The sequence below is a fragment of the Pseudoflavonifractor phocaeensis genome (assembly GCF_021531375.1).
In the GTDB taxonomy this organism is placed as follows: domain Bacteria; phylum Bacillota; class Clostridia; order Oscillospirales; family Oscillospiraceae; genus Lawsonibacter; species Lawsonibacter phocaeensis_B.
In genome coordinates, this window is sequence record NZ_JADYTU010000003.1 from 1 (window position 1) to 56,575 (window position 56,575).

Below are 56,575 nucleotides of genomic sequence, written 5' to 3' on the forward strand. Positions count from 1 at the left end.
ACTCCTGCGAGTAGGGGGAGGGGGCGGGGATGGCCGCCACCCGGTCCTTCGTAGGAAGGGCGAAGGCCGCCTCAGGGGTCAGGCAGAGCAGCAGACCCAGACAGGCGGCCAGCAGCCGGCGAACAGATGGTGGAAAAAACATGGTGTGGGGACCTCCTGGGGCGTGGCCGCCCCGTGTCATTGGGAAGGGTAAACAGACCGGTTCAATGCCGGCAGAGGGCAACAAAGCGGCACAGCAGGGGCGCACCGTCCACCGTATCCGTCCGGCGGTGCTGGAAAGACATCCGCTCGGGGTGGAACTGGAAGCCCCAGACAGGCAGGGAGCGGTGGACGATGGCCTCGGCAAAGCCGCTCTCCGCCCAGGCTGCGGCCTCCAATCCGGCACCCAGCCGGCCCACCGCCTGGTGGTGGGTGCTATTCACCGGGAAGACGGGGCCGTAGAGCTGGCGCAGGAGGGAGCCATCGGCGGACCGGACGGGGTGGACCAGATCGTGGTCCACGCCGCCATGGAAGGGCTTTTGCTCCGGCGGCAGGTCCTGAATCAAATCGCCGCCCAAAGCCACGTTGATCAGCTGCATGCCGCGGCAGATGCCCAGGATGGGCTTTCCGGCCTGAAAAAAGGCGTGGAACAGCTCCAGCTCCGCCTGGTCCCGCAGCAGGTCGGGGGGCTGGGAGCCCCGGTTCTCCTGGCCGAAGCGGGAGGGCTCGATGTCGCCCCCGCCGCACAGGAGGAGACCGTCACAGCTCAGGTCGGGATCGGGGGCGTATCCGGAGACAGGCAGACCGCCCGCGTCGCGGACGGCCGCCTCGTAATTGTTCATATGTCCGGCTTCTCCGGAGATCTGGATGCGGGGGAGAGGGCTGACAGGCATAGGGACTCCTTTCCTGGTCATACTACCATAAATAACGGACGGAAAATGACGGATATTACACCGCGGCGTCCCGGGCCGCACGGGCCTGGACCAGAGCGGCGATCAGATCCACCGCGCCGTCGATGCCGGTGACGCTGGAGTTCAGGGTCAGGTCGTAGCGGCGCATCTCGCCCCAGGTGTGGCCGGTATAGTAGTTGTAATAGTTGGCCCGGCCCCGGTCCATCTCGGAAATCCGGCGCTCCATATCGTCGGAGGGGATGTGGTATTCCTCCACGCAGCGGGCTACCCGGCTGGGCAGGTCGGCGTGGATAAAGACCTTCAGACACTCGGGCCGCGCCCCCAGCACATAGTCGCTGCACCGGCCCACGATGACGCAGGGGCCCTCGTCGGCCAGCTCCCGAATGACCTCGGCCTGGGCGAAAAAGGCCTGGTGGCTGACGGGAACGCCCTGGTGGGCAAGAGTAGAGGTGCCGATGCCGATGGGGGTGATGGACAGGTGGAAGCGGCTGCGGGCCCGCTCCTCCGCCCGGGCGATGAAGTCGGGGGAAAGGCCGCTCTTTTCCGAGGCCTTTTGGATAATGGTCCGGTCATAGCAGGGGATGCCCAGACGGGCGGCCAGCCGCTTGCCAATCAATCTGCCGCCGCTGCCGAATTCCCGGCTGATGGAAATCACATAGTTGCTCATGGAACTCCCTCCCGCTGGTTTCTGTTGTTGTTGCGGGCGCCCATGGGAGAGGCGCCCGGTCAGTAGAGATTCTTATTTTTATATTATAGCGGATGGATGAGAAAATGACAACGAAAATCTGCGCCGAAGGGCCGGGAGAGGGGCCGAAAAAGATGGGGATATTGTACAAAACAGAAGAAAAGATTTCAGCAATCCGACAAAAATGTTCGGATCCGTCAAAAAAACCTTGTATTTTGGCTGAGAGGCTGATATGATTATGCATGCAGGAAGTGGAAACGTTTCCAGTAACGTTTCCAAAAATATTCCGCGAGATTTTTAAGGAGGAAATATTGGAATGAGCAAGAAGATCTTTGCCCTGGCCCTGGCAGCGGCCATGTCTCTGTCTCTGCTGGCCGGCTGCGGCGGCGGAAACACCAACACCCCCGCCACCAGCGGCAGCGCCGCCGGCGACGGCAGCAAGCCCGCTGCCACCGGCTCCGTCTATTACCTGAACTTTAAGCCCGAGCAGGACGAGGCCTGGCAGAACCTGGCCAAGGCCTACACTGAGGAGACCGGCGTGCCCGTCACCGTGGTCACCGCCGCCTCCGGTACCTATGAGCAGACCCTGATGAGCGAGATCGCCAAGAGCACCCCGCCCACCCTGTTCCAGGTCAACGGCCCCGTGGGTCTGGCGAACTGGAAGGACTACTGCTATGACCTGAGCGGCTCCGCCGTGTATGGTGAGCTGACCTCCGACGGCTATGCCCTGAAGGACGGCGACGCTGTTGCCGGCATCGCCTACGTCATCGAGTCCTACGGCATCATCACCAACAAGACCCTGCTGGCCAAGGCCGGCTATTCCATCGAGGACATCCAGTCCTTCGCCGATCTGAAGAAGGTGGCCGAGGACATCACCGCCCGCAAGGACGAGCTGGGCTTCGCCGCCTTCTCCTCCGCCGGCATGGACGGCTCCTCCGACTGGCGCTTCAAGACCCACCTGGCTAACCTGCCCCTGTACTTCGAGTATCAGGACAAGGGTATCGGCACCACCGACGCCATCGAGGGCACCTACCTGGATAACTACAAGGCCATCTTTGACCTGTATATCAACAACTCCACCTGCGAGCCCGCCGTCCTGTCCAGCAAGACCGGCGACGACTCCCGCAACGAGTTCCTGGCCGGCGAGGCCGTGTTCTTCCAGAACGGTTCCTGGGAGTACGGCAACCTGGTGGGCGAGGGTAAGTTCACTGACGACGATCTGGCCATGATCCCCATCTATATCGGCGCCGGCGACGAGGCCAACCAGGGCCTGTGTACCGGTACTGAGAACTACTGGTGCGTCAACAACTCCGCCAAGGAGGAGGACATCCAGGCCACTCTGGACTTCATGTACTGGTGCGTCACCTCCGAGAAGGGCACCAAGGCCATGGCCGAGGACATGGGCTTCGTTATCCCCTTCAAGGGTGCTCAGGAGTCCCCCAACCTGTTCGTCAAGCAGGACGCCGCCTACACTGCCGAGGGCAAGATGCCTGTGTCCTGGAACTTCCCCACCATGCCCTCTGAGAACTGGAAGAACGAGGTGGGCAACGCTCTGACCGCCTACGCCGCCGGTACCGGCAGCTGGGACGACGTGGTCTCCAAGTTCGTGGACGGCTGGGCCAGCGAGTACGCCGCGCTGAACGGCTGAGTTTAACGCCACACGGATAAAAACGGGGTGGGCCTTACCGCCCGCCCCGTTTTTTTATCCGGTTCCGCCGCAGGCAGCACCGCAACAGTCTCCAAGGGGAGAGAGACGATTCTTTAGGAGTGATATTGTGGAAAAAGCGATCAAGCGATATTGGCCAGTGTTCGTCCTGCCCACGCTGGCGGCGTTTATCATCGGCTTCGTGTGGCCCTTCCTGCAGGGCCTGTACCTGTCCTTCTGCCGGTTTATCACCATTGACAAGGCCACCTTCAACGGCCTGACCAACTATATTTACGCTCTGACGGAGGCGGATTTCCTCCACTCCTTCTGGTTTACCGCCCTGTTCACCGTGGTGTCCACCCTGGCCATCAACATCGCGGCCCTGGCCATCGCTCTGGCCCTGACCCGGGAGATCAAGGGCACCAACCTGTTCCGCTCCGTCTACTTCATGCCCAATCTGATCGGCGGCATCGTGCTGGGCTATATCTGGAACATCCTGCTCAACTGCGTTCTGACCCTGCTGGGCAAGCCCCTGATGTCCCTCCATGCCCCCTACGGTTTCATCGGTCTGGTCATCCTTATGTGCTGGCAGCAGATCGGCTATATGATGATCATCTATATCGCTGGCTTGCAGTCCATCCCGGGGGACTATCTGGAGGCCGCCCGCATCGACGGCGCCACCGAGCGGCAGATCCTGTGGAAGATCAAGCTGCCCAACCTGATGCCCTCCATCACCATCTGCCTGTTCCTCAGCCTGACCAACGGCTTCAAGCTGTTCGACCAGAACCTGGCCCTGACCGGCGGCGATCCCGCCCACAAGACCGAGATGCTGGCGCTGAACATTTACCAGACCTTCTACGGTCGCTCCGGGCCCCAGTGGAAGGGCTACGGCCAGGCCAAGGCCGTGATCTTCTGTATCCTGGTCATCGCCATCTCTCTCTTCCAGCTCCGCGCGACCCGCTCTAAGGAGGTGCAGCAATAATGACAAAGCGACAGACACTGAAGGACCGTGTGCTGACCGTGGTCCTGGGCGTTTTGTGTATCGCCTGGGTGTACCCTGTGTTCATGATCCTGTTCAACTCTCTGAAAAAAGAGACCTCCATCAGCACCGGCACCGCTTTCCAGCTGCCCACCGCCGAGAGCTTCGCCGGTCTGGACAACTATATCAACGCACTGACCTCCAAGGGCTTCCTGTCCGCCTTCTGGTACAGCCTGGTCATCACCGTCAGCTCGGTGGTGCTCATCCTGGTGTGCTGCTCCATGTGCGCCTGGTTCATCACCCGGATCAACGCCTGGTACAGCAAGGCCCTCTACTATCTGTTCGTATTCTCCATGGTCGTCCCCTTCCAGATGCTGATGTTCACCCTGTCCGCCACGGCGGACCGGCTGCATCTCAGCAGCCCCTATACCATCTGCATCATCTATCTGGGCTTTGGCGCGGGACTGGCCGTGTTCATGTTCTGCGGCTTCATGAAGTCCATCCCCATCGAGATCGAGGAAGCCGCCCTCATCGACGGCTGCAATCCGATCCAGACCTTCTTCCGGGTGGTGTTGCCCATTCTGAAGCCCACCTTGATCTCCGTGGGCATTCTGGAGACCATGTGGCTGTGGAATGACTATCTGCTGCCCTATCTGGTGCTGGACCGCACCAAGGGCTATATGACCATTCCCATCCTGATCCAGTACTTCCGGGGCAGTTTCGGCAAGGTGGAGATGGGTCCCATGATGGCCTCCATCATGATGAACATCATCCCCATCATCATCGTCTACCTGCTGTGCCAGAAGCACATCATAAAGGGTGTTGCGGCCGGCGCTGTGAAGGGGTAAAATACTTCAGGCAAGTGCGCAAGGCACTTGCCTGAGGAGATTGCGGCCTGTCGCGCGCACTCGCTTCGCTCGCACACTTGCGGGCCGAGAGGAGTTTTTTCGACGGCGGAGCCGCCGAAAAAACAGATTTGATTTGATTCGCGCCTGCGGGCGCGAATCGCGGAGACCCGGAAAGGAGGGGACACGATGACCATCAAGGATATCGCCCGGCTGTCGGGCTGCGGCGTGGCCACGGTGTCCCGGGTGCTGAACCAGCACCCCGACGTCAGCGAAGAGACCCGGCGGAAGGTGATGGCGGTGGTGGAGGAACAGGGCTTCCGACCCAACAACAACGCCAAGCATCTGAAGCAGCAGGCAGGCACCAGCATCGCCATTCTGGTAAAAGGCACCCAAAACATGCTCTTTGCCGATCTGGTGGAGCGGATCCAGTCGCTTCTGCGGGACCGGGGCCGGGACGCCGCCGTCTACTATCTGGACGAGGACGCCAACGAGGTGGCCTACGCCCTGCAGCTGTGCCGGGAGCGCAAGCCCCTGGGGTTCCTGTTCCTGGGTGGCGACCTGGACTTCTTCCGGGAGCGGTTTCAGGAAATCAGCACCCCCTCCGTCCTGCTGACCAACACGGCCCGGGACTTGGGCTTTGACAACCTGTCCAGCATGACCACCGACGACGAGGCCGGGGCCGACCAGGCCATCGACTACCTGGTGGGCCAGGGGCACCGGAACATCGGTATTCTGGGCGGCAACTGGTCCTGTTCTCAGATCAGCTACCGCCGCATCCTGGGCTGCAAGGCGGCCTTTGACCGCTGGGGCGTGCCCTTTGACGGGGAGCGCCAGTGCGAGCCCTGCCGCTACTCCATGGCCGACGCCTACGCCGCCACCAACCGTCTGATGGAGCGCTGCCCCGATCTGACCGCCATCTTTGCCATGAGCGACGTCATGGCCATCGGCTCTATCCGGGCCCTGCGGGATCTGGGCAAGCGGGTGCCGGAGGATATTTCCGTGGTAGGCTACGACGGGATCTCCATAGCCCGCTACGCGGTGCCCCGGCTGACCACCGTCCGCCAGGACACCCAGCGGCTGGCGGAGCAGGGGGTCGAGGTGCTGCTGCGCGGCATAGAGAGCCGGCGAGGCCCCACCCACGGGGTGGTCCCTTTCCAGTTGGTGGTGGGCGAGAGCGTGTGCCCCCCTGCCGGAGCGGCTGGATAAGCTGCTCGAAACGAACCATACACAGAAAGGTGGATTCCAACGTGAGAAGATCCGGGATCCTGATGCCCATTTCCTCCCTGCCCGCCCCTTACGGCATTGGCACCATGGGGGCCGCGGCGCGGGAATTTGTTGACTTTTTGGCCCAGGCGGGCCAGTCCTGCTGGCAGATCCTGCCGGTGTGCCCCACCAGCTATGGGGACTCCCCCTATCAGTCCTTCTCCTCCTACGCGGGCAACCCTTATTTCATCGACCTGGACGATCTGGCCGAAGAGGGGCTGCTGGAAAAGGCGGAGTATGAGAGCATAAACTGGGGCGACGACCCCGCCGCGGTGGACTACGGATTGCTGTATGTCCGGCGCTACCCGGTGCTGCGGCTGGCCTGTGGCCGGCTGCTGGAGAAGCAGGATTCCGGCTTTGCGGACTTCTGTGCCAGTCAGGCCCAGTGGCTGGAGGATTACGCCCTGTTCATGGCCCTGAAGGGCAAGTACGGCGGCGTTTCCTGGTTCCAGTGGCCGGAGGAGGAGCGGCTGCGCCGTCCCCAGGCGCTGGAGGAGAGCCGGCGGGAGCTGGCGGACGAGGTGGCCTTCTGGAAGGCGGTGCAGTACCTGTTTTTCCGCCAGTGGAGCAGACTGAAAAAATACGCCAATGAGCAGGGCATCTCCATCATTGGGGACCTGCCCATCTATGTGTCGGCGGACAGCGCCGACGTGTGGTCCAACCCCGACCAGTTCCAGCTGGACGAGAACGGCCGGCCCACCGAGGTGGCCGGCTGCCCCCCCGACGGCTTCTCCGCCGACGGCCAGCTGTGGGGCAACCCCCTGTTTGACTGGGAGAAGATGAAGGAGGACGGCTACCAGTGGTGGATCCGCCGGATCGCCGCCCAGTTCCAGGTCTACGACATTCTGCGGATCGACCACTTCCGGGGCTTTGACGAGTATTACGCCATCCCCTATGGGGACGAGACTGCCCGCAACGGCCGCTGGCGTCCCGGCCCCGGCGTCGGGTTCTTCCGGGCGGTGAACCAGGCCCTGGGGGAGAAGGAGATCATCGCCGAGGATCTGGGCTTCCTCACCGACACGGTGCGCCAGCTGCTGAAGGAGACCGGCTACCCCGGCATGAAGGTGCTGGAGTTTGCCTTTGACAGCCGGGACACGGGCAGCGATTACCTGCCTCACTGCTATCCCAGACACTGCGTGGTATACGCCGGTACCCACGACAACGACACCATTCAGGGCTGGATGACCAGCGCCCCCGCCAAGGACGTGGAATACGCCAAGGAGTATCTCCGCCTCACCGAGGAAGAGGGCTGGCACTGGGGCATGATGCGCTCGGCCTGGGCCTCCTGCGCCGATCTGGCGGTGATGCAGCTCCAGGACGTGCTGGGCCTGGGAAGCGAGGCCCGGATGAACACCCCCTCCACCCTGGGCGGAAACTGGAAGTGGCGGGCCCTGCCGGGCAGCTACGGTCCGGAACTGGCCCAGCGGCTGCGCCACGAGATGGGCGTGTACCAGCGCCTACCGGGGAAAAAGGAACCTGTACCCGCCGGAGCCTGAGAGAGATTTGCGTCAAAACCAGGGTCTTCTTTAGAAGATCCTGGTTTTTTATTCTGTTTGCCTCGGGATTCTGGTTAAAAAAGGAAAGAATTGTGCACAATTTTATGAAAAATCATTTGACGTTGGGCCAGCCAACTGATATACTGACGCCGTAATCGGAAGTGGAAACGTTTCCAGAATGTGGCGCTCAGAGAGGAGACTTGACGATGGAACTGAAAGAACGGCTTTTTCAAATGACCCAGGAGCGGTTCGGCCGCTCCCCCGACCAGTGCAGCGACCATCAGCTGTATGAAGCCCTGCTGCTGATGACCCGGCGCATGATCCAGGACCGGCCGGCGCCCCAGACGGGACGGAAGCTGTATTATTTCTCGGCGGAATTCCTCATGGGCAAGCTGCTGTCCAATAACCTGCTGGCCCTGGGCCTGTACGACCAGGTGAGAAGCCTGCTGTTTGAGATGGGCCGGGACCTGGGGGTCATCGAGTCCGAGGAGCCCGAACCCTCTCTGGGAAACGGAGGTCTGGGCCGTCTGGCCGCCTGTTTCCTGGACTCCATCGCGGCTCTGGGTCTGCCCGGAGACGGCGTGGGTCTGAACTATCACTACGGCCTGTTCCACCAGAAGTTTGCCGGCAACAAGCAGACCGAGGAGCCCGATCCCTGGCTGGAGGAGGAGAGCTGGCTTATCCCCACCGGCCGGACCTTTACCGTCCCCTTCGGCGGTTTTGAGCTGAAGGCCGTTCAGTACGACGTGGCCATCCCGGGAGCGGGCAACGGGTACGCCAACCGGCTCCATCTCTTCGACGTGGAGCAGCCCGCCGACCAGCCCTGGGTGGGCATCGGCTTTGACAAGACGGACATCGCCCACAACCTGACCTCCTTCCTCTACCCCGATGATAGCGACGAGAAGGGCCAGCTGCTGCGGGTCTATCAGCAGTACTTCATGGTGTCCGCCGGAGCCCAGCTGATCCTCCAGGAGCTGGAGGAACGGGGCTACGGTCTGGAGGAGCTGGCCGACCATGTGGTGGTCCAGATCAACGACACCCACCCCTCTATGGTCATTCCCGAGCTGATCCGCCTGCTTACCCAGCGGGGCATGTCGGTGAATATGGCCATCGACCAGGTGAGCCGGACCTGCGCCTACACCAACCACACCATTCTGGCCGAGGCCCTGGAGAAGTGGCCCCTGGCCTTCATCCGGAAGGTGGCGCCCCAGCTGGTCCCCATCATCCTGGAGCTGGACCAGCGGGTGAAGGAAGCCCATCCCGACCCCCGCGTGGCCATCATCGACGGCCAGGAGCGGGTCCACATGGCCCACATGGACATCCACTACGGTTTCTCCGTCAACGGCGTGGCCGCCCTCCATACGGAGATCCTGAAGAACTCGGAGCTGAAGCCCTTCTGCGACCTCTATCCCCAGAAGTTCAACAACAAGACCAACGGCGTCACCTTCCGCCGGTGGCTGGAGGCCTGCGACCCGGAGCTGGCCGCGCTCATTGACGACTGCATCGGCTCTGACTGGCGGCGGGACACCCGGAAGCTGGAGGGGCTGCTGGACTATCAGAACGACAAGGTGGTGCTGGACCGGCTGCTGGCGGTGAAGCAGGGGAACAAGGACCGCCTGTGCCGGCTGCTGTGGGCCGCCCAGGGCGTGGAGCTGGACCCCGACTCGGTGTTTGACATCCAGATCAAGCGGCTCCACGAGTACAAGCGCCAACAGATGAACGCCCTGTATATCATCTACAAGTACCTGGAGATCAAGAGCGGCAAGCTGCCTGAGCGGCCCGTCACCGTCATCTTCGGCGCCAAGGCCGCCCCCGCCTATGTGATGGCAAAGCACATCATCCACCTGATCCTGACCCTCCAGCAGCTCATCGAGCAGGACCCCCAGGTCCGGCCCTGGCTGCGGGTGGCCATGGTGGAGAACTACAACGTCACCTGGGCTGAGAGCCTGATCCCTGCCTGTGACATCTCCGAGCAGATCTCCCTGGCGTCCAAGGAGGCCAGCGGCACCGGCAACATGAAGTTCATGGCCAACGGCGCCGTCACGCTGGGTACTCTGGACGGGGCCAACGTGGAGATCGCCCAGCTGGTGGGCCCGGAGAACATCTACACCTTCGGCGCCAAGAGCGACGAGGTGATCCGCATGTACGCCGAGGGCAGCTACCGCCCCCTGGACTACTATCACCGTCCCGGTGTGGAGCGGCTGGTGGACTTCCTGGTGTCTCCCGAGCTGCTGGCCATCGGCGACCCGGCCAGCCTGTCCGTGCTGTGGAAGGACATGAAGAGCAAGGACTGGTTCATGGCCCTGCTGGACGTGGAGGACTATATCGCCGCCAAGGAGCGGGCCGTCCACGACTACGGCGACCGCCATGCCTGGGCCCGGAAGATGCTGGTCAACATCGCCAAGTCCGGCTACTTCTCCTCCGACCGGACCATTCAGCAGTATGACGAGGATATCTGGCACCTGAAATAAGAAAGAAAAAAGCGCCCCGCCCCCGGCTGTGCCGGAGGGCGGGGCGTTCGCGTCTAAGGAAAACTGCGGACAGTGGGTTTGTATTTGGATCAGGCTTCGGAACGCTGGCTGATGATCCGGTCCAGGGCCTCGGCCATCTCGTAGACCAGACCGTCGCAGTGGGCCTTTCGGGGCTCCCCACGGTCGTGGGAGGCCTTGAGCAAGGTGGCGCAGTCGGTGGCGCCGTGGTCCTCCCGGTACTGGCGGATGAGGGCGGCGGCCTCCTGTTCCCCATAGCCCATGGCTCCCAGCACCATCATGGCCCCGCTGAGGGCGCCGCAGACAGCTCCATGGCGCATCCCGGCGCCGAAGTGGGCGCCCAGGGCGTTGGCCTGCTCCTCAGACAGCCCCATTTCCCGGGCGAAGGGGACCAGAATGGACTGGCAGCAGTTGTGGTGTACGCCGGGGCCCTCGTTGCGGATGGCCCGGACCTGTTCCAAGTGACTCATGTTTCTCTCTCCTTTGTCAAAAGCTCTCGTTATTTCACTTTGTCAATGACCATCTGGTCATAGCGCAGATAATCATAGCCCGCCTTCTGGTACATGTGGACGGCGCCCCGGTTGACCTCGTTGACCTCCAGACGGAAGCGGCGGGCGGAGGGGTACTGGTTTTCAATCCAGGCCATGACCTGGGGCCCCAGCCCCTGGCCCCGGAACTGGGGCTTCAGGAAGATCTCCTCCAGAAAGACGCAGCGGCCGCCCACCTCGGCGGAGTAGCACTGGGTGATATAGAGGTACCCGGCGGGCTGGCCGTCCACGCTGATGAGCACGCCCCGGAGCAGGTCCTCGCCGTGGTCGGCGGCGTCCCGGAAGGTGCGCTCCAGGATCTCGGCGTCCACCTCGTGGAGGACGGCGTCGGTGTGGTAAAAGTCCCGGACCATGGGCAGGATCAGGTCGTGGTCCTGAACGGTGATGTCGCGGAAGGTAAGCATGATGATTCTCCTTGTCAGTTAAAAATGTCGGGGGTGTCGGCGAAAAGCTGCCTGACCCGGTCCCAAACGGGGCGGTTCTCCGGACGGGCCAGGGAGGGGTCCTCCTCCAGCAGGCGGCGGGCGGCCTCCTGGGCCTGGCTGAGCAGACGCATGTCCCCGGCCAGGTCCGCCAGCTTCATCTGGGGCAGGCCGTGCTGCCGGTTGCCAAAAAAGTCGCCGGGACCCCGGAGCTTCAGGTCCTCCTCGGAGATCTTGAAGCCGTCGGTGGTGGAGGCCAGGGTCCGCAGCCGCTGCATGGCGTCGGGATTGCGGGTGGAGGTGACCAGGACGCAGTAGGACTGGTGCCGGCCCCGGCCCACCCGGCCCCGGAGCTGGTGGAGCTGGCTCAGACCGAAGCGGTCGGCGTTCTCAATGACCATGAGGGAGGCGTTGGGCACGTCCACCCCCACCTCAATGACGGTGGTGGCCACCAGTACCTGAATCTCTCCGGCGGAAAAGGCGGCCATGACGGCGTCTTTCTCCTTGGGCCGCATCTTGCCGTGGAGCACGCCCACGCGCAGCGCGGGAAAGACCTCCGTTTGCAGCTTGGCGGCATAGGTCGTTACCGCTTTCAGGTTCAGGGAGGGGGACTCCTCGCCGGGAAGGGCGGCGTCAGGGTTTTCCTCCACCGCCGGGCAGACGATATAGACCTGACGGCTCTGGGATACCTGCTTTTGGACGAAATTGTACATCCGCTGCCGCTTGTCCTCCCGAATGACGTAGGTCTCTACAGGGGTGCGGCCGGGGGGCAGCTGGTCGATGACGGACACGTCCAGGTCCCCGTAGATGATGAGGGCCAGGGTCCGGGGGATGGGGGTGGCCGACATGACCAGCACATGGGGGGCGGGCATCCCGCCGAACTCCGATTTGCCCGCCAGGGCGGCGCGCTGAGCCACGCCGAAGCGGTGCTGCTCGTCGGCCACGATGAGGGCCAGCCGGTGGAAGGCCACCCCATCGGAAATGAGGGCGTGGGTGCCGATGACGAAGTCGATATCCCCATCGGCCAGGGCCTTTCGCACCTTCTTTTTTTCCGTGGGAGGGATGGCTCCGGTGAGCAGACCCACCCGCACTCCGGCGGGGGAGAGCAGGGCGGACAGGGAGCGGTAGTGCTGCTCCGCCAGCACCTCGGTGGGAGCCATGAGGGCGGCCTGATACCCGCCTTTGACCGCCAGCCAGGCGGCGTAGGCAGCCACGGCGGTCTTGCCCGAGCCCACGTCCCCCTGGACCAGCCGGTTCATGGGACGGCCCGAGGCCATGTCAAAGGCCGCCTCATCCATGGCCCGGCGCTGGGCCTGGGTAGGGGTGAAGGGGAGAAGGGCCTGAAACTCCCGGAAGGGCCGGGTGGGGACGGCGCAGCCCGGACCGCCGGATTCCCGCCGCCGCTTTAGAAAATCGAGGCCCACCGCCAGATAAAACAGCTCCTCGAAGGTGAGCCGCTTCCGGGCCAGGTCCAGGGCCTCCTCGTTTTCCGGAAAGTGGATATTTCGGAGGGAAAACTCCAGTTCCGCCAAGGAGTGCTCCCGGCGGACGGAGGGAGGGAGAGTTTCGGGGACCGTGTGGGCGCAGTCCAGAGCCTGCCGGGTGAGGGAGGCCAACAGATGGTTGGAGATGCCCGCCGTCAGGCGGTAGATGGGCATGATGCAGCCGGTGAAACTCTGCTTGCCCACCCGCTCGAAGATGGGGTTGACCATGGTACGGCGGCGGCCCTGCTCCTCCACGGTGCCGAAGAAGATGTACTCCTCCCCGGCCCGGAGGGCCTTTTCCACATAGCCCTGGTTGAAAAAGGTGAGGTGGAGGGCGCCGGTGTGGTCCACCACCTTCAGCTGGACCAGCTCCAGCCCCTTCCGGATACGGGCTTTCCGTGGGTGCTCCGCCGCCATGGCGGCAACGCAGACCCGGCCCTCCAGGGGGGCGTCCCGGACGGTGTACATCTGCCGCCGGTCCTCGTAGTCCCGGGGATAATAGGTCAGCAGGTCGGCGGCGGTGGACAGGCCCAGCTTGTCCAGCTTTTTGGCCCGTACATCCCCCACGCCGGGGAATTCGGTAAGCGGAGTGTCCGGAGTCACGGTCATGGGGGTCCCTCCTTTCCCGGAGCTTGACCATACTGTTACTGCCGGGTTTTGCGGTTGATTCAGCGGACACCATTATAGCATATCCGGGTAGGGGAGTAAAGGCGAAACGCCTCGCGGCCGCCCGCGGGGCGCCGAAGGCCGGGTTTGGCTCCCTGGGAGCGGGCGCACAGTCAGAAAAAAATTGACAAGCGCCCGGTTCCGTGTTATAAGCAGGTATAGAAGGCAGTTACAGGGAAGCCCCCGGCGGGGCGGGTAGGAGCGCGCGGATTTTTCAAAGAGAGGATCCCGCGTTTTTATGGCCCCATGATGTATATACCCTGTATACAGGTTGTGATGGAAGACCAAGGAGGTGCGGCATGATTTTATCCGAGTATCAGCAAGAGATGTTGGACGGCAAGTACGGAAAGGGCAAGGCCATGGCCATGCAGATCCTGGAGGCCGTGGGCGACAGCTTTGAGGCGCAGCGGATGGTGCCTATTTCCAGGGCCCATATATCGCTCAGCGCCCAGGACGCGGATGTGTGGTTCGCGGAGAAGATGGGCGGCGCGGGCGCCGTCTGCGCGGTCCCGCCCACCGTGAATCCGGGATACTGCGTGGACTACTTCCGGAGCAAGGGCGTGCTGGACGAGAAGGCGGTGGCCCATATGGAGCGCACAGAGCGGGCATACCGGCGGCTGGGCGCGGTCATGACCTACAGCTGCACCCCCTACCTGTTCGGCAACATTCCCCACTACGGCGAGGTGGTCGCTTTCTCCGAGACCAGCGTCACGGTCTATGCCAACTCGGTGATCGGAGCCCGGACCAACCGGGAGAGCGCGGCCAGCGCCATGTGCGCCGCCATTACCGGCTTTACGCCGGAATATGGGATGCTGCTGGACGAGAACCGCCGCGCCGACATTCTGGTGGAGGTACAGGCCGAGATGCGCGGCGATTTTGACTATGCGCTGCTGGGCCTGCTGGGCAAGAAGATCGGAAAGGGCGTCCCGGTCTTTCAGGGGCTTCCCCGGCACATCTCCACGGAAGGGCTGATCCAGCTGGGTTCGGAGCTGAATGTGTCCGGCGCTTACGAGATGTTCCACATTGTTGGCGTCACCCCCGAGGCCCCCGATTTGAAGACTGCCGTCGGCGGGCGGGAGCTCAAGCGCCATGTGGTCATCACCCGGGAGGATCTGGACCAGGCGCTGGAAGAGTTTTCTCCCCCGCTGCGCAGCGAGGTGGAATTTGTCATCCTGGGCTGCCCCCATTACAATTACGATCAGCTGCGGCAGGTGGCCCGTCTGCTGGAGAGCGGCCCCGCGGTGGTGCCCGTGTGGATCCACACCTCCTCCGCGGTGAAGGATCTGGCCGGGCGCACCGGCATGGAGGAGGCGCTGCTGGAGAAGGGCGTAGAGCTGATCCCGGATACCTGTGTGGACGAGGCCTGCTGCTGGAAGCGGCTGGCGGGACAGGCCGGCGTGACGGACTCCCCCAAGGCGTCCTATTACATGCGTACATTCGGCGTGCAGATGGCGGTGCGGGATACGGAAAGCTGCATCCGCTGGGCACAGCGCGGGAGGGTGGAATAATATGAGTCAGGTATTTCGCTGTAAAAGGGTGTCCTCCGGGATCGTGGAGGGCGAGGCGCTGATCTCCCAGGACGCGATCTTGTTCTACTATACCGATCCCGCTACCGGCGTGGTGACGGAGGACGGCCACTGTCTGAAGGGCGTCAGCGTGAAGGACAAGATCCTCATTTTTCCGGGGGGAAAAGGCAGCTCATCGGTCCAGGCGGACGGGATGTACCGGCTGGACCGGGACGGTTCCGCTCCCCGGGCGCTGATCGTGGAGGAGCTGGACACCGTGCTGGTCTCCAGCGCCGTGGTCATGGAGATGCCCATGGTGTACCATGTGGAGGCGGGCTTCTATGACCGGGTGAAAAACGGAGACTGGGTCCGGGTGGACACGGAAAAGCTGACGGTGGAGCTGGTGGAGAAGGATTGAGCGCGCCCCGCCGCGTTGTTTAGAAATGGCGGCAATGGCCGCGGAGCGGTCTTGCACTTGAAGTTCAAAGGAGAAACGGAGAAACAACCATGTCTGAATACATTTTAAATCTCCTCCCGGTCAATGAGGAGGAGAAGAAGGAATTTGAGACCATCGCTCCCGACGCGGTCCATGTGTACGCCGGACGGCGCACTGTCACCCCGGAGCAGCTGGAGCGGGCAACTGTGCTCATGGGCTGGCCCCGGGCCAAAGACCTGAAAAGCGCCTCCAATCTGAAATGGTTCCAGACCATGTGGGCGGGCACCGACGAGTATGAGGGACCCGGTGTCCTGCCCGATGGAGTGGTCATGACCTCCTCCAGCGGCAGCAACAGTCTGAGCGTGGCCGAGCACATGCTGGCCAGCCTGCTGGCCCTGTGCCGCCGCCTGCCCACCTACCGGGACAGTCAGAGAGCCCACCGCTGGGAGGACGAGGGGAATATGAAGACCATTTTCGGCAGCACGGTGCTGGTGGTGGGCGCGGGGAACATCGGGTCCGCCTTTGCCGGGATGTGTCAGAGCCTGGGTGCGGCGACCATCGGACTGAAGCGGACGGTGAAGGGTCCGGTGGCCGGTTTTGACCAGGTATACACCCTGGACAAGCTGGATGAGCTGCTGCCTCAGGCCGATGTGGTGGCCCTCAGTCTGCCCCACAGCCCCCAGACCGCCGGACTGATGAGCGAGGCCCGCATCGCCCGGATGAAGGACGATGCCATTCTCATCAATTCCGGCCGGGGTTCGGTGCTGGACCAGGATGCCCTGGTCCGGGCCATGGAGGGCGGCAAGCTGTGGGGGGCGGCCCTGGACGTCACCGAACCGGAGCCGCTGCCCGAGGACAGTCCCCTGTGGGATATCCCCAATCTGCTCCTCACCCCCCATGTGGCCGGCGGGATGCGGCTGGAGATCACCCGCAGGACCTGCATTGAGATGGCCCAGGAGAATCTGCGCCGGTATCTGGCAGGAGAGCCTCTGAACAACCGGGTGCGGTGAGCGACAGCGGCTGAGGATGGTGCGGCCAACGCCCCATGTCGATAGACAAGCAATGTGAAAACGCCCTGGCACCGGAGGTGCCAGGGCGTTTGATTGTTTGGATGAATCACATTGACCTCGCCGGCTGTTTACTTTCCATACAGCTCCGCCAGCTGCTTCAGCCGCGGCAGGGCGCGGATGACCTTTTCCTCCGGCACGCAGTAGGCGATGCGGAAGTGTCCGGGGCAGCCAAAGGCGCTGCCCGGCACAAAGAGCAGGTCCAGCTGCTTGGCCTTCTCGCAGAAGGCGTAGTCGTCCGGCTCCAGGGAGCGGGGGAACATATAGAAGCTGCCGCCCGGCTCCACGCAGGTGTATCCGTCCCGGATCAGTTCCTGGTACAGGTGGTCTTTATTGGCCTCATAGACCTTCAGATTGCTGGTCTCGTCGATGCACTGGGCGACGGTCAGCTGGATCAATGTGGCCGCTCCGTTCTGGCCGATGGTGCGGGAGATCTGGGGGCACACCTCCACGATCTTCTCCGCCTGTTCCGCCGCCGGGTTGACGGCCAGATAGCCGATGCGCTCGCCCGGCAGGGACAGGGACTTGGAGAAGGAGTAACAGGTGATGGTGTTGGGATAGAGGCTGGCGGTATAGGGGCAGTCCGTGCCCTCAAACAGGATCTCCCGGTAGGGCTCGTCGGAGATCAGATAGATGGGGTGGCCGTACTCTCGCTGCTTGGCCTCCAGGATCTCCGCCAGACGCTTCACCGTGGGGGTGGACAGCACGATGCCGGAGGGGTTGTTGGGGCTGTTGACCAGCACGGCGGTCACCTTGGGATTCAGAGCTTCCTCAAAGGCGGCGAAATTGATCTGGAAGGTGTCGATGTCCGCCGGCACGACCTTCAGCGTCAGTCCGGCCCCCGCGGTATAGGGCCTGTACTCCGGGAAGTAGGGGGCAAAGGCAATGATCTCATCCCCGGGGCAGGTCACCGCCCGGAAGGCGTGGGCCAAGGCGCCGGCCGCGCCGATGGCCATAAAAATGTGCTTCATCTGATAGTTCATGCCGAAGCGCCGGTTCAAAGACTGGGCCACCGCCTCCCGCACCGACGGGATACCGAAGCTGGGGCCGTAGCCGTGGACCTGAAGGGGCGGCTGCTCCTTCAAAATACGGACGATGGTCTCGTTTACGGAAGGGGGCGCCGGTACGGAGGGATTTCCCAGGCTGAAATCAAAGACCTGGTCCGCGCCGATCTCCTGTGCCCGTTGCCTTCCGTAGCCGGCGACCTCAAAAATAATATCCTTTTCCGAAAGCATTGCCGCATATTTTTCTGACAGCATGTGAATCTCCTCCTGTTCGCAGGCTTTTTTTTAGTCTACCACGGACCGCCCGAGAAATCCATACTTTATCTTGCTATTTTGCTGATTTTTCGGTGCGCGAAAGGAAACGCCGGTCAGGCACCGGACAAGGCGGAGGCACGAAAAGGGCTGGATAGGCCCTGTTTTCTCCGAAAACCCGTGTTTGGGCGCGAAAAGGCCCCGGCAGTCTGCTGCCGGGGCCGTGGGAATGGGGTTTTAGAACTCGGCGTTGCCGACCGTACGGGGATGCAGCTCCACGTCACGGATGTTGCTGATGCCGGTGAGGTACATGACCATGCGCTCGAAGCCCAGACCGTAGCCGGCGTGGCGGCAGGAGCCGTACCGACGCAGGTCGCAGTACCACCAGTAGTCCTCGGGGTTCATGCCCAGCTCCTTGATGCGGGCCTCCAGAATGTCGATGCGCTCCTCACGCTGGGAGCCGCCGATGATCTCGCCGATGCCGGGGACCAGACAGTCGGCGGCGGCCACGGTCTTGCCGTCGTCATTGAGGCGCATGTAGAAGGCCTTGATCTCCTTGGGGTAATCGGTGACAAAGACAGGGCGCTTGAACACCTGCTCGGTGAGGTAGCGCTCGTGCTCAGTCTGCAGGTCGGTGCCCCAGTCCACCTTGTAGTCAAACTTGTCGTTGACCTTCTTCAGGATCTCCACCGCTTCGGTGTAGCTGACCCGGCCGAAGTCGGAGTTGGCCACATGCTCCAGCCGCTCCTTCAGGCCCTTGTCCACGAAGGAGTTGAAGAAGTTGATCTCGTCGGGGCACTTCTCCAGCACATAGTTGATGATATACTTGATCATGGCCTCGGCGGTGTCCATGTAGTCGTTCAGGTCGGCGAAGGCCATCTCGGGCTCGATCATCCAGAACTCGGCGGCGTGGCGGGCGGTGTTGGAGTTCTCGGCCCGGAAGGTGGGACCGAAGGTGTACACGTTGCCGAAGGCCATGGCAAAGTTCTCGCAGTTGAGCTGGCCGGACACGGTGAGGCTGGTCTTCTTGCCGAAGAAGTCCTGGGAGTAGTCAACCTGGCCGTCCTCGGTCTTGGGGACGTTGTTCAGGTCCAGGGTAGTCACCTGGAACATCTCGCCGGCGCCCTCGCAGTCGGAGCCGGTGATGATGGGGGTGTGGACATAGACGAAGCCCCGGTCCTGGAAGAAGCAGTGGATGGCGTGGGCGGCGGTGCTGCGGACCCGGAAGGCGGCGGAGAACAGGTTGGTCCGGGGACGCAGGTGCTGGATGGTCCGCAGGAACTCCACGCTGTGGCGCTTTTTCTGCAGGGGGTAGTCGGGGGCGGAGGGGCCCTCCACGGCGATGGAGGCGGCCTTCACCTCCAGAGGCTGCTTGGCCTCGGGGGTCAGGACCACTTGGCCCTTGACGATGAGGGCGGCGCCCACGTTCTGGGAAGCGATCTCCTTGTAGTTATCCAGGACGTTGGCGTCCATGACCACCTGGAGGTTCTTGAAGCAGGAGCCGTCGTTAAGCTCGATAAAGCCGAAAGTCTTCATGTCCCGGATGGTCCGGGCCCAGCCGCAGACGGTGACGGTCTGGCCGCCCAGAGCCTCCCGGTCGGCGAAGACGGCGGCGATGGTGGTGCGTTCCATAGGTGAATCCTCTCCATATTTTAAAGTATTTGAAATGAGACAAATGCGCCCGGAAAACCCGGGCGCATTCTATTATAATTCTTTTTTTCTGAGTTTACAAGGGCGGAGGCGGATTTCCCGGCGTTTTTCGGGGAAATTTCTTCCCCCTTGTCCGGCAAAGAACGTGGTCACGCTCAGCCCAGAGTCTCCAACTCGGCCATCCACAGGGAGGCCACGGCGTCGGAGGGCATTCTCCAGTCGTACCCAGAGGACGCCAGCGTCCTCTGGGGGCCCGTTTCATTCAAATGCTCGGCGAAATTGAATTTCGCCTGCGCAATTCTCCGCTGTGCTCCGAATTTACGCGCCACTGAGCGCGGCGCGCTTGGGCGCGCGAGGCGACTGGGGGAAAGATTATTCCAGACCTGTCAGTTCCTCCATCCACAGGGCAGCCACGGCGTCGGAGGGCATCCGCCAGTCGCCTCTGGGGGACAGGGTGACGGAGCCCACCTTGGGTCCGTCGGGCAGGCAGGAGCGCTTGAACTGCTGGGCGAAGAAGCGGCGGTAGAAGTTGTTCAGCCACTTGAGGATGGTCTCCCGGCCGTAGGCGTCCTCCAGGGCGTACAGGGCCAGCCGGTACACCTTTCTGGGGGAGAAACCCCAGCGGACGGCGTAGTACAGGAAGAAATCGTGGAGCTCGTAGGGGCCCACCAGATCCTCGGTCCTCTGGGCGATCTCTCCCTCCTTGGGGGGCAGCAGCTCGGGGGAGACGGGAGTGTCCAGAATGTCCCGCAGCACAGCGGACAGCTGGGGGTCCCGGTCCTGATTTTCGTCGGCCACATAGGCCACCAGGTGGCGCACCAGAGTCTTGGGGATGCCGGCGTTGACGGCGTACATGGACATGTGGTCCCCGTTGTAGGTGGCCCAGCCCAGCGCCAGCTCGGACAGGTCGCCGGTGCCGATGACCAGACCGCCGGACTGGTTGGCGATGTCCATGAGCACCTGGGTGCGCTCCCGGGCCTGGCCGTTCTCAAAGGTGACGGACAGGTCCTCCATGGACTGGCCAATGTCCCGGAAGTGGACCTTCACCGCCTCGCCGATGTCAATGATCTTTAGGGCAGCCCCCACCCGCTCGGCCAGCAGCTCCGCGTTGGACTTGGTGCGGGAGGTGGTGCCGAAGCAGGGCATGGTGATGGCCACGATGTCGCTGGCGGGACGGTCCAGCATGGCCATGGCACGGGCGGTGATGAGCAGCGCCAGCGTGGAGTCCAGTCCGCCGGACAGACCCACCACGGCGGTCTTGGCGTGGGTGTGGGCCAGCCGCTTTTTCAGCCCCAGAGCGGCCAGGGTCAGGATCTCCTGGCACCGGGCGGCCCGGTCCCCCCGGTCGGCGGGGACAAAGGGGTTCTTGGGGATGGGACGGGTCAGGGCGGTGTCGCCCACCTCCAGGGAGAAGCAGCGGGGATAGACGTCAGGCGCGGCGGCCGGGAAGGTGGACATCCGCTGACGCTCGTGGGCCAGCTTTTCCAGATCCAGCTCGGTGACGGTGAGGCCGGTCTCGAACCGGCGCTGGGCCAGAATGGAGCCGTTCTCCGCGATGATGCTGTGGCCGGCGTAGATCAGGTCGGTGGAGGACTCCCCCCAGCCGGCGTCGGCATAGACATAGCCGCAGACCAGCCGCCCGGAGGTGGCGGCCAGCAGGGTCCGGCGGTACTCGTCCTTGCAGACGGTCTCGTCGCTGGCGGAGGGGTTCAGGATCAAAGTCGCGCCCCCCTGGGCCAGGCGGGTGGAGGGGGTGTCCGCCACCCACAGGTCCTCGCAGATCTCCACCCCCACCGTCAGCAGGGGGAAGTCGGCGCAGCGGAAGATGAGGCCGGTGGAGAAATCCACAGCTTCCTGCCCGGCAAAGGGGATGGCGAGGCCCTCCCCCAGCTCACGGCCGGAGGCGAACCAGCGGGCTTCATAAAATTCCGTGTAGTTGGGGATGTTCTGCTTGGGCACCAGTCCCAGCAGCTTCCCCCGGCACAGCACCGCGGCGCAGTTGAACAGCTTGTGGTTGTACCGGACCGGCAGGCCCAGGGCGATGAGCATATCCACATCCGCCGTCTCGGCCAGCACCCGCTTCAAAGCCGCCTCGGCGCCCCGGAGCAGGGGCTCCTGCAAAAACAGGTCGCCGCAGGTGTAGCCGGTGAGGCACAGCTCGGGCAGGCACAGCACTTTGACGCCCTGCTCCGCCCCCTGCCGGATCAGCTCGATGCAGCGGTCCGCGTTGTAGGCGCAGTCCGCCACCCGGACCTCCGGCGTACCGGCGGCAATTTTGATGAATCCGTCCCGCATAAAAGAGGACCTCCTTTGTCGGTCGCGTGTTGTAACCTATCATATCGTAACCGCCCCGAAATTGCAAGGAAAAGGACGCCCGGAGGGGCGGTCACGTCTCCCCCAGGCGGGCGGCGTCCAGCCTGCGGCGGTAATCCTCCACGGCGGACTGGGGGGCGGTGAGGGTCAGCCCTCCGTCCAGGCCGAAGAGCCAGCCGAAGAACTGGGGACTCACCACCACGGGCAGGGTGACGGTAAAGTGCTCTTTCCCGTCGGGCACCAGGATCACGTCCTGGCCGAAGCGGTCCCACACCACGCCGGCCATGTCCCGCCGGCCCCGGAGGGTCACGGTCATCTCCCGGCCCCGGTACATGCCAAAGTGCTTCTCCCCGTAAGAGGCCAGCTGAAAGTCGGGGTAACTGTCCCGGCCTTCCCGGTCCAGGGAGGTGACCACGATCTCGGTCATCTTATCCACCCGGTAGTGGCGCATCTCCCGGTGGGCGTGGTCAAAGGCCACCAGATAGTAGTTCTCGCTGCTCCAGATCAGGCCGTAGGGGGAGACGGTGTACCGCCGGCCCTCCCGACGAAAGACCTTCTGCCGGTGGATGTCGTAGTCGAAATACTTGAAGGTGATGGCCTTCTGACCGGACACGGCGGCGTGGAGCTTGTCCACGTTGTAGTAGATACTCTCGTTCATCAGCTTGATCCGGCCGCTGACATAGACCTGGCGCTGGAGCTGCCGGGCCTGGTGGACGCTGGCCAGCCCCTCCAGCTTGCGGATCAGGGCGTCGCTCTTCTTCTGGGTGATGAACCGGGAGGACTGGACGGCGTCCATGAGCAGCTTCAGCTCGGGGAGCTGAAAGTCCCGCTCCCCCACGAACCAGCCGGCGGACCGGCCCTTCCGGCACTGGATATCCAGCCCGAACTGGCGCAGGGACTCCAGGTCGTCGTAAATGCTTTTGCGCTCGGCTTTGATGTCGTATTTGGCCAGCTCCTGGATGAGCTGGGCCACGGTGATGGGGTGGTCCTCGTCGGTCTGGCGAAGGAGGATCCGATAGAGATGGAGCAGCTTGGTCTTCTGGTTGGAGCTTTTTGCCATATCGTCACTCCCTTTCCTGGAACTGTCTCCAGTGTAGCGGAGGAACTGTCCTATAAACAGGACTTTTGTTGAGATTCGGACCCAATTGACCGCCAGCGGTCACTGCCAGCTCTCCCACACCTCGGGGTGGTAGCCCACGGTGGCCTGCCGGCCGTTGCGGACGATGGGGGTGCGCAGCAGGGAGGGGTCTTCAAAGAGGTGGTCCAGCTTGGCCTGGTCGGAGGCCAGATAGGACAGCAGGGCCGCGTCGGGATGGGAGGGGTCCACCATGGCGTCCAGACCTACCGCGTTCTTTACGCTGGCCAGCTCCCCCCGGCTCATGCCGAATTTTTTCAGATCCACCGCCTGAAATTTGATCCGGCGCTCCTTAAACCACCGCTCCGCCTTTTTGGTGTCGAAGCACTTGCTTTTTCCAAAGATCTGGATGTTCATTACGTCTCTCCTATCCAGCGGAACCGGGGGCCGGAATAGCCGTCCCGCTCCACTCTCTCGTTCCACATGGCGGCGGGCCGGACCCACAGCCCGCGGTCTCCATACAGCGCCCGGTACACCACCATGGGTTCTCCGGTCTCGGAGTGGACGGCGGTGCCCAGCAGTTCATAGTCTTTCCCTTTGAAATGGCGGTAACGGCCCGGTCTGAGCTCCATGCCTTCGCCTCCTTCTTGTCGTTTGGCTGGAAAAAAGTATACCATGGTCCGGCTTTTGGGACAAGAGGTTCCGGGATGAAAGCCGGGGAAACAGCCATACTAACCGTCACAGACTACAACGGACGGAAGGACGGTTCAAAAGCGATGAAAGCTGTCATTATGGCCGGCGGAGAGGGCACCCGCCTGCGGCCCCTGTCCCTGGGCCGGCCCAAGCCCATGACCCCCTTACTGGGCCGCCCGGTGATGGAGCACATCATCTCCCTGCTGAAAAGGCACGGCGTCACCGACATCTGCGTCACCCTGTGCTACCAGCCCCAGGCGGTGACCGACTACTTCGGCAGCGGGGAGCGGCTGGGGGTCCGGCTGACCTATTTCGTGGAGGAGGAGCCTCTGGGCACCGCGGGCAGCGTGAAGAACTGCATGTCCCATCTGGGCCGGGAAGACTTTTTGGTCATCAGCGGGGACTGTGTCTGCGACCTGGATCTCAGCCGCCTGGCCGCCTTCCACCGGGAGAAGAAGGCGGCGGCTACGCTGGCCCTTTACTCCCACAGCGCTCCCCTGGAGTACGGCCTTGTGGTCACCGATCCCACGGGCAGGGTGGAGCGGTTTGTGGAGAAGCCCGCCTGGGGCCAGGTGGTCACCGACCGGATCAACACGGGGATCTATCTCCTCTCTCCCTCAGCCATGGACCGGGTGCCGGACCGGGGGAGCTTTGACTTCGGAAAGGACCTGTTCCCCGCGCTGCTCCGGGAGGGCGCCCCCCTGTACGGCTGTCCGCTGGAGGGCTACTGGTGCGACATGGGGGACTGCAGGGCCTATTTAAACTGTGTGTGCGACGCGCTGGACGGGACTATCAAGCTGGAGCCGGGACTCCCCCGGCGGGGGCCGGGGATCTGGTCCGCCGGGGCGCTGCCTCCGGGGGTGTTCCTGACGCCCCCCTGCTGGATCGGGCCGGGGGCGGTCATCGGGGCGGGAGCCAAGCTGGGTCCCTGGGCCGTGGTGGGCCGGGGAGCGGAGGTGGGGTCCAAGGCCGTCCTCCGGCGGTCGGTGCTGCTGGAGGGGGCCTCGGCAGGTCCGGGCGCCGCCCTGTCCGGCGCGATCTTGTGCCCGGGCGCCGCCGCCGGTCAGGGCGCGGTGCTGAAGGAAGGGGCGGTACTGGGGGAAAACGCCCTGGCGCAGGAGCGGGCCGTCCTGCTGGAGCGGGTCCGGCTGTGGCCGGGGCAGACCGCCCCAGCCGGGTGCCGCCTGGCCCGGTCCGTCACCAGCGGCAGTCAAAAGGGCACGCTCCGCTTTGGGGACGGAGGCGTGATCCGGGGGGTTCTGGGGGAAGATCTGGGGCCCGCGGCGCTGCGGGCGCGGGGCAGCGGCGTGGGGGCGGAGGGCCGGGTAGGGCTGGGCTGCTCCGCCACCCCGGGGGCCAAAATGCTGGCCCGGGCGGCGGCGGCAGGGGTGGCGGCCGCCGGCGGACAGACCTGGTTCCACGGCCTGGAGTGTCCCGTTCAGGGCGCCTGGGCCGCCCGGAAGGAGGAGCTTCCTGTCTCCTTGTTCGTGGAGCGGGAGGAGGGCGGCCCGGTCTATCTGCACTTTTTTGACCGCCAGGGGCTCCCGCTGGGCCGGGCCAGGGAGCGGAAGCTGGAGCACGCCCTCCTCCAGGGGGAGTTCCCCCGGGTCCGGGGAGACCGGGTGGGAGAGCTGGAGCAGCTCCGTCTGTCCGCTTTGCTCTGGGCCCAGTCGGTGGCCCGGGAGGCCGCCTTGGGCCGGAGCGTTCTGCGCCGCGTTACCGTGGCGGTGGGGAAGGACTCCCCCACGGACCGGGCCATCCGGGGCGCGCTGCTGGCCCTGGGCTGTCAGGTGGAGGACCGGTGGCGGCCCGGCATCCCCGCCTTTTCCGGCAGCCGGGGGGGCTTTCGCCTGTCCGCCCAGGACGAGCGGGGGGCGCTGCTGGACTCGGGCCAGCTGCTGGCCCTGGTGGCCCTCATTGAGATGGAAAACGGAAGCGGGACAGTGGCCGTCCCCTCCGGGGCCAGCGCCGCGGTGGATCTGGTGGCGGCGGGCTACGGCGGAACGGTGCTGCGGCTGGACCGGGACGGGGAGGAGGCCCGGGACCGCTACGCCGCGCTGCCCTGGCTGTGGTCGGCCCCCAGCGCCGCCGCCCGGATCTGCGCCCGGATGGGAACGTCGGGGCAAAAGCTGGAGACCCTGATGTCCAAAACGCCCCGCTTCAACATCTGGAAGCGGGAGGTCCCCCTGTCCTCGGACCGGGGACGGGTGATGCAGGCCCTGGCCCGGGAGCAGCCCCAGGCCGCCCAGGGAGAGGGCATCCGGGTCCGCACCGGCAGCGGCTGGGTGTATCTGGTTCCCCTGGCCCGGCGGCCCGCTCTGCGGGTGATGGCCGAGGGGCCGGATCTGGAGCTGGCCGCCGAGCTGTGCGACTTCTATGCCGACCGGGCGGCGGCCCTGGACCGGGAGGCCTGCCGACAATGTGTCCAAGACAAGGACAAAAAATAGTTCTTTTGTTCTCGGGAAACGCATAGTATACTTTTGCAGGAAAGTGTGTTATACTATGAACATCAAATCTTGATTTATGCGCGAAATGGGGCAGCGGAGAAGAACCTCCGCGCCCCCGCGTTTAAATATTGCCCGGGGACCAGAACCGTAACAACAGGCGGGGACGGCTCCGGAGCCACCAACCGGACAGGACCCAAACAAGGCGAAGAAGAGAGAGCTGCCCAACCGGCGAGGCAGGGCCGGGGCCGGACGCCTTCCTTCGTCTCATTGCTGTGCCAGGAGCATGGCTTTTTTGTCATGGGCCCTGCCGTACATCCCAAGAACAGCCCCGCGAAAGAGCGCGGCGTGACAACGTGAGATTAAGGAGTATTTATGGCAGAAAAATTGAAGATCATTTCCCTTGGCGGTCTCAACGAGATCGGCAAAAACCTGACGGTATACGAGTACGGCGGCGACATCGTGGTGGTGGACTGCGGCATGGGCTTCCCCGATGACGACATGTACGGCATCGACGTGGTCATCCCCGACGTCAGCTACCTCATCAAGAACCAGAACAAGATCCGGGGCATTTTCATCACCCACGGACACGAGGACCATATTGGCGCCCTGCCCTATGTCCTGCGGTCCATCAACGCCCCCATTTATGCCACCCGCATGAGCGCCGGCCTCATCAAGCTGAAGCTGGAGGAGCACCGCCTGCTGGATAAGACCAAGCTCATCACCTGCGAGGCGGGGGATGTGATCAAGGCGGGCAAGTTCTCCGTGGAGTTCATCCATGTGAACCACTCTATCGCCGACGCGGTGGCCTTTGCCATCAAGTGCCCGGTGGGCACCTGTGTCCACACCGGCGACTTCAAGATCGACTCCACCCCCATCCAGGGGGGCATGATGGACCTGGCCCGCCTGGGCGAGCTGGGCAAGGAGGGGGTGCTGGCCCTGCTGGCCGACTCCACCAACGTGGAGCGCCCGGGCTACACCCGCAGCGAGCGCAGCGTGGGCGCCTCCTTCGACGCCTTGTTCCGGGGCTGTGAGGAGCGGATCATCGTCACCACCTTCGCCTCCAACGTGGACCGCATCCAGCAGATCATCGACGTGGCCAACCGCTACGGCCGGAAGGTGGCCGTGACCGGCCGGTCCATGGAGAACGTGATGAAGGTGTCCACCGAGCTGGGCTATATGAACATCCCCGACGGGGTGCTCATGGATCTGAACCACATCAAGTCCCTGCCCAAGAACAAGGTCTGCATCATCACCACCGGCAGCCAGGGCGAGACCATGTCCGCCCTGACCCGGATGGCCTTCAATACCCACCGGCAGGTGGACCTGCTCCCCGGCGACCGGGTCATTATCTCCGCCAGCGCCATCCCGGGCAACGAGAACGCCATCGGCAACGTGGTCAACGAGCTGTACCGCAAGGGCGTGGAGGTCATGAACGAGCGGGATCTGGCCCTCCACGTCTCGGGCCACGCCTGCCAGGAGGAGCTGAAGATCGTCCACGCTCTGGTAAAGCCCAAATTCTTTATTCCCCTCCACGGCGAGCAGCGGATGCTCCAGATCCACGGAAAGCTGGCCCGGGGCATGGGCATGGAGCCCAACCAGATCCTCATCAGCGACATCGGCCGGGTCATGGAGTTCACCCCCAATTCTGCCAAGCTGGCGGGCACCGTCACCGCCGGCCAGGTCTTTGTGGACGGCTACGGCGTGGGCGACGTGGGCAGCGTGGTCCTGCGGGACCGGCGGCACCTGGCTCAGGACGGCATGATCGTGGTGGTCCTGTCCATGTCCGGGGAGGACGGCTCTCTGGTCTCCGGCCCGGATATCATCACCCGGGGTTTCGTCTATGTGAAGGAGTCCGAGGGCCTGCTGGAGGAGCTGCGGCAGGTGGCTCTGGAGGCCATCATGAGCGTGGACACCCGGTACGCCACCGACTGGTCCGCCATCAAGAGCGCCATCAAGGGCGATATGTCCAATTACCTCTACAAAAAGACCAAGCGCTCTCCCATGATCCTGCCGGTCATTATGGAGGTCTGAGGCGCTTGGTCTGGGGTCCCCGCCGAGAGGCGGGGCGCGCCCAGCAGGCGCGGCGGCCCGGGGAATTCAGTTTCCCGGGCCAAGACATAAAATCACAAGCGCTCTCCCATGATCCTGCCGGTGATTATGGAAGTCTGATCAAAATACAAAAACGTCCGTTTCCCGGATGGGAAACGGACATTTTTTGATGCTCTGCTTTATTTCTCCATGGCGGAGATCAGGTCCACCCGGCGCTGGTGGCGGCCACCCTCAAACTGGGTGGAGAGGAAGACGTCCACAATGCGCTCTGCCAGGTTGGGACCCACCATGCCGGCACCCATGGCCAGCATGTTGGCGTCGTTGTGGCGGCGGGTCATTTCAGCGGACAGGGAGTCGGCGCACAGGGCGCAACGGATGCCCTTTACCTTGTTGGCGGTAATGGAGATGCCGATGCCGGTGGTGCAGATGACGATGCCCTTTTCGCACTCGCCGGAAGCTACGGCCTCGGCGGCGGCTTTGCCGAAGATGGGGTAGTCACAGCTCTCGGCACTGTCGGTGCCAAAGTCTTTGCAGGTGATACCCTTGGCGGCCAGATAGGCCTTGATATGTTCCTTCAAATTATATCCGCCGTGGTCAGAAGCGATTGCAAGCATGATAAAAGCCTCCTAATAGTGATGACGATCTGCTCTGGCCGAAACGCTCCGGGCAGAGAGAATATTCTCTTCTATTGTAGATGGTTTCCTGCCGTTTGGCAAGAGGGGAGGCCAAGAAAAACGGTCAGATCGGCTTTGTCATTTGGGCGTAAAACTGGTAAAACCGGCCCAGCTGGCCCAAATAGCTCTCTTTCCAGGGCTTGTTGCGGCCGCAGTAGTGGATGATGCGGCTGTTTTCCTCCACCCAGGACAGGTCAAGCTCTCCGCGGGGGGAGAGCTTGGCAGCGGCAAAAAGCCGCTCGGTCATATTGTAGCGGTAGGGGTTCAGCCGCAGGATCTTGTCGCCGTAGAGGGCCGAGATCACGTCCTGGTCGGGGAGGAACAGGGTGCGGCGGTGGGCCTCCACATAGTCCAGCACCGGCTGGAGCTGCTGCTCCCGGCGCAGCAGGGGCAGATTCATCAGCAGGACCCCGGAGTTGATGTAGGGACCGGGGGCCTCCGATTGCAGGCGGACGGCATTGAGCCGCTCCAGACCCTTGGCCACATGGCTGGCGGCGGCAAACCAGCTGTCCCCCAGGTCCAGGGACCACAGGTCGTCCAGCGGGCCGTTGACTACCAGATCCGGGTCCAGATAGAGGACCCGGTCCAGCTCCGGAGGGAGATACCGGGCGGCAAAAATGCGGTCGTACATCTCCAGGGGATAGCGGTCAGTGGTGGGGGCGTCGGAGAGAAGGGAGTCCCCGGCGGGCAGGCTGACCAGCTCCAGCTCCGGCTCGCCCACCGCCTGCTCCAGGGCCCGGAGGTCCTCCGGCAGCAGGGAGCGGTGCAGGATGAAGACCCGCACCGGAACATGGCGGTGGTGGACGGCCAGGCTCTTCAGCATGACGGACAGGGGGCGGAGGTAATTGCGGTCAACGGTGACTAAAATATCCATAGCTGTGGCTCCTTGTGTGAGTCAGCAAATTTTGCAAAAAACAGAGGCGGCTGGACCGCCTCTGTTTTTTTGATGCGTTATACCATCAGGGAACAGACCAACTGGGTATACTCGGCGGGGTCTCTCCCACAAAAGCGGGTAGACCCGCTTTTGTGGGGGCCCGGATTTGATTTCTTGCGGGGCGAAAGTGAATTCCGCCCCGCGCCGCCGCACTCGCGGCGGTGTCGGCCCCCGCCGGATAAAAGCGTCAAAGGTCAGATAAAGGGATTCGTTACACCATCAGGGAGCAGACCAGCTGAGTATACTCGGCGGGGTCCTCCAGGGGCAGGCCGGCCAGCAGCAGGGCCTGGCCGTAGAGCAGCTTGGAGTACTTGGCCACGGTATCCTTGTCCTCGGTGTCCACCGCCTTCTTCAAAGCGGCGAAGGGAGCGGCGTCGGCGTTGAGTTCCAGCACCCGGTCGGCCTTCATGTGCTGGCCGCCCTCCAGCTTGTTCATATACTTCTCCATCTCCAGAGAGACGGGGCCATCGGTGGTGAGGCAGCAAGCTCCGGATTTCAGGATGGCGGAGACGCGCACTTCTTTGACCAGGTCGCCCAGGGCCTCCTTCACGGCCTCCAGGACGGGCTTGCCGGCCTCAGCCTTCTCCTCGGCGGCCTTCTTCTCCTCCTCAGTTTGGGGGAGGGCGTCCTCGTCGTTGACCGACTTGAACTGCTTGCCGTCGATCTCCATCAGGGCCTTCATGACAAAGTCATCCGCGTCCTCGGTGCAGTACAGAATTTCGTAGCCCTTGTCCAGGATGCGCTCCACCTGGGGCAGTTTGGCGATCTTGTCCGGGCTCTCGCCGCAGGCGTAGTAGTAATAGGGCTGGTCCTCGGGCATCCGGTCCTTGTAGGCGGCCAGAGTGGTGTAGCCGTTCTCCTTGGAGGACCAGAACAGCAGCAGGTCCTGGACCAGGTCCTTCTTGGCGCCGTAGTCGTTGACCACGCCGTACTTCAGCTGGGTGCCGAAGGCGGCCCAGAACTTCTCGTACTTCTCCCGGTCCTCCTTCTGCATCTTCAGCAGCTCGGACTTGATCTTCTTCTCCAGGGCGGTGGCGATGACCTTCAGCTGGCGGTCATGCTGGAGGATCTCACGGCTGATGTTCAGGGAGAAGTCGGGGGAGTCCACCACGCCCTTGACAAAGCGGAAGCAGTCGGGCAGCAGGTCGGCGCACTTGTCCATGATCATCACGCCGGAGGAATAGAGCTGCAGGCCTTTCTGATACTCACGGGTGTAAAAGTCATAGGGAGTCTGGGCAGGGATATAGAGCATGGCCTTGTAGGTCACCGCGCCCTCGGCGCTGGTGTGGATAACGGCCAGGGGGTCCTGCCAATCGCCGAACTTTTCCTTGTAGAAGGCGTTGTACTCCTCGGGCTTCACCTTGGACTTCTGCCGCTGCCACAGGGGGACCATGGAGTTGATGGTCTTCCACTCCTTGACGGTCTCCCACTCGGGCTTATAGTCGTCACCGGCGTCCTCGGGCTTGGGCTTCTGGCGGTAGTCCTCCACCTCCATGATAATGGGGTAGCGGATATAGTCGGAGTACTTTTTGATCAGCTCCTGTAATTTATAGGTCTCCAAATACTGGTCGTAATTCTCTTCGTCGGCGTTGGCCTTGATGTGCATGATAACATCGGTGCCGGGGGCGTCCTTCTCGCATTGGGTGACGGTGTAGCCGTCGGCCCCGTCGGACTGCCACATCCAGGCTTCGTCGCTGCCGAAGGCACGGGAGAGGACGGTGACATGGTCGGCCACCATGAAGGCGGAGTAGAAGCCCACACCGAACTGGCCGATGACGTCGATCTTGTCGGCGGCCTTGTCGTCCGCGCTGAGGTCGGCCTTGAACTGGCCGGACCCGCTCTTGGCGATGGTGCCCAGGTTGGCCTCCAGGTCCTCGCGGCTCATGCCGATGCCGTTGTCGGACACGGTGAGGGTACGCATCTCCTTGTCAGGGGTGATGGTGATCTTCAGGTCCTTGCGCTTCACGTCCACGTTTTCGTCGGTGAGGGACTTGTAGGCCAGTTTGTCCTCGGCGTCGCTGGCGTTGGAGATCAGCTCCCGGAGAAAGATCTCCTTGTGGGTGTAGATGGAGTTGACCATCAGGTCCAGCAGGCGCTTGGACTCGGCCTTAAATTGCTTCTTTGCCATGGTTGTGATTCCTCCGTATATAGAAAATTTTTTAAAAAACAAAATCGTTAGCACTCATTTATACTGAGTGCTAACGATATGATAGCGCGTCCCGGGGGAAAATGCAAGGGAGTTCATAAAATATTTACACTTTTGTGATGAGAGTGCCAGAGAGTTGGGGATTAGGCGTTATGGGGCTGCCTGCCACTCAGTCGCCCAGGTCTAAGTTCCGGTAGAAGATACACGCCCCGGCGTCCAGGTCCCAGCAGCCGAAGAAGGTCCGGTCATCCCGGACCGCCAGCAGGCCGTCCCGCAGCGTGCAGGAAAGCCAGGTGTTGCCGGAGGGATCGGGAAAGGTGTACAGCGGTTCCAAATCCGGGGTATAAAAGGTATAGCCGCTGTTATGACCGCGGACCAGGAGGTAAGGGCCGTACTCGGGCCGGGCGGGGTCGGTGACAAAACTGATCGTGCCGCATTCTGTCAGCAGCTCCCCGCTGGACAGCCGGAACAGCCAGCATTTGGACTGCTCTTCGCTGAAATCGCACAGGTAGGCAAAGGGCTCGCAGACCTCAAAGCTGAAGCTCTCACCCAAGCCGGGCACGGTCAGGGCATAGGATTCATCGCCATTGAAAAGGGTAACCTGATCGCCCTCCCGCCGGTCCTCCCAATAGCCTGTGGGCGGCCACTGCTGGCTGTTCCATTGCCCCAGACTTGTCTCCCAATCCGAACGGGACATCCAGACCACCTCCGTGGTCTCCGGGCTGAACACCCGGACCTGGTTGGCGGTCTGGACATTTCTGGTTTGGGTGCCGGTGCCCAGAAAGATGCCGGCTTCTGTCCACTGGAAGCCGTAGAGCCACATGATCTGCTCCACCACCGAGGGCAGTTCCTCCTCCGTCACCCCCAGAAACCCCCAGCTCCAGTCCTGCCGGGCACCGCTGACGGCGTCGATCCAGGTCACGCCCCCAGGGCCGTAGAGCAGTACTTCGTCCTCATGGGTGGTGTAACCCCAAAACTCAAAATCGGTGATCCAGCTCCCATCTTGGGCGGCCACGGCGTACCGGAGACCGTTGCAGAAATCATTCCACTCCTCCCGGGCCTGGGACAAGAGCAGGACGGGGAGGGCGGTGCTGTGTCCCTGCCAATAAAATTCCGCCTGTTCGGCGCTGAGATACACCGGGTCGGTGACGATCTTTCCCTCACGGGTCATCAGGCCGTACAAAGAGGTGGGCCAGGGGGAGTACCACACCTGCTCCTGGCCGCTGTCGTCCGTCCAGGTGTTAAAGCTGTAGGTCAGGGCCCCTGCGTAGGGAACCAGGGGGCCGTAGTCCTCCGAGGGGACCAGGACTCCGGTGTAGTCCGGATACCACCGTCCCCCGTCCGCGTCGGGCTGGAGGGCGGTCTTGTTCCCATCCAGCCTGGACCAGTCCATCTGGACATTGGGGCCGGTAGGAGCCTCAGGCAGAGAAAGGCTCCCGGCGGTCTGGGAGGAGCCGTTCTCGGTGGGCGCGGGGGAGGCCTGGGCGCACCCGGCCAGCAGAAGGACGGACAGAGTCAGCGCTGTCAGCTGTGTCCGATCCATATTATCCCTCCGTTTCCATGACGGGGACATAACCCTCCAAGGCGGCCAGCTTTTGGCCGTCGGGGCCCAGTACCCAGTCGTAAAGGATGCGGGTGGGGGTATCCTCCGCCTGGTCCTTGGCAATGGCCACGAAGTAGGGGTTCAGGAAGGGGTAGTCCCCCGCGCGGATGGCCTGGGCCGAGGGCTCCACCCCGTCGATGGACAGCACCTTCAGTCCCTTGGCCATCTCCATGTCGTTGGCGTAGTAGTAGACGGTGTAGCCTATGGCGGCGGGGGTGTTGTCATACTCCCGCACCGCCTCCAGCAGGCCCATCATGCTGTCGCTGGTCCACTCCTTGGGCGGCTCCATCAGATCCAGGCCATCCATGACCAGCTTTTCAAACATGGTCTGGCTGCCCGCCTCGGGGTTGCGCTGGAAGGGGATGATGTCCAGATCGTCGCCACCTACTTCTTTCCAGTTGGTGATCTCCCCGGTGTAGATCTTCTGGACCTGCTGGGTTGTCAGGTTGTCCACCGGGTTGTCCCGGTTGACCACAAAGACCAGGGCGTCGGTGGCGAAGGGGGTGAGCAGCCATCGGTTCCCCGCCTCCAGCTCGGCCAGCACCTCCGGGGCGGGCTCCGCCGCCAGCAGCAGGTCGGCGTCCCCCGCCATCAGATTCCGGTAGGACTGGGTGGTGCGGGAAAATTGGATCAGATCGGCCACCTTGTCCTGGTCCTCCCCCAGCAGCACGGCGCACATGGCCCGGGCCAGGGGAGCGGTGGAGGTGGAGCCGTCCAGCCGGGGCAGATTGTCCCGGGTGAAGACGAAGGGCTCGTCCTCCGGGGCAGACTGGGAGGCGGACACATCGGCGGAAGAACCGGCGGAATTGGCAGGCGGGTCGCCGCTGGGAGCCTTGGGGCCGCAGGCGGACAGGGCCAGAGTCAGCGCCAGGGCCAGAGCGGCCCCGAAGAAAAGGCGTTTCATCATGATATCCTCCTTACAAAATGTAGCTTATAATTTATTAGACGCAAAGCGGATGGATTTGTTTCCCATATTCCGGTACGACGTTATTGTATCGGGCCTTTGCGGAAAATTCATTACAAATATCCCGCAAAGAAAAGACGATTTCCTACAAAGCGGGAACAAAGCAGTAACAAAAACGGCCGGTTTCTTAAAATTTTATTAACATGCCAGACGAGATGGGGAGAATATCCGGGAGAAGGAGGGCGGGAGCGCGGACGCCCTGTTCCGGGAGAAGCTCCGCACCCAGCCCCTGAAAGAAGGCAAATTTTGATCGGTAGAAGCAGTGTTCCATGATCTGCACCGCTCCGCCCCCAAAATGGAACAGAGTGTCAAAAAGGAGAGGAGCCGCGGCGGCTCCTCTCCTTTGTCGTCTCAGAAATATTACTGGTTGCAGGTGTCGTACAGGTCGGTGACTTCCTTGCTGGGAGCGGGAGTGATCAGGGAGACCACCACAATGGCCACGCAGGCGCACAGGAAGGCGGGCAGCAGCTCGTAGATGGCGAACATACCGCCCAGCTTGGCGATGACGAACTTCCACACAAAGACCATCACGCCGCCCACCACCAGACCGGCCAGGATGCCCTGGCGGTTGCTGCGCTTCCAGAACAGGGCGAACAGCACGGCGGGGCCGAAGGTGGCGCCGAAGCCGGCCCAAGCGAAGGAGACGATCTTGAACACGCTGCTGCTGGGATCGGCGGCCAGGAAGACGGCCACGATGGCAATGCAGATGACGGTGAGCCGGGCCACCACCATGGTCTGCTTCTGGGTCAGCTTGATGCCGAACACGTCCTGGAGCAGATTTTCAGAGAAGGCGGAGGCGGCGGCCAGCAGCTGGGAGTCGGCGGTGGACATGGTGGCCGCCAGGATACCGGCCAGGATCAGACCGGCCACGATGGCGGGGAACACGCCGTAGCTGGACAGCAGGTTGGAGATCTGGACGATGACGGTCTCAGAGGCGCTGCCCTCCAGGACGGGGATGCGGCCGGCCTTGGACACGCTGTAGCCGATCATGCCGATGCACACGGCCACGGTCATGGAGATGACCACCCACACCGAGGCGATGCGGCGGGACAGCTTCAGTTCGTTTTCGTCCCGGATGGCCATGAACCGGACCAGAATGTGGGGCATGCCGAAGTAGCCCAGGCCCCAGGCCATCATGGAGGCGATGTTCAGGAAGGGGTAGGGCTTGGCGGCGTGAGCGGCGGCGTCATAGGTCTGGGTAAAGCTGAGATAGCCGGGCAGGGCCTTGGCGTTCTCCACCACCACGTCCAGGCCGCCGGCCTGGTAGATGCCGAAGCAGGTGATGACAACGAGGGCGCAGGTCATGATGATGGACTGGATCAGGTCCATGGTGGCCACGGCGCTGAAGCCGCCCACGGAGGTGTAGCTGATGATGACCACGGCGCCGATGATAACGGCCACCATGTAGTTCCAGCCGAACAGGCTGTTGAACAGCTTGCCGATGGCGGCCAGGCCGGAAGCCACATAGGGGATGAAGAAAATCAGGATGATGAGGGAAGCGATGCACATGATGACGGGCCGCTTCTCCTGATAGCGCTTGGAAATGAAGGCGGGGATGGTGATGGCGTCCAGCCGCACGCTGTACCGGCGGATGCGCTTGGCAACCAGCAGGAAGTTCAGGTAAGTACCCAGAGCCAGACCGATGGCGGTCCAGCTGGCGTCAGCCACGCCGGTGAGGTAGGCCACGCCGGGCAGGCCCATCAGCAGCCAGGAGGACATGTCGCTGGCCTCGGCGCTCATGGCGGTGACCAGGGGGCCGATGCCGCGGCCGCCCAGATAGAAGCCCTCGGCGCTCTTCTTGCTGCGGCGTCCGATCATGATGCCGGTGAAGATGACGAAACAGAGATAGAGGATGATAACAACGGTGATACAGATCTGTGCGCTTGTCATAAAAACTCTCCTTCTGACGGCACGGGCCGTCCCTTACACACACGGCCCCGTCCGCCGGAGCGGGACAGAACCAAGACCGCCGGCGGTCCAGGCGCGGCGGTTAGGAACATCATAACACAAAGGGAAGGAGAATAAAACAGAGAATAATGTACAGAATAAATTCTATACATTATTCTCTAAAAATTCGTATTACAACTGTGGCTCAATGGATATAAGCTGTACATTTTGTAAATAACATGTTTGTACATTTTTTACAAACTTGCCCACTCAGGCCCGAAATCCCCCGAAAAACATGGGCATCATGGCCGTGCCGTACTGAAGCAGGGAGTAGTCTCCCTCGGACAGACACCAGTCGTAGATCAGCGCCCGCTCGCACAGGGCGTAGACCCGGACCATCTCATTCACCGTCACGTCGCTTCGCAGCTCCCCCCGCTCCTGGCCCTGGAGGACGATCTGCCGCAGCAGCTTGTAGTAGGTCCGGTTGTGGTCCAGCAGGTGCTTGTCCCCCCGGGTGATGAGTTGGGAGGAGTACAGCCGGGCCAGCAGGTCCAGGGAGATGGAGTTCTCGATCATGGCGAACAGCTCCCGGTTCAGGTACATCAGCTGGTCGAACCGGTCCATGGCCGGGTCCATGGTCTCCATCAGCTCCTCGTACTTCTGGTCGAAGAGGTAGGACACCGAGGACAGCAGGGCGTCCTTCCCCTCAAAATAGTGGTAGAAGGACCCCCGGGAGGTGCCCGACTCGGCAATGATCTCCTCCACCGTGGTGTCATCGTAGCCCTGGCGGTAGAACAGCCGCCAGGCCGCTTCGATGATCTTCCCTTTAGTGTTTCGGGTGTTTTTCTTGGCCATGATGAGGGCTCCTTCCTGGCATAAATGGTATGGCCGGCGGAACAGGCGGAATACCGAACTGCCCGCGCGGAGGAAATAACAAGGCGGGGGATAAGCCTGCGCCCTGACGGTGCCGGGCGCAGAAACCGGAAAAAGATGGGAAATCAATCCCCGCAACCGCTGGTTGCTAAGACTTCCAAGGCCGGTTGGTTGCCTTTCCATCTCATTTCCCTTATAATGTGGCCCAGAAGAAAGGGGGCGGATCCATGAACCTGTCTGAAAAAATACTCAAGCTGCGCACCGCCCGGGGCATGTCCCAGGGGGACCTGGCGGAGAAACTGGAGGTATCCCGCCAGTCGGTGTCCAAATGGGAGACAGGACAATCGGTGCCCGATGTGGATAAGCTGGTCAGGTTGGCCGACCTGTTCGGGGTGACCACAGACTACCTGCTCCGGGAGACGGAGCGGGCCTCCGGGAAGGAAGCCGAACCGACGGAATTATCGGACAGCGCTGGCAGGAGAGCGCCCCGGCCCGTCCAGGTGGCGGGCATCCTGCTGACCTGTTTCGGCCTGCTCCTGACGGCCCTGGCCGCCTGGGCTGCGGGCCGGGGAGAGATTGGGCACCTGGAACTGGTCATGATCCTTCTATCGGTCCTCCCAGGCCTGGTCCTTTCTTTGGCCCCGGAACACAATCTGCTGGCCGGAGCCTGGACCTTGTGGAGCGGATCCGCCGCGGTGTTTCTGCCCGCTAGGCGAACGGCCAATCTGGTCTGGCTGAAAAAATTTTATAGTATCTTTGTGTTGAGCAAGCACGGCTCTGTGTCTGTGGGGCTCTGGCCCTGGCAGGTCAAGGTGATCTTCGCCATCCACGGGGCGATGCTGGCCCTGCTGGTCTATGCCACCTGGCGGACCCTGCGCAAACCGAAACAAGACGGCTGAGGCCGTCTTGTTTTTTGCCTCAGGTCCATTATCCGCAATTTTTTTGCCTCCGTCAACTCTTTTTCCGGCCCTCTTGCGGTTTACATCCCCTCGCCCCTGTGATAAAATATCCCAGTCTTGATTTTCCCGGAAGGAGGTCCGACGCTGTGGCTTACAATTTTTTTCCTATGATCGCCCGGATGAAGTACATCAACCGCTGGGGCCTCATGCGAAACACCCAAGAAGAGAACATCCAGGAGCACTCCCACATGGTGGCCGTCCTGGCCCACGCCCTGGCCGTCATCCAGAACCGCTATTACGGCGGGCAGGTGGACCCTGGCGCCGTGGCGGTGGCCGCGTTGTACCACGACGCCAGCGAGATCCTGACCGGGGACATGCCCACCCCCATCAAGTACGACAACCCGGACATCCAGAGGGCCTACAAGGACATCGAGGCGGTGGCGGAGCGGAAGCTGCTGTCCATGCTGCCCGAGGACCTGCGGGCGGATTACGACGAGGTGATCACCATTCCGGACCCTGAGATCCGGGCCCTGGTGAAGGCGGCGGACAAGCTGTCCGCCTATCTCAAGTGCGTGGAGGAGCTGAAGGCGGGCAACACCGAGTTCAGAAAGGCAAAGGAGCAGACCTACGCCGCCCTGTGCCAAAACCCCATCCCCGCCCTGCGGTACTTCATGGACCACTTCCTGGAGGGGTTTGAGCTGACTTTGGACGAGCTGAATTGACCGCGGGGCGGTGGCCGCCCTACCCAGAGGATGTAATTATAGAAAGGATCGTATGGAATTATGAAGGCAATCGTTACCGTTATCGGCAAGGACAAGGTGGGCATCACTGCCGCCGTCTGCTCCCTGCTGGCCCAGCACAACATCAACATCCTGGACATCACCCAGACCGTTTTGCAGGACTATTTCACCATGGTCATGCTGGTGGACACCGCCGCCTGCGCTGAATCCATCGGGGATATGTCCGACATCCTGGACCGGGCCGGCAAGGAGCAGGGCCTGTCTATCCGCATCCAGCGGGAGGATATTTTCAACGCCATGCACCGGATCTAAGCGTCCGAGCCGTCGTGAGCAGTGCGGATGGACCGGAGCGAGGGCGCGAAACCGAAGGTTCGCATAGCGAACCTGTTTCAAGCCCAAGTCGGAGGGCCGATTCCCCCTATCAGGGGGAAATGTCCCGAAGGGACAAAGAGGGTAGGGACAGCCGCGCGTCGCGAACAGGCAAGGCGTGATAACATCCAAGCGCCGAATTCCCGGGCAGGGAATGATCGGTAGGGCGGGGGCTTGCCCCCGCCGCCCGGTTTTCCGGCGACGACCCCCGGCGGGGGCAAGCCCCCGCCCTACCCTTTGTCCCAAAGCGATAAGGAGGCATCATTATGCTCAATCAACACGAAATCATGCAGACCATCCAGATGATCGACCAGCAGCATCTGGACGTGCGTACCATCACCATGGGCATCTCTCTGTTGTCCTGCGCCCATAGCGATGTGAAGGTGGCCTGCGACAAGGTATATGACAAGATCACCCGCTATGCCGAGCATCTGGTGGCCACCGGCGAGGCCATTGAGAAGGAATTCGGCATCCCCATCGTCAACAAGCGCATCTCCGTCACCCCCATCGCCCTGGTGGCCGCCGCGGCGGAGACCGACAACTATACCCCTTTCGCCGTGGCCTTGGACAAGGCCGCCAAGACCTGCGGCGTCAACTTTATCGGCGGCTTCTCCGCCCTGGTCCAGAAGGGAATGACCAACGCCGACCGCATCCTCATCAATTCCATCCCCGAGGCCCTGTCCACCACCGACATCGTCTGCGCCAGCGTCAACGTGGGCTCCACCAAGGCGGGCATCGACATGGACGCCGTGGCCCTCATGGGCCGGACCATCAAGGACTTGGCCAACCGCACCGCCGACAAGGGGGGCTTCGGCTGCGCCAAGCTGGTGGTGTTCTGCAACGCCGTGGAGGACAACCCCTTCATGGCTGGCGCCTTCCACGGCGTGGGCGAGCCGGAGAAGGTCATCAACGTGGGTGTCTCCGGCCCCGGCGTGGTCCACCACGCCCTCCAGGCCGTCAAGGGTCAGCCCTTCGACGTGGTGGCCGAGACGGTAAAGAAGACCGCCTTCCGCATCACCCGCATGGGCCAGCTGGTGGCCCAGGAGGCCTCCCGCCGTCTGGACACCCCCTTCGGCATCGTGGACCTGTCCCTGGCTCCCACCCCCGCCGTGGGCGACAGCGTGGCCCGCATCCTGGAGGAGATGGGTCTGGAGGTCTGCGGCACCCACGGCACCACCGCCGCCCTGGCCCTGCTCAACGACGCGGTGAAGAAGGGCGGCGTCATGGCCAGCTCCTCCGTGGGCGGCCTGTCCGGAGCCTTCATCCCCGTCAGCGAGGACGAGGGCATGATTGCCGCCGCTGCCTCCGGGGCCCTGACTCTGGACAAGCTGGAGGCCATGACCTGCGTGTGCTCCGTGGGCCTGGACATGATCGCCGTCCCCGGCGATACCAGCGCCGAGACTATCTCCGCCATCATCGCCGATGAGGCCGCCATCGGCATGGTCAACACCAAGACCACCGCCGTCCGCCTCATCCCCGCGCCCGGCTGCAAGGTGGGGGACACCGTGGAGTTCGGCGGCCTGTTGGGCTCCGCCCCCGTCCAGCCCGTCCACCCCTACTCCAGCGCCGACTTCATCGCCCGGGGCGGCCGCATCCCCGCTCCCATGCAGAGCCTGAAGAACTGAGCCCAGCTTCTTCCGAGAAAGAGCCGAACAGAACGTTTGGCGCAAAACCGCATTTTACTTACGGATAAAACGGTAAAACACAGCCCCGGCGGACCTTGTTCCGCCGGGGCTGTTCTAATTTACAAAAGTATCTCAGCCCTTTCCGGCCTGCCGCCGGACCAGATAGAGCAGCTCGGAGCGGTAGGGGTCGTAGTTGATCCCGGGCAGGGAAGCCAGCTGTTCGGCCACACCCTGATAGGTGGCGGTGCCGGCGTACTCAGAATCCCGCAGCAGCATCCCGAACTGGGCCACACAGGCGGCAAAGGCCGTATCCGGCGAAGGGGTATCCCGCACCTGCTCCTGGCCCACCGGGTACTCCAGCAAGCGGCTCTCGGTCCCCTCGGGCTCCTTGTACCGCACCGACACGGTGAGCCACTCGTCGCTGCCCGTGGGGACGGTCTCCTGGTATTTCAGGTCAGACTCCGGGACCTCCATGTCCGAGCCGGGCAGGGCCAGCTCGTACAGCACCGTCACCCGGTGGCCCGCCCCCACCTCGCCGCCGTCCTTGGCGTCGTCGGCAAAGTCCTCCGCGTCCATCAGCCGGTTCTCATACCCGATGAGGCGGTAGGCCTCCACCTGAGCCGGGTTGAACTCCACCTGAAACTTCACGTCCTTGGCCACAGTAAACAGGGTGCCTCCCATCTCCTCCAACAGCACCCGCTTGGCCTCCAGGACGCTGTCGATATAGGCGTAATTGCCGTCCCCGTGGTCGGCCAGGGCCTCCAGCTTGTTGTCCTTCAGGTTACCCTCGCCAAAGCCCAGGACAGACAGGAAGATCCCATCCTTCTTTTGTTCCTCAATGAGCTTGACCAGCTCCCCCTCGCTGGTGACCCCCACGTTCAGGTCCCCGTCAGTGGCCAGAATCACCCGGTTGTTGCCTCCGGGGATAAAATGCTTCCGGGCCAGCTCGTAGGCGGTGAGGATGCCACGGGAGCCGGCGGTGCTGCCCCCGGCGGTCAGGTCCTCAATGGCGGCCTGGATGGTCTCCGCCTCATCTCCGGTTGCCCCGTCCAGCACTACCCGGTCCGAGGAGGCGTAGGTGACGATGGAGATGGTGTCCCCGGGCCGCAGGTGCTCGGTGAGCAGCAGGAAGGCCTGCTTTACCAGAGGGAGTTTGTTCCACTGGTCCATGGAGCCGGATACGTCCAGGAGGAACACCAGGTTGGAGGGGGGCATGGCCTCCCAGTCGGGCTGGGGGGCCTGGAGGCCCACCCGCAGCAGCAGGGTGTCGTTGTTCCAGGGGCAGGGGGCGATCTCGGTGGACACCGAGAAGGGCGCGTCCCCCTCCGGCTCCGGGTAGTCATAGCGGAAGTAGTTGACCATCTCCTCGATCCGCACCGCGTCGGCGGGCACCTCCTGGCCGTTCAGCAGCATCCGCCGCAGGTTTGCGTAGGAGGCGGTGTCCACGTCGGCGGCAAAGGTGGACAGGGGGGACAGCGCCGCGGCGTGGAAGCCGTTTTCGTCCATGTGGCTGTACTCCTCGGTGTTCCAGTCGGGCTCCAGAGTCTCCATGGGGGCGCAGTTGGCAAAACTGTCCATGGCACCGCCGGTGGCGGCAGAAGCGGCGGGCTCCCCTGTGCTGGCGTTTGACGCGCAGGCGCAGGCGGTGAGGGACAACGCCAGGGCGGCGGCGGTCAGCAAGGCGAAAAAGCGGATTCCTTTCATATCGTTTTCCTCCTTTTCTGTCGGTGGGAGTTCCTCCAAAGCTCCCTTTGCCTATATAGACGGGAAAAAAGACACCGGGTCGCGAAAACCGGGAAAATTTTGAGCGGCCGGAAAGGGGCTGGCGTTTGGAGGGCGAATGTGGTATCCTGAAAAAAAGGAGGGACCGTCCATGAAATTGCTGGTGGTCGTGGATATGCAGAACGATTTTGTCTCCGGCGCCCTGGGCACCCGGGAGGCTGCCGATATTGTGCCCCATGTGGTGGGCAAGGTGGTGGAGGCGGTCAACGCCGGAACGGACATTATCTTTACCCAGGACACCCACGGAGCGGACTATCTGAACACCCAGGAGGGGAAGAACCTGCCCGTCCCCCACTGTATCAAGGGCAGCGAAGGCTGGGAGATCATCCCTCAGCTTCAGGAGTACGCCCGGGGCCGGGTCTGTCTGGAGAAGTCCGGCTTCGGCAGCACCGCGCTGGCCCACATGGCCGCCCGGGGCAAGTATGAGGAGATCGAGCTGGCGGGTCTGTGCACCGACATCTGCGTCATTTCCAACGCCATGCTACTCAAGGCCGCTCTGCCTGAAGTGCCCATCTCGGTGGACGCCTCCTGCTGCGCCGGCGTGACCCCCGCCAGCCATCAGAATGCCCTGGAGGCCATGAAAATGTGCCAGATCTCGATCCATTGAAACAGCCGAACAAAGGAGACTTACCCATGTATATCGATCCGCAGCGCTATACCACCCGGCCCACCGACGACCGGCTTCCCCAGGAGTTTGCTATCTACGACAAGCTGGAGGAGCTGGATATCCCCTATGTCCGGGTGGACCACGACCACGCCGACACCATTGAATTCTGCCAGGAGGTGGAGGCGGTGCTGGGCGGCAAGATCTGCAAGAACCTGTTTCTGTGCAACCGCCAGGGCACCCAGTTCTATCTGCTGATGATGCCGGGGGAGAAACCCTTCAAGACCAAGTTCCTCTCCGCCCAGCTGGGGTGCGCCCGGCTGTCCTTTGCCGACGCGGGCCACATGGAGCAGTATCTCCGGACCATCCCCGGCTCCGTGTCCGCGCTGGAGCTGCTTTTTGACGCGGAACACCGGGTCCAGCTCGTCATCGACCAGGACCTGATGCAGGACGAGTTTATCAGTGGCCACCCCGGTATCTCCACCTCCACCCTCCGCCTGAAGCGGGAGGATATGCTCAAGTTTGTGTCGGCTGTCGGCCATGAGCCGGTGTATGTGCAGCTGCCTGACCCCAGAACCCTGGAGGAGTAAAAACACCCCCGGCTTTCCATCGGAAAGCCGGGGGTGTTCTTGATCTGTCTGGAGATTCAGGCCTTGCGGAGGATGCCCATGGGGGTGCACTCCTCGCCCTGGCCCAGGGGGTTGTCCCCCAGCGCCTTGGCCAGCCAGTCCATGGAGGGCTCCTTCTCGGAGAAGCCGAGAATGTTGGCGCCCAGGTCGTTGATGTCCACGATGGCCACGGGGTAGCCCAGGGCCTGGGCCAGCTTTTTGGAGGTGCCCATGGGGTCGGCGGGGGTCAGCACCACATAGTGGTCATAGGGGGGGATGGTGCCCTCGGTGGGGCCGTCGATGCCCCGGGCCTTGGGGCCGGCCACCATGTAGAACCAGCCCTTCTTGCCAAGCAGCTTGCCGATGACGCTGCAGAAGGCGGCGAACAGGATACGGAGAGTGCCGCACTCCTGAAGGGCCATCTCCATGGTCTCGGGGATGCCCAGGCCGATGCCGGCGGGGGTCTTGGTGACGTAGCGGCTCAGAGTGACGGCCAGCTTCCGGGGCTTGATGTCCTCCATGGGGATGGCGCGGCTCTGGGTGCAGGCCACCGCCTTTTCGGAGATGAACAGGATGTCACCGGGCTGCATTTTGTCCCGGGGGTACTTCTTCACCACGTCGGCCATGTCGTCGTCCTTGGTGATCAGGTGGGTCTTGACAGGGATCCGCAGGTAGTCCACGCCGTCCACGGTACGGACCAGGTTTTTTCCCGGGTTGGCGCTGTAAGTCATTTCTTCGCTCATTGGTAAAAGGCTCCTCTCAAAACGGGACGGCGGGCCGCCCCTGTTGTGGTTGTCGAATCGCGGTCCCCATTATAACACCGCTGCGCCCCTTTTTCCACGGGTGGAGCAAATTTAATCCTTAAAAAATGGGCGGGATCAGACCAGGACGCCCCGGAGGGAGCCGCCCTCCACGCCCTCCACACGGACGGAGCGCAGGCGGTTGTGGAGGTTTTCCCCGTTGGGGGCCATGACCTCGGTGTACCGGGTGGTGTAGCCGCGCCACAGGCCCTCCCGCTCCTCCTCAAAGAGGACGGGGACCGTCTCGCCCACAAACTGCTCCAAATAGGCCCGCTCCATCTCAGCGGCCAGGTTGGCGGCCCGGTGGGCCCGCTCCTCCTTCACTGCCTTGAGGATCTGGTCGGGCATTTTGGCCGCCGGAGTGTCAGGGCGCTTGGAGTAGGGGAAGATGTGCATGGCGGAGAAGGCGCACTTCCGGATAAAGGCCAGCGTTTCCTCGAATTCCGCCTCCGTCTCCCCAGGAAAGCCCACGATCAGGTCGGTGGTGATCCCAGGGCGGTCGAAGGTCTCGCGGAGTAATTTTACGCTCTCATAATACCGGGCGGAATCATATTTTCGGTTCATCCGCTTCAAAACGGCGTCGCAGCCGCTCTGCATGGACAGGTGGAAGTGGGGACACAGGTTGTCCAGTTTCGCCGCCCGGCGGCAGAAGTCCCCGGTAATGGTCCGGGGCTCCAGGGAACCCAGGCGGATGCGGCAGCCGGGAGCGGCGGCGCACACCGCCTCCACCAGGTCGATGAGGGAGGAGCCGTCCCGGAACTCGTGCCCCCAGGAGGAGATCTCGATGCCGGTGAGGACCAGCTCCTGATAGCCCTCCGCCGCCAGATGGGCGGCCTGGTCCTTGGCCTGCTCCAGGGGGAGGGAGCGGATAGGACCCCGGGCGTAGGGGATGATGCAGTAGGTGCAGAAGTTGACGCAGCCGTCCTCCACCTTCAGCATGGCCCGGGTCCGGCCCTCCAGTCCGCCGGCGGGCAGCACTTCAAAGATCCGGCGCTTCATGGCGTCATCCAGAGCAGTGACGCTCTGGCGCTCCGCCCAGGTCTGTTCCAGCAGGTCCACGAAGCCTGTCCGGTCCCCGGTGCCGGCCACCAGATCCACGGACAGCCCTTCCATATCCTTGGGGTGGGTCTGGGGGTAGCAGCCGCACACGGCAATGAGGGCGTCGGGGGCCGTTTTGCGGGTCCGGCGGATGATCTGGCGGGACTTTTTGTCGCTGACCGCCGTGACAGTGCAGGTGTTGATGATATAGGCGTCGGCCTCCCCCTCGAAGGGGACCAGAGTGTGGCCCCGCCGGGTCAGCAGCTGTTCCAGGGCCTGGGTCTCGTACTGGTTGACCTTGCAGCCCAAGGTGTAAAAGGCAATGTTCATAGTGGCTTCCTTTTCCATTGGAAATTGCGGCACCGCGTCTAAAGGCCGCCGGAGGCGGCCCACCAAACCAAAGCCCAGCGAAGCGGGTTTGGTTTGGAAAGGCGGAGCAACGGAACGACTGAGTTTTCCCGTTTACGGGGAAACGAAGGATGTGGAGTTTGCGACGCCGTGTTCGGGCACCACGGCGAAGAAGACCAGATCACCGTTGCTGTCGTTGATGAGGCTGTGGGCGTGGCCCATGGGACAGTAGTGGCAGTCGCCGGGGGCCAGGGGCTCGTACTCCCCGTCGTAGAGCACCTTGCCGGTGCCGGACAGGATGTAGATCATCTCGCTGTTCCCCTCATGGGTGTGCAGGCCGATGGAGCTGCCGGGAGCCAGCAGGCCCCGCATGATCTTGGTCTTGGGGTCGGTGTACATCTTGGCCCGCAGCTCGCCCTCGCCGCCCTTGAAATTCTTCAGAACGGTGTCCTCCATCTGGTCAAACAAGATCTTCATAATACGTCGTTCTCCTTATGTCATATTGTGTGTTCCGGGGCGGGCTCCTCCGCCTCCGGTTCCTTCAGATCCTCGGGCAGCAGCTCCATGAGCTGATCCTTGGTGGGGGCCTCCAGCCGGGCCACCCGGTCGGACTGGCGGGCCACCGCCTTTTCAAACAGGTTGCGCACGTCCCGGGCGTTGCCGAAATTTTCGTCCCGGTTTTCGTACAGGTCCTTGAAATCCTGCTCCGCCCACGCCTCCGCCTCCTGGGACAGGGCGTAGCCGTTCTTTTTGCACATGGAGCGGAAGATCTCCATCAGCTGTCCGGCTTCATAGTCCTCGAAGAAGAAGTATTTGTTGAACCGGGATTCCAGACCGGGGTTGGAGTGGATGAATTTTTCCATCAGGCCGGTGTATCCGGCCACGATGACGATGAGGTCGTCCCGGTGGTCCTCCATGTTCTTCAGCAGCACCTCGATGGCCTCGTGGCCGAAGTCGTTGCCGTTCTCCTGGTTGACCAGAGCGTAGGCCTCGTCGATGAACAGCACGCCGCCGATGGCCTTCTGGACCACCTCCTGGGTCTTGATGGCGGTCTGGCCCACGAAGCCGGCCACCAGACCGGACCGGTCCACCTCCACCAGCTGGCCCTTGGACAGCACGCCGATGGCGTGGTAGATCTTGGCCAGCAGCCGGGCCACGGTGGTCTTGCCGGTGCCCGGGTTGCCCATGAACACCAGATGGAGGGACATGGGGGGGACGGGGAGCCCCGCCTCCTGGCGCAGCTTGCGCACCTTTACCAGGTTGATGAGGCTCTTCACATCCTTTTTCACCTGATCCAGGCCGCACAGGCTGTCCAGCTCCGCCAGCACGTCCTCCAGCTTGGGGGGCTCGGGGGCTTGCTCCGTCTCCTGCTTGGCCTCCTGGGCCGCTGCCTGCTCCTGGCGGACGGGAGCTTGGGGGGCGTCGGGCCGCGGGGCGATAAACTCGTCCGCCTTCAGCGCGGGGCGGTCGGCGCGCAGGCCGTCCTTGTCGCACAGCCGGATCAGCGCGTCGTTGCAGGCGTTGACAAAGCCGGCCTCGCTCTCGCTGACCACGTCGTCCACCGCGGCAAAGAGCAGCAGGATCAGGGTGAGCTGGTCGGCGAACCGCCGGGCCAGCGTGGTGCCCTTCCGGCGGTCGTACTGCCGCAGGTCCTCAAAGAAGACCGGGGGCTGGAACAGGTCGAAGTTCGCCACTCCGGCGGCCACCTCCCAGTACAGGGCGGAGGGCACCGGATTGCCCGCGGACCAGACGGCGTTGTAAAATTCCACATGCCGGGGGGTGATGGAGCTGGCGTTGTCCGCCTGCCACACCCCCAAGATGTACTGGCGCATGCAGCTGTCTACCTGGCGGCTGAAGCTCATCCGCAGGCCGGGGTCCGGGATCAGCTTGCGGAAGGCGGTCACGGCCTCGCTGTACTGCTTGTGGACTTCGCTGGCAGTCATGGTGCCTCTCATGTCGGTCACGCTCCCATCTTCAGATCTGACCATACGTTATTATGCGCACGAAACAAAGCCTTTGACCTTCACAGCCAAGGCGTTTCAATAGAGGGCCGCGCAAGAAACCGCGCCGCGGATTCTTCAGCAGACCTTATTATAAGGGAAAGCGGGGCGCAGGTCAAGGTGGCGGGGCACGCCTTCATGGCCCGGTAAATTCCGGTTTTTCGGACCGCCGGACGACGCTGTCCCGGTCCGGCGGGGCGGATAGCCGGACAAAAGTGGACATAAAAATGTTAATATTTTGTTATTTCGACTTTCCCCGTTGACGAGGCGGTTTTTTCCTTGTACAATAGATTTGAACCGTTTTTGGCGGAAAAAAGGTTGAGCGGAGGAATCAATATGGCAGAGAGACAAAATCCCTCCCGTCGTACTGCAGAAAAGCGCGTCGCGGCCGGAAAGCAGACGGCCCCCCGGCGCGATACGATAGAGAAACAGACGCCCTCCCGCCGCAGCGACGTGATCCGCTGCGAGAACTGCGGAGAGGACTATTCCATCACCTATAAGCGCTGTCCCTTCTGTGACGAGCGGCCCGGCCGAAGCGGCATCGGCGGCCGTCGGGCGGCCGGCGGACGGGGGACGGTCCATCCCGTGCAGGTGATCGGCCTGGTGATCTCCATGATCGTGATCATCGTGGCGCTGTTCATAGTATTCAAGTATGTGGGGCCGCTGATCTTTGGAGACAAATCCGGCGGCCAGGGCTCCTCGGTGAGTACCAGCCAGTCCGCTCCCGGCAGTTCTGCCTCCACCAGCCAGCCCGGGGGTGACGCAAGCTCCGGCGGCGATGTATCCTTGGAGGTCCCCCAGGTCCCTGTGACCTCCCTGACGCTGAACAAGTCGGACATCACCCTGACGGCCAATGAAGTATTCCCCTTTGTAGCCACGGTCAGTCCCGCCGACGCTGTGGTCACCTGGAGCAGCAGCGACGACTCCATCCTGAAGGTGGAGCAGGACGGCACCGCCACCAACGTGAACACCACCGGCAGCAAGGTGAAGGTCACCGTCACCGCCACGGCCGGGGACAAGAGCGCCCAGTGTACCGTCTACTGCAACAGCGCTGCCGGTTCCGGCACCGGCACGACGACGCCCTCGGGCGGGAGCGGCACCTCCACCAAGCCCAGCGGCGGCACCGTGGCCCCCAACACCCCGGGTACCATCGTCAACGCGGGCAGCGGTCTGAATATCCGCTCCGGTCCGGGCTCCAGCTATGAAAAACTGGCCAGCGCCGCCAACGGGTCCAAAATCATTATCCTGGAGGACACCGGAAACGGCTGGTACAAGATCGACTACGGCAACGGCAAGGTGGGCTATGTCTCCAGCGACTATGTCTCCGTGGGCAACTAAAGAAACATGATAAAAGGGCGTCCCCACTGGGGACGCCCTTTTCATTTTAGAACTGTCAGTTACTCTGCGTGACCTGTCCTGCTTCGCAGGGGAAATGCGCCAGCAGTTCCGAGAGTCCTTTGGTCCTTTCTTTCAGGAAAGGACAGCTCCCTTGTCGGCAGAGGAGACCAGCTTGGCGTACCGGGCCAGGTAGCCGGTCTTGATCTTGGGCTCGGGGCAGACCCAGGCGGCCTTCCGGGCGGCCAGCACCTCGTCGGACACCTTCAGGGTAATGGTGTGGGCGGGGATGTCGATGGCGATGCGGTCGCCCTCCTCCACCAGACCAATGGTGCCGCCGCTGGCGGCCTCGGGGGAGACGTGACCGATGGAGGCGCCACGGGTGGCGCCGGAGAAGCGGCCGTCGGTGATGAGGGCCACGTCCTTGTCCAGGCCCATGCCCGCGATGGCGGAGGTGGGGTTGAGCATCTCCCGCATGCCGGGGCCGCCCTTGGGGCCCTCGTACCGGATGACCACCACGTCGCCGGCTACGATCTTGCCGGCGTAGATGGCCTCGATAGCCTCCTCCTCGGAGTTGAAGACCCGGGCGGGGCCCTCATGGACCATCATCTCGGGGGCCACGGCGGACTGCTTGACCACGCAGCCGTCGGGGGCCAGGTTGCCCTTCAGAACGGCGATGCCGCCGGTCTTGGTGTAGGGATTCTCAATGGGCCGGATGATGTCGGGGTTGCGGTTTACCACGCCCTCGAGGTTTTCCGCAACGGTCTTTCCGGTGCAGGTCATCAGGCTGGTGTCGAGAAGGCCCTTCTTGGCCAGCTCGGCCATGACGGCATAGACGCCGCCCGCCCGGTCCAGATCCTCCATGTAGGTGTCGCCGGCGGGGGCCAGGTGGCACAGGTTGGGAGTCTTGTCGCTGATCTCGTTGGCCATGTCGAAGCTGAGCTCGATGCCGCACTCATGGGCGATGGCGGGCAGGTGGAGCATGGTGTTGGTGGAGCAGCCCAGAGCCATGTCAATGGTCTCGGCGTTGTGGAAGGCGGCCTCGGTCATGATGTCCCGGGGGCGGATGTCCTTTTCCACCAGCTCCATGATCTTCATGCCAGCGTGCTTGGCCAGACGCAGGCGGGCGGAGTAGACGGCGGGGATGGTGCCGTTGCCGGCCAGAGCCATGCCGATGGCCTCGGTGAGGCAGTTCATGGAGTTGGCGGTGTACATGCCGGAGCAGGAGCCGCAGGTGGGGCAGGCATTGTTCTCGTACTCCTCCACGCCTGCCTGGTCCAACTTGTCGGCGTAGTAAGCGCCCACCGCCTCAAACATGTGGGACAGGCAGGTGCGGCGGCCGTTGTTCAGGGTGCCGGCCAGCATGGGACCGCCGGAGACGAAAATGGTGGGGACGTTCACCCGGGCGGCGGCCATGAGCAGACCGGGGACGTTCTTGTCACAGTTGGGGATCATGACCAGGCCGTCGAACTGGTGGGCCATGGCCATGGCCTCGGTGGAATCGGCGATGAGATCACGGGTGACCAGGGAGTACTTCATACCCACATGGCCCATGGCGATGCCGTCGCAGACGGCGATGGCGGGGAATTCCACGGGGGTGCCTCCGGCGGCCCGGATGCCGGCCTTGACGGCCTCGGCGATCTTGTCCAGGTTCATGTGGCCGGGGACGATCTCGTTATAGGAGCAGACCACACCGATAAGGGGGCGCTCCAGCTCCTCCTTGGTGTAGCCCAGAGCATAGAGCAAAGAGCGGTTGGGGGCGGCGGGGATGCCTTTTTTCACAACGTCGGAACGCATATGGATTGACCTCCTGAATTTTTTAACAGAGTTGTCTGATAACTCTTGCATTGTCTGACTACATGCTATATCATGAAAGCATAGATGTCAAGAGGCGGGAGAGATTTTTACAGTCTGGAATTTGAACGGGTGTTTTTTGGCTGACATCTCTCGGGACGGGGCAGGCGCCGTCCTGAGGCGCAGCCGGAATGCCCCGTAACGTTTGGTTCACCGTCTGAAAAAGGAGCGACGATCATGGAAAAACAGAGCCTTTCCCACCAGACCGCCCAGCGGCTTTACAATCAGATCGTGGTGGAGCGGCGGCTCCATCCCGGGGACAAGCTGCCCAACGAACTGGACCTGTCCCGGGAACTGGGGGTGGGCCGGACCACCCTGCGGGAGGCCATCCGGGATCTGACGGTCCAGGGGGTGCTGGAGGTGCGCCGGGGGAAGGGCACCTTTGTGTCCCGGCAGGCCGGGCAGGTGGAGGACTTCGGCTTCTCCGCTCTGGACCGGGTGCGGGGCCAGCTGCGGGATTTGTTTGAGCTGCGGTCCATCTTTGAACCCCGGGCCGCCCGGCTGGCCTGCCAGCGGGCCAGCGAGGGGGAAATGGCGGAGATCTTGCGCCAAGGCGAGTTGGTGGCCTGCTGTATCCGGGAGGGCCGGGACCGCACCGCTGCCGACCGGGCCTTCCACGCGGCCATCGTCCGGGCCACCCACAACGAATTCATGGTGCGCTTGCTGCCCATGATCAACCAGGCGGTGGAGACCGCCATCGGCGCCGGCGAGGACCAGGAGACTCTGGCCCAGATCACCCTCCGGGACCATGCGCTGCTGCTGGAGTTTTTGCAGAAGCGGGATGCCTCCGGGGCCGAGCACGCCATGGCTATCCACATGCATCACGCCATGGATGAGATGGGTCTGGAGGAGTAGACCGGACCGTGGCTGGCGGTGCCGTAACGGAGGAAACGGGGATACCCGATGACAAAGGCCTCCGGCAGCGTGCGAGCACACAAGACGATGGCCCGGATGACTGGGATTACCGGCGCATCGGGACAAAATGAAAGGGCTTGCCGCCTGTGCTTCTCAGACGGCAAGCCCTTTTGGCTGCTTCAGAACATTTGATGAATCGTTATCGGATTGTTTGAAACGCTTCGCGGTGGGGCCTGAGTGGTTTCTCCGTTCTTCAGCTCAAACCGTGGGGCGTGACCGCAGGGGCGACTTCCTGAAGAGGCGGAGGCTCATTCCTGAGCCTGTGCCTCCTCGGCCTTGGCCGCGTCCATTTTCTGGCACTGGGCCACCGCCTGGTTGAAGACCTCGCGGTCCCCGGCGCGGTAGGCCTGGGTCAGATCAGCGTAGTGGCGGCCCAGGAAAAGGCGCAGCTGCTCCTGGCCCTGCTCCAGGGCGGGGTAGTCCCGGTGAAGGGCTTCATAGTCCAGACCGTCGGGGCCGTACTGCTGTCTGCCCTCCCGGGCGTCGGACAGAAACATGGCCAGAGCGATGGTCAGGTCGGCACAGCCGTTCTTGCCGGAAGTCTGAAAAATGTCGTAGAGGTATTGTTCCATTCTTTTGTCTCCTTTCAATCCTTCTCGTTCAGTTGTTTTTTGGCCTGATTGGCGCCGGTGGCGGCCAGTCCGGAGGCGATACCCACCGCCAAGGCGGTCAGCGGGTCGTGGGCCGGGAAGCAGGCCACAGGGATATAGAGGGCCACCAGACCCAAAACTCCGCCAGTCAGACCGCACAGCATGGGAATGTAGCGGTCGCTGATCCAGGGGACCGCTTTGACCACCAGACCGATCAGATAGCAGATGACGGTGATGGCCGCCACGGACGCGGTGCCGAAATCCATATGATCACCTCCTTTTTACAAAGCGTTGTCCGGGTCACTTGTCCCGGACCTCCAGTTCACGCAGAGCCTCCACCAGCTTGGTCACGGTGCCGTTGCCCCCCAGGGCGTGGTACTCCCGGTAGAGAGCCTCCACGTTTTCCAGTCCGTGGAGGGTGATCCAGTTCCGCTCGGAATAGTGGTAGTAGGCTTGTACGATGCGGTCCCGGAGCAGCGCCTGGATGCCGCGCTCCGTGGCCTGCTGGCGCAGGTCCGACTGCTTCTGCCGCCGGTATAAAAGGCGCATTCCGGCGCTGAGAGCGGCGGCGCCCAGCCCGCAGGCCCATTGGACCCAATATTTTAGGATCGTGTCCAGCATGGAAGATCCCTCCTCGTATATATTCCGCCAGAGGTAAAAAGGTGCCCGGCAGGATACATCGAAGAAAAAAGAAATGAGCCCAAAGCTTGGAATGGGGAGCTGATCGGGCCTGTTCTGGCTACCCCTCGCTTCGGGGCTTGCGGCGCAGTCCTATTTTTACTATAATAGAGAAAGCCTTTCAAAGGAGGTTTTACGTATGGTGACTATGGCACAGCGAATTGAAGAACTGCGGACGGAGCGGGGACTGAGCCGGCCGGCCCTGTCCGCCGCCCTGGGTTTCCCCAAAAACGCGGCGGAGAAGTTTGAGACCGGCAGGGCTACCCCCTCCCGGGAGCAGCAGGAGAAAATGGCGTCCTATTTCGGCGTATCCATGTTCTACCTGCGGGGAGAGAGCAACGACCGGACCCGCCAGGAGACCTGGATGGACGCGGCTTACGCGGAAGACGAGGAGCCGGCTCCCGCACCTGCGCCCCGGCGGGCGGCCAGACCCGCAACCCAGGCTGCCCGGCCCGGACAGGAGCAGAACACTGTTTTTGACGCCTTGCTGAACAACAAAGCCTTCCAGGAGATGGTGCGTGCCACCGTGCTGGAGGTGCTGCGGTCCCAGGAGGGACAGGAACTGCTGGCCCGGACAGTCCGGAAGGAACTGGACCGCCAGCGGTGAGAGGACGGAATAGCTGACAGACAAGCGGCGGAAGACCGTTTGGGTTCCGGCCGGCTTGGCTGCGATTGCTTCTGCCGGCCAACATGTCCGCGGAGAAGAGAGGCTTACAAAGAGGACCGTCAGGGTCCTCTTTTTTTGCCTTGCGGCGTTTTGCTTTGCGCGAAAAACCGTGCCTCGCCATATGCCTCCAGATAAATTTGCGAAATATCGCCCGGATTTTCGCCCTTTTGCCAATATTGTCTTGAAATCAGGACCTAGGAACGTTAAAACGACAAATTTCACAATAATATTGAATCCCATTTTTTGCCTGTTGGAAGGAATGACAAAAAGTGGGAGATTTTTTTGAGGATTTAGGATTGCTAATTTAGCCTGATTATGGTGAAATGAAAAAATCCCGAAGAGGTTGCCGCTTTTTTGTGCAATTCGACTTGTGGCCGAAAAGCCTTACAGCGTACGGCCTTCACGCTGTTTGTGACAGAAAAAGCAAACGCGAATTGGGTATTTCGATACAGCCGGCATGCCGCTGTATCAACACAGAAAAAGGAGCGATGTTTATGAAGAAGAAATTGTCTCTCGCGCTTGCGATGCTGCTGTCTGTCTCCATGCTGGCTGTTATGCTGGCCGGCTGCGGCGGCGGCAGAAACAGCCTGCTGACAGCGGCGCCTCTTCCGGAAGCGCAAGCCAGTCCGCTGGTGCCAGCCAGCCTGCCGCCGGCGGAGCGCTGAAGCTGGTGCTTTCCACCAACGATGGCTCCACCAAGGATGACCGGGTCCCCACCCCCTGGCTCAACCACAACATGGCCACCAACCTGATGTGGCGCTGCCTGCTGATGGCTGACAGCAGCCTGACCAAGACTGAGCCCGACCTGGCCGAGAAGGTCGAGATCAGCGAAGACGGTCTTACTTACACCATCACCCTGAAGGACGGCCTGAAGTGGTCCGACGGCGAGGCCCTCACCGCTGACGACGTGCTGTGGTCCATCGACGGTGTTCTGGCCGCCACCAACAAGAACTCCATCTACTCCGCGGCGTTCGGCAAGATCACCGAGAAGAGCGCCGAGGGCAATGTCATCACCCTGAAGCTGGACGCTCCCTATGCCTCCATGCTGGACATCCTGGCTCAGTTCTCCATTCTGCCCAAGCACTGCCTGGAGAGCGCCGATCCCGCCACCATCGACACCGCCGACTTCAGGAAGAATCCCGTCACCTCCGGCTACTACATGATGGACCAGATGAACGCTGGCAACTACTTCACTCTGAAGCTGAACCCCAACTATGAGGGCACCGCCCCCAAGATCGAGAAGGTCACCGTTTCCTTCGTCACCGACTTCCTGACCGCCGCCCAGTCCGGCAGCGCCGACTTCCTGTACGGCAACGCCTCTGACCTGGTCAGCGGCATGGAGGCTCTGAGCAACTACCAGTCCATCCCCGTGGACGTGCTGTTCTACAAGTACTTCATCTTCAACATGAAGGGTGTTGACGGCAAGGAGAACGAGGCCATGCAGCCCATCGCGGTCCGCCAGGCTCTGATCAAGGCCATCGACCGCGCTACTCTGGCCGCTCTGTACCCCTCCGCCCTGGTGCTGAACTCCGGCGTGCCCAATGCCAACGAGGCTTACAACGGCTTTGAGTACAAGTACGATCCCGAGGCCGCCAAGGCTGAGATCGCCGCTTCCGGCTATGATATGAGCCGTACCCTGCGCATCTGCTACTACAACAACGATCAGACCTCCATCGACCTGATCAACATGGTGGTCTTCTATCTGGAGCAGGCCGGTCTGAAGGTCGAGGCCACCCTGTCCAACGACGGCACCACCGACCTGTTCACCACCCGCGAGTACGACATCGGCTTCAAGGGCAAGAGCTCCTTCTCCATGGAGGAGTGGTACTCCGAGTACATGAGCACCGACGCCCTGTTCGCCAACATCTTCGGCGGCGACACCGCTTTTGACGCCGCCATCGCCGCTCTGTCCGCCTCCACCACTTAGGAGGCCAAGAACGCCGCTCTGAAGGACCTGCAGGCCCTGGAGCAGGAGAAGATGTACAAGGTGCCTGTGTTCACCGTGGGCAACTATGTCTTCGTCAGCAACAACGTGAAGGTCCCCTCCGGCGTGGAGTTCTGCAACCCCCTGTATGCCTGTGACATTGACTATGCCAACTGGGAGCTGGCCTGAGCTGAACCGGCTGGTTCTCTGATAACAGTCCATCATTCCCCCAGATGATCTGAAGGAGGGAGAGACGCAAGCCTTGCCCTGCGTCTCTCCCTTGTCATTCCACCGGAGATATTTGAGGTCCGTTTCCCTGCGAACAAAAGGAGTGAAATCATGCTCAAATTCATTCTGAAAAAACTGGCGATGATGATCCCCATGCTTCTGGTCATCAGCCTTATCGTATTTGTGGGCCTGCGGTCCACCGGCATCGACCCGATCACCTTTATGGTCCCGCCGGAAGTCCAGTCCCAGTCCCCCGAGATCGTGGATCAGCTGCGTGAGGAACTGGGTCTGAACGATCCGCTGATCGTGCAGTATGTCAGATGGCTGGGCGATATCCTGCACGGCGACCTGGGCCTGACCAACAAGGGCGAGAGCGTGGCCGACATCATTGCCACTCGATTGCCCTATACGCTGGAGCTTTCGGCCTATGCCATGCTCTTCAGTGCCGTCATCGGCATCGGCATCGGCATTATCAGCGCCATCCGGCAAAACGGCATCGTGGACTATATCGGCCGTGTGCTGGCGGTGCTGGGCCAGGCGGTGCCCCAGTTCCTGGTGGGTATCGTGCTGATCTGGATCTTCTC

General features: G+C 62.5%; 51 protein-coding genes (1 of these 51 cut by a window edge). 24 read left to right on the forward strand and 27 right to left on the reverse strand.

Annotated elements, in window-relative coordinates; all coding sequences use genetic code 11:
- Window positions 1-203 precede the first annotated feature (203 nt).
- Both I6E39_RS02225 and I6E39_RS02230 read right to left on the reverse strand, forming a co-directional pair.
- On the reverse strand, window positions 204-821 hold the full coding sequence (locus I6E39_RS02225; RefSeq protein ID WP_235379671.1) for a gamma-glutamyl-gamma-aminobutyrate hydrolase family protein: 618 nt from the start codon (window positions 819-821) through the stop codon (window positions 204-206).
- Window positions 822-927: 106 nt separating this feature from the next.
- A complete protein-coding gene (locus tag I6E39_RS02230; RefSeq protein ID WP_235379673.1) occupies window positions 928-1,557 on the reverse strand; it encodes a cytidylate kinase-like family protein in 630 nt (209 codons plus the stop codon).
- Window positions 1,558-1,891: 334 nt separating this feature from the next.
- Between I6E39_RS02230 and I6E39_RS02235 the strand changes: the two genes are divergently transcribed.
- The 6 genes from I6E39_RS02235 to I6E39_RS02260 all read left to right on the forward strand — a co-directional run bounded on the left by I6E39_RS02235 (window position 1,892) and on the right by I6E39_RS02260 (window position 10,277).
- Entirely contained in the window at window positions 1,892-3,223 is a 1,332-nt protein-coding gene (locus I6E39_RS02235) for an ABC transporter substrate-binding protein (protein ID WP_235379675.1), read from the forward strand.
- A 127-nt stretch (window positions 3,224-3,350) separates the two neighbouring features.
- Window positions 3,351-4,202 (forward strand): carbohydrate ABC transporter permease, encoded by an 852-nt coding sequence (locus I6E39_RS02240; RefSeq protein WP_235379677.1) that lies wholly within the window; start codon window positions 3,351-3,353, stop codon window positions 4,200-4,202.
- Entirely contained in the window at window positions 4,202-5,047 is an 846-nt protein-coding gene (locus I6E39_RS02245) for a carbohydrate ABC transporter permease (RefSeq protein WP_235379678.1), read from the forward strand. The genes I6E39_RS02240 and I6E39_RS02245 overlap by 1 nt, the downstream gene beginning before the upstream one ends.
- A gap of 186 nt (window positions 5,048-5,233) precedes the next feature.
- Window positions 5,234-6,253 carry a LacI family DNA-binding transcriptional regulator gene (locus tag I6E39_RS02250; RefSeq protein WP_235379680.1) on the forward strand — a complete coding sequence of 340 codons (1,020 nt, stop codon included), beginning with the start codon at window positions 5,234-5,236 and terminating at the stop codon, window positions 6,251-6,253.
- Window positions 6,250-7,806, forward strand: coding sequence for a 4-alpha-glucanotransferase (gene malQ, locus I6E39_RS02255; protein ID WP_420908170.1), 1,557 nt, complete (start codon window positions 6,250-6,252; stop codon window positions 7,804-7,806). Before I6E39_RS02250 ends, malQ begins: the two co-directional genes overlap by 4 nt.
- Window positions 7,807-8,012: 206 nt before the next feature.
- Window positions 8,013-10,277 (forward strand): glycogen/starch/alpha-glucan phosphorylase, encoded by a 2,265-nt coding sequence (locus I6E39_RS02260; RefSeq protein ID WP_235379684.1) that lies wholly within the window; start codon window positions 8,013-8,015, stop codon window positions 10,275-10,277.
- 89 nt (window positions 10,278-10,366) lie between these two features.
- On the opposite strand, the gene I6E39_RS02265 is transcribed toward I6E39_RS02260, so the two are convergent.
- Genes I6E39_RS02265 through recG form a run of 3 tightly spaced genes read right to left on the reverse strand, consistent with a single transcriptional unit; the run spans window position 10,367 to window position 13,358 of the window.
- Window positions 10,367-10,765, reverse strand: coding sequence for a C-GCAxxG-C-C family protein (locus I6E39_RS02265; protein WP_235379685.1), 399 nt, complete (start codon window positions 10,763-10,765; stop codon window positions 10,367-10,369).
- A 29-nt stretch (window positions 10,766-10,794) separates the two neighbouring features.
- Window positions 10,795-11,247 (reverse strand): GNAT family N-acetyltransferase, encoded by a 453-nt coding sequence (locus I6E39_RS02270; RefSeq protein WP_235379687.1) that lies wholly within the window; start codon window positions 11,245-11,247, stop codon window positions 10,795-10,797.
- A gap of 14 nt (window positions 11,248-11,261) precedes the next feature.
- Entirely contained in the window at window positions 11,262-13,358 is a 2,097-nt protein-coding gene (gene recG / locus I6E39_RS02275; protein ID WP_235379689.1) for an ATP-dependent DNA helicase RecG, read from the reverse strand.
- Between the two features lie 356 nt (window positions 13,359-13,714).
- On the opposite strand from recG, the gene I6E39_RS02280 reads away from it, so the two are divergent.
- From I6E39_RS02280 to I6E39_RS02290, 3 genes are all read left to right on the forward strand, one after another.
- Entirely contained in the window at window positions 13,715-14,923 is a 1,209-nt protein-coding gene (locus tag I6E39_RS02280) for an aconitase X catalytic domain-containing protein (RefSeq protein WP_235379691.1), read from the forward strand.
- Window position 14,924: 1 nt separating this feature from the next.
- Window positions 14,925-15,338 carry an aconitase X swivel domain-containing protein gene (locus tag I6E39_RS02285; RefSeq protein ID WP_235379693.1) on the forward strand — a complete coding sequence of 138 codons (414 nt, stop codon included), beginning with the start codon at window positions 14,925-14,927 and terminating at the stop codon, window positions 15,336-15,338.
- Window positions 15,339-15,427: 89 nt separating this feature from the next.
- Window positions 15,428-16,366, forward strand: a complete 939-nt coding sequence (locus tag I6E39_RS02290) for a D-2-hydroxyacid dehydrogenase (RefSeq protein ID WP_235379694.1) — start codon at window positions 15,428-15,430, stop codon at window positions 16,364-16,366.
- Window positions 16,367-16,494: 128 nt separating this feature from the next.
- On the opposite strand, the gene I6E39_RS02295 is transcribed toward I6E39_RS02290, so the two are convergent.
- The 6 genes from I6E39_RS02295 to I6E39_RS02320 all read right to left on the reverse strand — a co-directional run bounded on the left by I6E39_RS02295 (window position 16,495) and on the right by I6E39_RS02320 (window position 23,349).
- The gene (locus tag I6E39_RS02295; RefSeq protein ID WP_235379696.1) at window positions 16,495-17,682 is read right to left on the reverse strand and encodes a pyridoxal phosphate-dependent aminotransferase; all 1,188 of its coding nucleotides are present in this window, start codon (window positions 17,680-17,682) and stop codon (window positions 16,495-16,497) included.
- 234 nt (window positions 17,683-17,916) lie between these two features.
- Entirely contained in the window at window positions 17,917-19,311 is a 1,395-nt protein-coding gene (gene asnS / locus I6E39_RS02300) for an asparagine--tRNA ligase (protein WP_235379698.1), read from the reverse strand.
- 390 nt (window positions 19,312-19,701) lie between these two features.
- Window positions 19,702-21,624, reverse strand: a complete 1,923-nt coding sequence (locus tag I6E39_RS02305; RefSeq protein ID WP_235379700.1) for an NAD(+) synthase — start codon at window positions 21,622-21,624, stop codon at window positions 19,702-19,704.
- A 91-nt stretch (window positions 21,625-21,715) separates the two neighbouring features.
- The gene (locus tag I6E39_RS02310; RefSeq protein WP_235379701.1) at window positions 21,716-22,702 is read right to left on the reverse strand and encodes a helix-turn-helix transcriptional regulator; all 987 of its coding nucleotides are present in this window, start codon (window positions 22,700-22,702) and stop codon (window positions 21,716-21,718) included.
- A 99-nt stretch (window positions 22,703-22,801) separates the two neighbouring features.
- Complete coding sequence (locus I6E39_RS02315) at window positions 22,802-23,134, reverse strand: arsenate reductase family protein (protein ID WP_235379703.1); 333 nt, start codon at window positions 23,132-23,134, stop codon at window positions 22,802-22,804.
- Complete coding sequence (locus I6E39_RS02320) at window positions 23,134-23,349, reverse strand: DUF1653 domain-containing protein (protein ID WP_235379705.1); 216 nt, start codon at window positions 23,347-23,349, stop codon at window positions 23,134-23,136. Before I6E39_RS02320 ends, I6E39_RS02315 begins: the two co-directional genes overlap by 1 nt.
- A gap of 144 nt (window positions 23,350-23,493) precedes the next feature.
- Between I6E39_RS02320 and I6E39_RS02325 the strand changes: the two genes are divergently transcribed.
- Window positions 23,494-25,857 (forward strand): sugar phosphate nucleotidyltransferase, encoded by a 2,364-nt coding sequence (locus I6E39_RS02325; protein ID WP_235379706.1) that lies wholly within the window; start codon window positions 23,494-23,496, stop codon window positions 25,855-25,857.
- Between the two features lie 372 nt (window positions 25,858-26,229).
- Window positions 26,230-27,888: a ribonuclease J gene (locus I6E39_RS02330; RefSeq protein WP_235379708.1), complete on the forward strand. Its 1,659-nt coding sequence runs from the start codon at window positions 26,230-26,232 to the stop codon at window positions 27,886-27,888.
- A 197-nt stretch (window positions 27,889-28,085) separates the two neighbouring features.
- Here the strand turns inward: I6E39_RS02330 and rpiB are convergent, their stop codons facing one another.
- The 7 genes from rpiB to I6E39_RS02365 all read right to left on the reverse strand — a co-directional run bounded on the left by rpiB (window position 28,086) and on the right by I6E39_RS02365 (window position 36,969).
- Window positions 28,086-28,520, reverse strand: a complete 435-nt coding sequence (rpiB, locus tag I6E39_RS02335; protein WP_235379709.1) for a ribose 5-phosphate isomerase B — start codon at window positions 28,518-28,520, stop codon at window positions 28,086-28,088.
- Between the two features lie 124 nt (window positions 28,521-28,644).
- A complete protein-coding gene (locus I6E39_RS02340) occupies window positions 28,645-29,454 on the reverse strand; it encodes a glycosyltransferase family 8 protein (RefSeq protein ID WP_235379710.1) in 810 nt (269 codons plus the stop codon).
- 271 nt (window positions 29,455-29,725) lie between these two features.
- Window positions 29,726-31,642 carry a molecular chaperone HtpG gene (gene htpG / locus I6E39_RS02345; RefSeq protein WP_235379712.1) on the reverse strand — a complete coding sequence of 639 codons (1,917 nt, stop codon included), beginning with the start codon at window positions 31,640-31,642 and terminating at the stop codon, window positions 29,726-29,728.
- A 187-nt stretch (window positions 31,643-31,829) separates the two neighbouring features.
- A complete protein-coding gene (locus tag I6E39_RS02350) occupies window positions 31,830-33,203 on the reverse strand; it encodes a hypothetical protein (RefSeq protein ID WP_235379714.1) in 1,374 nt (457 codons plus the stop codon).
- 1 nt (window position 33,204) lies between these two features.
- The gene (locus I6E39_RS02355) at window positions 33,205-34,170 is read right to left on the reverse strand and encodes a PstS family phosphate ABC transporter substrate-binding protein (protein ID WP_235379716.1); all 966 of its coding nucleotides are present in this window, start codon (window positions 34,168-34,170) and stop codon (window positions 33,205-33,207) included.
- Window positions 34,171-34,587: 417 nt separating this feature from the next.
- Complete coding sequence (locus tag I6E39_RS02360; RefSeq protein ID WP_235379717.1) at window positions 34,588-36,117, reverse strand: sodium/proline symporter; 1,530 nt, start codon at window positions 36,115-36,117, stop codon at window positions 34,588-34,590.
- Between the two features lie 267 nt (window positions 36,118-36,384).
- Window positions 36,385-36,969: a TetR/AcrR family transcriptional regulator gene (locus I6E39_RS02365; protein ID WP_235379719.1), complete on the reverse strand. Its 585-nt coding sequence runs from the start codon at window positions 36,967-36,969 to the stop codon at window positions 36,385-36,387.
- Between the two features lie 245 nt (window positions 36,970-37,214).
- On the opposite strand from I6E39_RS02365, the gene I6E39_RS02370 reads away from it, so the two are divergent.
- From I6E39_RS02370 to I6E39_RS02385, 4 genes are all read left to right on the forward strand, one after another.
- Window positions 37,215-37,886, forward strand: coding sequence for a helix-turn-helix domain-containing protein (locus I6E39_RS02370; RefSeq protein WP_235379721.1), 672 nt, complete (start codon window positions 37,215-37,217; stop codon window positions 37,884-37,886).
- Window positions 37,887-38,032: 146 nt separating this feature from the next.
- On the forward strand, window positions 38,033-38,608 hold the full coding sequence (gene yfbR / locus I6E39_RS02375) for a 5'-deoxynucleotidase (RefSeq protein WP_235379723.1): 576 nt from the start codon (window positions 38,033-38,035) through the stop codon (window positions 38,606-38,608).
- 60 nt (window positions 38,609-38,668) lie between these two features.
- The gene (locus tag I6E39_RS02380; RefSeq protein ID WP_235379725.1) at window positions 38,669-38,938 is read left to right on the forward strand and encodes an ACT domain-containing protein; all 270 of its coding nucleotides are present in this window, start codon (window positions 38,669-38,671) and stop codon (window positions 38,936-38,938) included.
- A 323-nt stretch (window positions 38,939-39,261) separates the two neighbouring features.
- On the forward strand, window positions 39,262-40,620 hold the full coding sequence (locus I6E39_RS02385) for a PFL family protein (RefSeq protein WP_235379727.1): 1,359 nt from the start codon (window positions 39,262-39,264) through the stop codon (window positions 40,618-40,620).
- Window positions 40,621-40,752: 132 nt separating this feature from the next.
- On the opposite strand, the gene I6E39_RS02390 is transcribed toward I6E39_RS02385, so the two are convergent.
- On the reverse strand, window positions 40,753-42,324 hold the full coding sequence (locus I6E39_RS02390) for a vWA domain-containing protein (protein WP_235379728.1): 1,572 nt from the start codon (window positions 42,322-42,324) through the stop codon (window positions 40,753-40,755).
- 169 nt (window positions 42,325-42,493) lie between these two features.
- On the opposite strand from I6E39_RS02390, the gene I6E39_RS02395 reads away from it, so the two are divergent.
- Window positions 42,494-43,009 (forward strand): cysteine hydrolase family protein, encoded by a 516-nt coding sequence (locus I6E39_RS02395; RefSeq protein ID WP_235379730.1) that lies wholly within the window; start codon window positions 42,494-42,496, stop codon window positions 43,007-43,009.
- A gap of 26 nt (window positions 43,010-43,035) precedes the next feature.
- Window positions 43,036-43,596, forward strand: a complete 561-nt coding sequence (locus I6E39_RS02400; RefSeq protein ID WP_235379731.1) for a prolyl-tRNA synthetase associated domain-containing protein — start codon at window positions 43,036-43,038, stop codon at window positions 43,594-43,596.
- Window positions 43,597-43,652: 56 nt separating this feature from the next.
- Here I6E39_RS02400 and I6E39_RS02405 read toward each other — a convergent pair whose 3' ends face one another.
- The 4 genes from I6E39_RS02405 to I6E39_RS02420 form a co-directional block, all read right to left on the reverse strand.
- Window positions 43,653-44,357 (reverse strand): coenzyme F420-0:L-glutamate ligase, encoded by a 705-nt coding sequence (locus I6E39_RS02405; RefSeq protein WP_235379732.1) that lies wholly within the window; start codon window positions 44,355-44,357, stop codon window positions 43,653-43,655.
- 135 nt (window positions 44,358-44,492) lie between these two features.
- On the reverse strand, window positions 44,493-45,782 hold the full coding sequence (gene mtaB, locus I6E39_RS02410; protein WP_235379733.1) for a tRNA (N(6)-L-threonylcarbamoyladenosine(37)-C(2))-methylthiotransferase MtaB: 1,290 nt from the start codon (window positions 45,780-45,782) through the stop codon (window positions 44,493-44,495).
- Between the two features lie 132 nt (window positions 45,783-45,914).
- Window positions 45,915-46,277, reverse strand: coding sequence for a cupin domain-containing protein (locus tag I6E39_RS02415; protein WP_235379734.1), 363 nt, complete (start codon window positions 46,275-46,277; stop codon window positions 45,915-45,917).
- Between the two features lie 20 nt (window positions 46,278-46,297).
- The gene (locus I6E39_RS02420) at window positions 46,298-47,755 is read right to left on the reverse strand and encodes an AAA family ATPase (RefSeq protein ID WP_235379735.1); all 1,458 of its coding nucleotides are present in this window, start codon (window positions 47,753-47,755) and stop codon (window positions 46,298-46,300) included.
- A gap of 381 nt (window positions 47,756-48,136) precedes the next feature.
- Between I6E39_RS02420 and I6E39_RS02425 the strand changes: the two genes are divergently transcribed.
- Complete coding sequence (locus I6E39_RS02425; RefSeq protein ID WP_235379736.1) at window positions 48,137-49,138, forward strand: SH3 domain-containing protein; 1,002 nt, start codon at window positions 48,137-48,139, stop codon at window positions 49,136-49,138.
- A gap of 132 nt (window positions 49,139-49,270) precedes the next feature.
- Here the strand turns inward: I6E39_RS02425 and ilvD are convergent, their stop codons facing one another.
- Complete coding sequence (gene ilvD, locus I6E39_RS02430) at window positions 49,271-50,932, reverse strand: dihydroxy-acid dehydratase (protein WP_235379738.1); 1,662 nt, start codon at window positions 50,930-50,932, stop codon at window positions 49,271-49,273.
- Window positions 50,933-51,166: 234 nt separating this feature from the next.
- On the opposite strand from ilvD, the gene I6E39_RS02435 reads away from it, so the two are divergent.
- A complete protein-coding gene (locus tag I6E39_RS02435; protein WP_235379739.1) occupies window positions 51,167-51,844 on the forward strand; it encodes a FadR/GntR family transcriptional regulator in 678 nt (225 codons plus the stop codon).
- A 308-nt stretch (window positions 51,845-52,152) separates the two neighbouring features.
- Here I6E39_RS02435 and I6E39_RS02440 read toward each other — a convergent pair whose 3' ends face one another.
- From I6E39_RS02440 to I6E39_RS02450, 3 genes are read right to left on the reverse strand one after another with little or no spacing between them, the layout of a single operon-like run.
- Window positions 52,153-52,476 (reverse strand): hypothetical protein, encoded by a 324-nt coding sequence (locus I6E39_RS02440; RefSeq protein WP_235379740.1) that lies wholly within the window; start codon window positions 52,474-52,476, stop codon window positions 52,153-52,155.
- Window positions 52,477-52,490: 14 nt separating this feature from the next.
- On the reverse strand, window positions 52,491-52,760 hold the full coding sequence (locus tag I6E39_RS02445) for a phage holin family protein (protein ID WP_235379741.1): 270 nt from the start codon (window positions 52,758-52,760) through the stop codon (window positions 52,491-52,493).
- Window positions 52,761-52,794: 34 nt separating this feature from the next.
- Entirely contained in the window at window positions 52,795-53,115 is a 321-nt protein-coding gene (locus I6E39_RS02450) for a hypothetical protein (protein ID WP_235379743.1), read from the reverse strand.
- A gap of 196 nt (window positions 53,116-53,311) precedes the next feature.
- On the opposite strand from I6E39_RS02450, the gene I6E39_RS02455 reads away from it, so the two are divergent.
- From I6E39_RS02455 to I6E39_RS02470, 5 genes are all read left to right on the forward strand, one after another.
- On the forward strand, window positions 53,312-53,779 hold the full coding sequence (locus I6E39_RS02455; protein WP_235379745.1) for a helix-turn-helix domain-containing protein: 468 nt from the start codon (window positions 53,312-53,314) through the stop codon (window positions 53,777-53,779).
- A 554-nt stretch (window positions 53,780-54,333) separates the two neighbouring features.
- Window positions 54,334-54,504 (forward strand): hypothetical protein, encoded by a 171-nt coding sequence (locus tag I6E39_RS02460; protein WP_235379747.1) that lies wholly within the window; start codon window positions 54,334-54,336, stop codon window positions 54,502-54,504.
- 5 nt (window positions 54,505-54,509) lie between these two features.
- Entirely contained in the window at window positions 54,510-55,766 is a 1,257-nt protein-coding gene (locus I6E39_RS02465; protein WP_235379749.1) for an ABC transporter substrate-binding protein, read from the forward strand.
- A 51-nt stretch (window positions 55,767-55,817) separates the two neighbouring features.
- Window positions 55,818-55,952 carry a hypothetical protein gene (locus I6E39_RS11040; RefSeq protein ID WP_268842152.1) on the forward strand — a complete coding sequence of 45 codons (135 nt, stop codon included), beginning with the start codon at window positions 55,818-55,820 and terminating at the stop codon, window positions 55,950-55,952.
- 150 nt (window positions 55,953-56,102) lie between these two features.
- Window positions 56,103-56,575, forward strand: partial view of an ABC transporter permease gene (locus tag I6E39_RS02470; protein WP_235379750.1) — the beginning only. It continues 487 nt past the right edge of the window; only the first 473 of its 960 coding nucleotides appear in the window; the start codon lies at window positions 56,103-56,105; its stop codon lies off the right edge, out of view.

Bases quoted from the DNA above. Each gene is read 5' to 3' on its own strand.
- I6E39_RS02225 (WP_235379671.1), bottom strand. From the start codon at position 821: ATGAACAATTACGAGGCGGCCGTCCGCGACGCGGGCGGTCTGCCTGTC.
- I6E39_RS02230 (WP_235379673.1), bottom strand. From the start codon at position 1,557: ATGAGCAACTATGTGATTTCCATCAGCCGGGAATTCGGCAGCGGCGGC.
- I6E39_RS02235 (WP_235379675.1), top strand. From the start codon at position 1,892: ATGAGCAAGAAGATCTTTGCCCTGGCCCTGGCAGCGGCCATGTCTCTG.
- I6E39_RS02245 (WP_235379678.1), top strand. From the start codon at position 4,202: ATGACAAAGCGACAGACACTGAAGGACCGTGTGCTGACCGTGGTCCTG.
- I6E39_RS02250 (WP_235379680.1), top strand. From the start codon at position 5,234: ATGACCATCAAGGATATCGCCCGGCTGTCGGGCTGCGGCGTGGCCACG.
- I6E39_RS02260 (WP_235379684.1), top strand. From the start codon at position 8,013: ATGGAACTGAAAGAACGGCTTTTTCAAATGACCCAGGAGCGGTTCGGC.
- I6E39_RS02265 (WP_235379685.1), bottom strand. From the start codon at position 10,765: ATGAGTCACTTGGAACAGGTCCGGGCCATCCGCAACGAGGGCCCCGGC.
- I6E39_RS02270 (WP_235379687.1), bottom strand. From the start codon at position 11,247: ATGCTTACCTTCCGCGACATCACCGTTCAGGACCACGACCTGATCCTG.
- recG (WP_235379689.1), bottom strand. From the start codon at position 13,358: ATGACCGTGACTCCGGACACTCCGCTTACCGAATTCCCCGGCGTGGGG.
- I6E39_RS02280 (WP_235379691.1), top strand. From the start codon at position 13,715: ATGATTTTATCCGAGTATCAGCAAGAGATGTTGGACGGCAAGTACGGA.
- I6E39_RS02285 (WP_235379693.1), top strand. From the start codon at position 14,925: ATGAGTCAGGTATTTCGCTGTAAAAGGGTGTCCTCCGGGATCGTGGAG.
- I6E39_RS02290 (WP_235379694.1), top strand. From the start codon at position 15,428: ATGTCTGAATACATTTTAAATCTCCTCCCGGTCAATGAGGAGGAGAAG.
- I6E39_RS02295 (WP_235379696.1), bottom strand. From the start codon at position 17,682: ATGCTGTCAGAAAAATATGCGGCAATGCTTTCGGAAAAGGATATTATT.
- asnS (WP_235379698.1), bottom strand. From the start codon at position 19,311: ATGGAACGCACCACCATCGCCGCCGTCTTCGCCGACCGGGAGGCTCTG.
- I6E39_RS02305 (WP_235379700.1), bottom strand. From the start codon at position 21,624: ATGCGGGACGGATTCATCAAAATTGCCGCCGGTACGCCGGAGGTCCGG.
- I6E39_RS02310 (WP_235379701.1), bottom strand. From the start codon at position 22,702: ATGGCAAAAAGCTCCAACCAGAAGACCAAGCTGCTCCATCTCTATCGG.
- I6E39_RS02315 (WP_235379703.1), bottom strand. From the start codon at position 23,134: ATGAACATCCAGATCTTTGGAAAAAGCAAGTGCTTCGACACCAAAAAG.
- I6E39_RS02320 (WP_235379705.1), bottom strand. From the start codon at position 23,349: ATGGAGCTCAGACCGGGCCGTTACCGCCATTTCAAAGGGAAAGACTAT.
- I6E39_RS02325 (WP_235379706.1), top strand. From the start codon at position 23,494: ATGAAAGCTGTCATTATGGCCGGCGGAGAGGGCACCCGCCTGCGGCCC.
- I6E39_RS02330 (WP_235379708.1), top strand. From the start codon at position 26,230: ATGGCAGAAAAATTGAAGATCATTTCCCTTGGCGGTCTCAACGAGATC.
- rpiB (WP_235379709.1), bottom strand. From the start codon at position 28,520: ATGCTTGCAATCGCTTCTGACCACGGCGGATATAATTTGAAGGAACAT.
- I6E39_RS02340 (WP_235379710.1), bottom strand. From the start codon at position 29,454: ATGGATATTTTAGTCACCGTTGACCGCAATTACCTCCGCCCCCTGTCC.
- htpG (WP_235379712.1), bottom strand. From the start codon at position 31,642: ATGGCAAAGAAGCAATTTAAGGCCGAGTCCAAGCGCCTGCTGGACCTG.
- I6E39_RS02350 (WP_235379714.1), bottom strand. From the start codon at position 33,203: ATGGATCGGACACAGCTGACAGCGCTGACTCTGTCCGTCCTTCTGCTG.
- I6E39_RS02355 (WP_235379716.1), bottom strand. From the start codon at position 34,170: ATGATGAAACGCCTTTTCTTCGGGGCCGCTCTGGCCCTGGCGCTGACT.
- I6E39_RS02360 (WP_235379717.1), bottom strand. From the start codon at position 36,117: ATGACAAGCGCACAGATCTGTATCACCGTTGTTATCATCCTCTATCTC.
- I6E39_RS02365 (WP_235379719.1), bottom strand. From the start codon at position 36,969: ATGGCCAAGAAAAACACCCGAAACACTAAAGGGAAGATCATCGAAGCG.
- I6E39_RS02370 (WP_235379721.1), top strand. From the start codon at position 37,215: ATGAACCTGTCTGAAAAAATACTCAAGCTGCGCACCGCCCGGGGCATG.
- I6E39_RS02380 (WP_235379725.1), top strand. From the start codon at position 38,669: ATGAAGGCAATCGTTACCGTTATCGGCAAGGACAAGGTGGGCATCACT.
- I6E39_RS02385 (WP_235379727.1), top strand. From the start codon at position 39,262: ATGCTCAATCAACACGAAATCATGCAGACCATCCAGATGATCGACCAG.
- I6E39_RS02390 (WP_235379728.1), bottom strand. From the start codon at position 42,324: ATGAAAGGAATCCGCTTTTTCGCCTTGCTGACCGCCGCCGCCCTGGCG.
- I6E39_RS02395 (WP_235379730.1), top strand. From the start codon at position 42,494: ATGAAATTGCTGGTGGTCGTGGATATGCAGAACGATTTTGTCTCCGGC.
- I6E39_RS02400 (WP_235379731.1), top strand. From the start codon at position 43,036: ATGTATATCGATCCGCAGCGCTATACCACCCGGCCCACCGACGACCGG.
- I6E39_RS02405 (WP_235379732.1), bottom strand. From the start codon at position 44,357: ATGAGCGAAGAAATGACTTACAGCGCCAACCCGGGAAAAAACCTGGTC.
- mtaB (WP_235379733.1), bottom strand. From the start codon at position 45,782: ATGAACATTGCCTTTTACACCTTGGGCTGCAAGGTCAACCAGTACGAG.
- I6E39_RS02415 (WP_235379734.1), bottom strand. From the start codon at position 46,277: ATGAAGATCTTGTTTGACCAGATGGAGGACACCGTTCTGAAGAATTTC.
- I6E39_RS02420 (WP_235379735.1), bottom strand. From the start codon at position 47,755: ATGAGAGGCACCATGACTGCCAGCGAAGTCCACAAGCAGTACAGCGAG.
- I6E39_RS02425 (WP_235379736.1), top strand. From the start codon at position 48,137: ATGGCAGAGAGACAAAATCCCTCCCGTCGTACTGCAGAAAAGCGCGTC.
- ilvD (WP_235379738.1), bottom strand. From the start codon at position 50,932: ATGCGTTCCGACGTTGTGAAAAAAGGCATCCCCGCCGCCCCCAACCGC.
- I6E39_RS02435 (WP_235379739.1), top strand. From the start codon at position 51,167: ATGGAAAAACAGAGCCTTTCCCACCAGACCGCCCAGCGGCTTTACAAT.
- I6E39_RS02440 (WP_235379740.1), bottom strand. From the start codon at position 52,476: ATGGAACAATACCTCTACGACATTTTTCAGACTTCCGGCAAGAACGGC.
- I6E39_RS02445 (WP_235379741.1), bottom strand. From the start codon at position 52,760: ATGGATTTCGGCACCGCGTCCGTGGCGGCCATCACCGTCATCTGCTAT.
- I6E39_RS02450 (WP_235379743.1), bottom strand. From the start codon at position 53,115: ATGCTGGACACGATCCTAAAATATTGGGTCCAATGGGCCTGCGGGCTG.
- I6E39_RS02455 (WP_235379745.1), top strand. From the start codon at position 53,312: ATGGTGACTATGGCACAGCGAATTGAAGAACTGCGGACGGAGCGGGGA.
- I6E39_RS02460 (WP_235379747.1), top strand. From the start codon at position 54,334: ATGAAGAAGAAATTGTCTCTCGCGCTTGCGATGCTGCTGTCTGTCTCC.
- I6E39_RS11040 (WP_268842152.1), top strand. From the start codon at position 55,818: ATGTACAAGGTGCCTGTGTTCACCGTGGGCAACTATGTCTTCGTCAGC.